47 protein-coding genes are annotated in these 50910 nt (G+C 42.7%); 22 read left to right on the top strand and 25 right to left on the bottom strand.

All coding sequences use genetic code 11. The annotated features are described in order from the left end of the window. Positions 1–483: 483 nt before the first annotated feature. Positions 484–750, bottom strand: coding sequence for a hypothetical protein (locus tag FTV31_RS10935; protein WP_218948719.1), 267 nt, complete (start codon positions 748–750; stop codon positions 484–486). Positions 751–1272: 522 nt separating this feature from the next. Then, entirely contained in the window at positions 1273–2505 is a 1233-nt protein-coding gene (tyrS, locus tag FTV31_RS10930) for a tyrosine--tRNA ligase (RefSeq protein WP_161792066.1), read from the bottom strand. A 63-nt stretch (positions 2506–2568) separates the two neighbouring features. On the opposite strand from tyrS, the gene FTV31_RS10925 reads away from it, so the two are divergent. Further along, on the top strand, positions 2569–3696 hold the full coding sequence (locus FTV31_RS10925) for an anhydro-N-acetylmuramic acid kinase (RefSeq protein WP_180014824.1): 1128 nt from the start codon (positions 2569–2571) through the stop codon (positions 3694–3696). A gap of 102 nt (positions 3697–3798) precedes the next feature. Here FTV31_RS10925 and FTV31_RS10920 read toward each other — a convergent pair whose 3' ends face one another. The 4 genes from FTV31_RS10920 to FTV31_RS10905 form a co-directional block, all read right to left on the bottom strand. Then, a complete protein-coding gene (locus FTV31_RS10920; RefSeq protein ID WP_218948717.1) occupies positions 3799–5094 on the bottom strand; it encodes a lytic murein transglycosylase in 1296 nt (431 codons plus the stop codon). Positions 5095–5811: 717 nt separating this feature from the next. After that, a complete protein-coding gene (locus FTV31_RS10915; protein ID WP_180014822.1) occupies positions 5812–6933 on the bottom strand; it encodes a 5-(carboxyamino)imidazole ribonucleotide synthase in 1122 nt (373 codons plus the stop codon). A gap of 28 nt (positions 6934–6961) precedes the next feature. Continuing rightward, positions 6962–7474 (bottom strand): 5-(carboxyamino)imidazole ribonucleotide mutase, encoded by a 513-nt coding sequence (purE, locus tag FTV31_RS10910; protein WP_180014820.1) that lies wholly within the window; start codon positions 7472–7474, stop codon positions 6962–6964. A 197-nt stretch (positions 7475–7671) separates the two neighbouring features. Beyond that, complete coding sequence (locus tag FTV31_RS10905; RefSeq protein WP_004780323.1) at positions 7672–8013, bottom strand: DMT family protein; 342 nt, start codon at positions 8011–8013, stop codon at positions 7672–7674. Positions 8014–8254: 241 nt separating this feature from the next. On the opposite strand from FTV31_RS10905, the gene mpl reads away from it, so the two are divergent. Continuing rightward, positions 8255–9619, top strand: coding sequence for a UDP-N-acetylmuramate:L-alanyl-gamma-D-glutamyl-meso-diaminopimelate ligase (gene mpl, locus FTV31_RS10900; protein ID WP_180014819.1), 1365 nt, complete (start codon positions 8255–8257; stop codon positions 9617–9619). 348 nt (positions 9620–9967) lie between these two features. Then, on the top strand, positions 9968–11050 hold the full coding sequence (locus FTV31_RS10895) for a zinc-dependent alcohol dehydrogenase family protein (protein ID WP_180014817.1): 1083 nt from the start codon (positions 9968–9970) through the stop codon (positions 11048–11050). A 59-nt stretch (positions 11051–11109) separates the two neighbouring features. Here the strand turns inward: FTV31_RS10895 and FTV31_RS10890 are convergent, their stop codons facing one another. Next, the gene (locus tag FTV31_RS10890) at positions 11110–11580 is read right to left on the bottom strand and encodes a BLUF domain-containing protein (protein WP_179993049.1); all 471 of its coding nucleotides are present in this window, start codon (positions 11578–11580) and stop codon (positions 11110–11112) included. A gap of 202 nt (positions 11581–11782) precedes the next feature. Between FTV31_RS10890 and FTV31_RS10885 the strand changes: the two genes are divergently transcribed. Continuing rightward, the gene (locus tag FTV31_RS10885) at positions 11783–12136 is read left to right on the top strand and encodes a hypothetical protein (protein WP_104426804.1); all 354 of its coding nucleotides are present in this window, start codon (positions 11783–11785) and stop codon (positions 12134–12136) included. Here the strand turns inward: FTV31_RS10885 and FTV31_RS10880 are convergent. Further along, positions 12129–12416, bottom strand: a complete 288-nt coding sequence (locus FTV31_RS10880) for a GNAT family N-acetyltransferase (RefSeq protein ID WP_004780333.1) — start codon at positions 12414–12416, stop codon at positions 12129–12131. The genes FTV31_RS10885 and FTV31_RS10880 overlap by 8 nt on opposite strands. 292 nt (positions 12417–12708) lie before the next feature. Between FTV31_RS10880 and FTV31_RS10875 the strand changes: the two genes are divergently transcribed. The 5 genes from FTV31_RS10875 (at position 12709) to FTV31_RS10855 (ending at position 17890) form a co-directional block, all read left to right on the top strand. Continuing rightward, the gene (locus FTV31_RS10875) at positions 12709–13902 is read left to right on the top strand and encodes a sugar transporter (protein WP_180004440.1); all 1194 of its coding nucleotides are present in this window, start codon (positions 12709–12711) and stop codon (positions 13900–13902) included. A 331-nt stretch (positions 13903–14233) separates the two neighbouring features. Then, on the top strand, positions 14234–15199 hold the full coding sequence (locus FTV31_RS10870; RefSeq protein WP_004780335.1) for a TerC family protein: 966 nt from the start codon (positions 14234–14236) through the stop codon (positions 15197–15199). A 199-nt stretch (positions 15200–15398) separates the two neighbouring features. After that, positions 15399–16718 carry a guanine deaminase gene (guaD, locus tag FTV31_RS10865; protein WP_180014815.1) on the top strand — a complete coding sequence of 440 codons (1320 nt, stop codon included), beginning with the start codon at positions 15399–15401 and terminating at the stop codon, positions 16716–16718. Positions 16719–16929: 211 nt separating this feature from the next. Beyond that, entirely contained in the window at positions 16930–17457 is a 528-nt protein-coding gene (gene hpt / locus FTV31_RS10860) for a hypoxanthine phosphoribosyltransferase (protein ID WP_004780337.1), read from the top strand. 175 nt (positions 17458–17632) lie between these two features. Further along, entirely contained in the window at positions 17633–17890 is a 258-nt protein-coding gene (locus FTV31_RS10855) for a GlsB/YeaQ/YmgE family stress response membrane protein (protein WP_034171345.1), read from the top strand. A gap of 84 nt (positions 17891–17974) precedes the next feature. On the opposite strand, the gene FTV31_RS10850 is transcribed toward FTV31_RS10855, so the two are convergent. Further along, positions 17975–18673 carry a DsbC family protein gene (locus FTV31_RS10850; RefSeq protein WP_180014813.1) on the bottom strand — a complete coding sequence of 233 codons (699 nt, stop codon included), beginning with the start codon at positions 18671–18673 and terminating at the stop codon, positions 17975–17977. 136 nt (positions 18674–18809) lie between these two features. Next, complete coding sequence (gene dmeF / locus FTV31_RS10845) at positions 18810–19763, bottom strand: CDF family Co(II)/Ni(II) efflux transporter DmeF (protein ID WP_180014811.1); 954 nt, start codon at positions 19761–19763, stop codon at positions 18810–18812. Between the two features lie 56 nt (positions 19764–19819). Here dmeF and FTV31_RS10840 point away from each other — a divergent pair, with 56 nt between their 5' ends. Together FTV31_RS10840 and FTV31_RS10835 are read left to right on the top strand one after the other, a co-directional pair. Continuing rightward, positions 19820–20083, top strand: a complete 264-nt coding sequence (locus FTV31_RS10840) for a metal/formaldehyde-sensitive transcriptional repressor (protein ID WP_180014809.1) — start codon at positions 19820–19822, stop codon at positions 20081–20083. 172 nt (positions 20084–20255) lie between these two features. Next, positions 20256–21401, top strand: coding sequence for an MFS transporter (locus FTV31_RS10835; RefSeq protein WP_180014832.1), 1146 nt, complete (start codon positions 20256–20258; stop codon positions 21399–21401). Positions 21402–21502: 101 nt separating this feature from the next. On the opposite strand, the gene FTV31_RS10830 is transcribed toward FTV31_RS10835, so the two are convergent. The 6 genes from FTV31_RS10830 to rpmH form a co-directional block, all read right to left on the bottom strand. Beyond that, a complete protein-coding gene (locus FTV31_RS10830) occupies positions 21503–21649 on the bottom strand; it encodes a hypothetical protein (RefSeq protein WP_180014807.1) in 147 nt (48 codons plus the stop codon). A gap of 566 nt (positions 21650–22215) precedes the next feature. After that, complete coding sequence (gene mnmE, locus FTV31_RS10825; RefSeq protein WP_180014805.1) at positions 22216–23571, bottom strand: tRNA uridine-5-carboxymethylaminomethyl(34) synthesis GTPase MnmE; 1356 nt, start codon at positions 23569–23571, stop codon at positions 22216–22218. A gap of 91 nt (positions 23572–23662) precedes the next feature. Beyond that, positions 23663–25426, bottom strand: a complete 1764-nt coding sequence (gene yidC / locus FTV31_RS10820) for a membrane protein insertase YidC (RefSeq protein WP_180014803.1) — start codon at positions 25424–25426, stop codon at positions 23663–23665. Positions 25427–25431: 5 nt separating this feature from the next. After that, a complete protein-coding gene (yidD, locus tag FTV31_RS10815) occupies positions 25432–25752 on the bottom strand; it encodes a membrane protein insertion efficiency factor YidD (RefSeq protein ID WP_005233127.1) in 321 nt (106 codons plus the stop codon). Positions 25753–25761: 9 nt separating this feature from the next. Next, positions 25762–26157: a ribonuclease P protein component gene (rnpA, locus tag FTV31_RS10810; RefSeq protein ID WP_180014800.1), complete on the bottom strand. Its 396-nt coding sequence runs from the start codon at positions 26155–26157 to the stop codon at positions 25762–25764. A gap of 29 nt (positions 26158–26186) precedes the next feature. After that, positions 26187–26321, bottom strand: a complete 135-nt coding sequence (rpmH, locus tag FTV31_RS10805) for a 50S ribosomal protein L34 (RefSeq protein WP_000831329.1) — start codon at positions 26319–26321, stop codon at positions 26187–26189. 659 nt (positions 26322–26980) lie between these two features. Between rpmH and dnaA the strand changes: the two genes are divergently transcribed. From dnaA to FTV31_RS10780, 5 genes are all read left to right on the top strand, one after another. Further along, positions 26981–28363, top strand: a complete 1383-nt coding sequence (dnaA, locus tag FTV31_RS10800) for a chromosomal replication initiator protein DnaA (RefSeq protein WP_004780349.1) — start codon at positions 26981–26983, stop codon at positions 28361–28363. A 109-nt stretch (positions 28364–28472) separates the two neighbouring features. Continuing rightward, positions 28473–29621, top strand: a complete 1149-nt coding sequence (dnaN, locus tag FTV31_RS10795) for a DNA polymerase III subunit beta (protein WP_004780351.1) — start codon at positions 28473–28475, stop codon at positions 29619–29621. A 25-nt stretch (positions 29622–29646) separates the two neighbouring features. Next, positions 29647–30729: a DNA replication/repair protein RecF gene (gene recF / locus FTV31_RS10790; protein ID WP_166139276.1), complete on the top strand. Its 1083-nt coding sequence runs from the start codon at positions 29647–29649 to the stop codon at positions 30727–30729. 54 nt (positions 30730–30783) lie between these two features. Then, positions 30784–33249, top strand: coding sequence for a DNA topoisomerase (ATP-hydrolyzing) subunit B (gene gyrB / locus FTV31_RS10785; RefSeq protein WP_159124283.1), 2466 nt, complete (start codon positions 30784–30786; stop codon positions 33247–33249). A 192-nt stretch (positions 33250–33441) separates the two neighbouring features. After that, on the top strand, positions 33442–33789 hold the full coding sequence (locus FTV31_RS10780) for a hypothetical protein (protein ID WP_180014798.1): 348 nt from the start codon (positions 33442–33444) through the stop codon (positions 33787–33789). Positions 33790–34490: 701 nt separating this feature from the next. On the opposite strand, the gene FTV31_RS10775 is transcribed toward FTV31_RS10780, so the two are convergent. Both FTV31_RS10775 and FTV31_RS10770 read right to left on the bottom strand, forming a co-directional pair. Then, the gene (locus tag FTV31_RS10775) at positions 34491–35654 is read right to left on the bottom strand and encodes a zinc-dependent alcohol dehydrogenase (RefSeq protein ID WP_159124281.1); all 1164 of its coding nucleotides are present in this window, start codon (positions 35652–35654) and stop codon (positions 34491–34493) included. Between the two features lie 302 nt (positions 35655–35956). Beyond that, positions 35957–37900 (bottom strand): ATP-binding cassette domain-containing protein, encoded by a 1944-nt coding sequence (locus FTV31_RS10770; protein ID WP_180014796.1) that lies wholly within the window; start codon positions 37898–37900, stop codon positions 35957–35959. Positions 37901–38111: 211 nt separating this feature from the next. On the opposite strand from FTV31_RS10770, the gene FTV31_RS10765 reads away from it, so the two are divergent. The 4 genes from FTV31_RS10765 (at position 38112) to erpA (ending at position 42042) form a co-directional block, all read left to right on the top strand. Further along, a complete protein-coding gene (locus tag FTV31_RS10765) occupies positions 38112–39116 on the top strand; it encodes a putative solute-binding protein (RefSeq protein WP_180014793.1) in 1005 nt (334 codons plus the stop codon). A gap of 255 nt (positions 39117–39371) precedes the next feature. Next, the gene (locus FTV31_RS10760) at positions 39372–40382 is read left to right on the top strand and encodes a putative solute-binding protein (RefSeq protein ID WP_004780360.1); all 1011 of its coding nucleotides are present in this window, start codon (positions 39372–39374) and stop codon (positions 40380–40382) included. Between the two features lie 194 nt (positions 40383–40576). After that, on the top strand, positions 40577–41590 hold the full coding sequence (locus FTV31_RS10755; protein ID WP_180014830.1) for a putative solute-binding protein: 1014 nt from the start codon (positions 40577–40579) through the stop codon (positions 41588–41590). Positions 41591–41706: 116 nt separating this feature from the next. Continuing rightward, positions 41707–42042 (top strand): iron-sulfur cluster insertion protein ErpA, encoded by a 336-nt coding sequence (erpA, locus tag FTV31_RS10750; RefSeq protein ID WP_004780362.1) that lies wholly within the window; start codon positions 41707–41709, stop codon positions 42040–42042. A 60-nt stretch (positions 42043–42102) separates the two neighbouring features. On the opposite strand, the gene FTV31_RS10745 is transcribed toward erpA, so the two are convergent. The 6 genes from FTV31_RS10745 to FTV31_RS10720 all read right to left on the bottom strand — a co-directional run bounded on the left by FTV31_RS10745 (position 42103) and on the right by FTV31_RS10720 (position 48044). Continuing rightward, positions 42103–42480: a hypothetical protein gene (locus FTV31_RS10745; RefSeq protein WP_162835342.1), complete on the bottom strand. Its 378-nt coding sequence runs from the start codon at positions 42478–42480 to the stop codon at positions 42103–42105. Positions 42481–42591: 111 nt separating this feature from the next. Then, positions 42592–43497 (bottom strand): matrixin family metalloprotease, encoded by a 906-nt coding sequence (locus tag FTV31_RS10740; RefSeq protein ID WP_180014791.1) that lies wholly within the window; start codon positions 43495–43497, stop codon positions 42592–42594. Between the two features lie 120 nt (positions 43498–43617). Next, entirely contained in the window at positions 43618–44061 is a 444-nt protein-coding gene (locus tag FTV31_RS10735; protein WP_004780368.1) for a hypothetical protein, read from the bottom strand. Positions 44062–44179: 118 nt separating this feature from the next. After that, the gene (gene dnaK / locus FTV31_RS10730) at positions 44180–46120 is read right to left on the bottom strand and encodes a molecular chaperone DnaK (protein ID WP_180014789.1); all 1941 of its coding nucleotides are present in this window, start codon (positions 46118–46120) and stop codon (positions 44180–44182) included. Positions 46121–46275: 155 nt separating this feature from the next. Next, the gene (grpE, locus tag FTV31_RS10725) at positions 46276–46824 is read right to left on the bottom strand and encodes a nucleotide exchange factor GrpE (RefSeq protein WP_180014828.1); all 549 of its coding nucleotides are present in this window, start codon (positions 46822–46824) and stop codon (positions 46276–46278) included. A gap of 725 nt (positions 46825–47549) precedes the next feature. Next, complete coding sequence (locus FTV31_RS10720; RefSeq protein WP_180014787.1) at positions 47550–48044, bottom strand: hypothetical protein; 495 nt, start codon at positions 48042–48044, stop codon at positions 47550–47552. Positions 48045–48257: 213 nt separating this feature from the next. Between FTV31_RS10720 and FTV31_RS10715 the strand changes: the two genes are divergently transcribed. Further along, positions 48258–49328 (top strand): alpha/beta hydrolase, encoded by a 1071-nt coding sequence (locus FTV31_RS10715; RefSeq protein WP_180014785.1) that lies wholly within the window; start codon positions 48258–48260, stop codon positions 49326–49328. A 47-nt stretch (positions 49329–49375) separates the two neighbouring features. Here the strand turns inward: FTV31_RS10715 and FTV31_RS10710 are convergent, their stop codons facing one another. After that, complete coding sequence (locus FTV31_RS10710) at positions 49376–50047, bottom strand: acetoacetate decarboxylase family protein (protein ID WP_180014783.1); 672 nt, start codon at positions 50045–50047, stop codon at positions 49376–49378. Positions 50048–50150: 103 nt separating this feature from the next. Between FTV31_RS10710 and FTV31_RS10705 the strand changes: the two genes are divergently transcribed. Next, positions 50151–50723 (top strand): peptidylprolyl isomerase, encoded by a 573-nt coding sequence (locus FTV31_RS10705; RefSeq protein WP_180014781.1) that lies wholly within the window; start codon positions 50151–50153, stop codon positions 50721–50723. Positions 50724–50910: the final 187 nt, after the last annotated feature.

Genomic DNA, 50910 nt, shown 5'->3' with positions numbered 1-50910 from the left:
CCGTCTATCTCGTCGGTATGGGTGCATTCTAGAGGATTTCAGAATCATTGCAACCCCCAATTCACTATATTTTTCACGTATGTATCTTTTTTCTACGAATTTCGTTAAAAAATCGCTTTTTTATCTAAATTTTGAGCATTTTTCTTCAATAAAAGCCGTATTTATTGCAATTCAATTTAAAACAGTAAAATTTATTAAGACCTGATAACTATCAAAAAACTGTGATTTTTAAATAAGACCGTACAATTTAAGGGCTGTATCCAGAATTTTCCGAAACTTTCTTATATCAGGTTACACATTTTGCTGTTTTCTATCCGACTTATATATATGGAGCTTTTTTTAAGATCAAAATCCTTGCTGAATACAGATTTTTTCTTAACACCCGCTTTTAAGAAGCAAAAATGAGGATATGATCTTTCTAGATTTCAGATCATCCAGAAAGCTTACTTAAGCGCAGAAGAATAAGTAGAAGATTAAAATCGGTTAAGCCACATTTGAGTATCTATCTTTTACCCAATGCTGCATCACTTCCTCAATCACTTCTTTCTTGCCACTATAGTCTTCAGCAGCAAACAATAATTTGGCCCGACGTGGCAGACGTTCTTTGACTAATGAAAAGAGTAAATAGTGGGAGGCAAGATCTAATTGCTGAAATAAGGTCTGTGCCTGATCAAAAGATTTTTGTTTCTGCTCAGAAGACTCATATTTGAAGAGGAAACGCAAAATGAAATCGATGTCTTCATCAAACATCTGTTCAGTCTGGTATTGATACACCTTATTTACCTTTCTTTTTATAGATGGATTGAGATTCAAAAATGATTCATTTATCTCACCATGGATTTAACCTGAATCCAAGCTGATTCATTCATCTTTGTTTTGAATTTATTGAAGATTGAACATATAGCCAGACAACACCAATAAAAAAGGAAGAGATCTCTCCCAAAATCTCTTCCTTAGAATTGAATCTTTACCCGATCCATTATGTCATTATTATAGTTATTCACATTATATTAACTTGTCTCTTTATTTAGAGACCTGATCAATTATGGAGTTGTCTGTTATTGATCATTACCCTCTAGATATGCTTTTCACGGAATCTCTAGACGAATAAATCTTATACACAAAAAACCAGAAATGCAAGCCAAATGGCAAAATTTAAATGTTGTTTTTATAAGGTTTTTTTTGAATTTCTATATTTATATAATTCATATACAACTTAAAAAATAAAAGCAGGCAGAAGCCTGCTTTTATTTCAATAACTTAGAACCAGGCTTAGTCGACGAAGGTCACTTTTGCAATTGCTTTTTTGCTAGCCTGGATAATTAAAGTTACGTTCTCTTTCACAGAAAAAGACGCATCAACCGGTTTCCAGTCCACTTTTACAGTGCCGCGACCTAAGGCATCTTTAGCTTGAGCAGCATTTTTGGTTAAGCCAGCTTCACGTAAAATTGAAGTAATGAAGATTTCACCACCAAATTCGCCACGTGAAATGGTCACTTCTGGCGTACCTTCAGGCAGCTCACCTTCAGTAATGATATTACCTGCACCTTTATGGGCGTGAGCAGCAGCTTCAGCACCGTGGAAACGTTCCACCAGTTCCAGCGCAAGGATGCGTTTCACTTCCTGCGGGTTACGGCCTTCTTCGATTTCTTTCAGCAAGCCTTGAATTTCTTCTATAGATTTGAAGCTGAGCAGATCGAAATAACGCTCAATCAATGAATCCGGCATAGACAGTACTTTCTGGTACATCGCGCCCGGTGCATCAAATACACCAATATAGTTGCCTAAAGATTTAGACATCTTGTTCACACCATCCAGACCTTCAAGAATTGGCACAGTAATGCACACCTGCGCTTCCTGGTTATAACGGCCTTGTAGAGTACGACCCATTAACAGGTTAAAGGTCTGGTCTGTACCCCCTAACTCCACGTCAGCTTCTAAAGCAATTGAGTCATAACCTTGAACCAGTGGATATAAGAATTCATGAATCGCAATCGGTTGCTGATTGTTATAACGCTTGGTGAAGTCATCACGCTCTAACATACGTGCAACTGTTTGTTGTGATGCCAATTGAATCAGGTCAGCTGCAGTTTTTTGTGCAAACCATTCCGAGTTAAACACGACTTTGGTTTTGTTTGGATCAAGAATTTTAAATACTTGTTCCTGATAGGTTTTTGCATTTTCCAACACCTGCTCACGTGACAATGGCGGGCGGGTTGCACTTTTACCAGTCGGGTCACCGATCATCGCAGTGTAGTCACCAATCAGGAAGTACACTTCATGACCCAGGTCCTGGAATACTTTTAATTTATTGATTAAAACTGTATGACCTAGGTGCAGGTCCGGTGCAGTTGGGTCAAAACCCGCTTTAATTTTTAAAGGACGATTCTGCTTTAATTTCTTCAGAAGGTCTTCTTCGGAAATAATTTCGTGGGTGCCTCGTTGAATGAGGGCAAGTTGTTCTTCAGCCGGCAGGAAATTTGACATCACAAAATCCAAATACATCAGTTATTCAATTTGTGCGATATACTAACACTTTTTCAGCACATTGCAGGCTTAAGAATAATCATGACAGCGATCTATATTGGGGTAATGACCGGCACAAGCATGGATGGTGTCGATATTGTTGCTGCTTCTTTTGATCCACTTCAGCTTCATGCCACCCTCACCTTGCCTTTTGATCCCGATCTTCGTGATGAACTGATGGCGTTAACTTTGCCAGATGACAATGAAATCGACCGCATGGGCAAAGCTGATGTCGCACTGGCACAAATGATTGGTCATGGCATCAATACGCTGATTAAAGAAAATAATTTAGATCGATCACAAATCAAGGCGATTGGCTCGCATGGCCAGACCATCCGCCATCGCCCCGAACATGGTTTTACCCTGCAAATTGGTGATCCAAATATTATTACGGAAATCACCCAGATTCCGGTCATTTCCGATTTCCGTCGTCGTGATCTGGCTGCTGGCGGCCAAGGCGCACCTTTGGTTCCTGCTTTCCATCAAGATATTTTCCAGCATGAGAGTATTCACCGTGTGATTCTGAATCTGGGCGGCATTGCCAATGTGAGTATCCTGCCGGCAGGTCAACCGGATCAGGTCTATGGCTTTGATACCGGCCCTGCCAATATTCTGATGGATGCCTGGTGTCAGCGTTATACCGGCCAGCCTTTTGATGAAAATGGTAACTGGGCAGCTTATGGCACGCCAATCCGTAGCCTATTGGACCGTTTACAGGAACATGAGTTCTTCTCAAAAGAGCCACCGAAAAGTACCGGCCGCGAAGACTTTAATCTGGAATGGCTGGATGAACAGATTGCTGACTGGCGCAATGATCTTCAATATGATGAACTTGAAGATACACCAGAGAATGTGCAAGCTACTTTAATGAAGCTCACGACCCGTGCGATTAAAAAAGCCATTTACCGTTCCGGTCTGGATACCGGTGAAGTTTATGTTTGTGGTGGTGGTGCCTATAATTCACATTTATTGGAACAGTTACGCTGGCGTTTGCGTAAACATCACTGGAGCGTACAAACTACAGCCGACCTTGGCTTAAATCCGACTTGGGTAGAAGGCACGGCTTTTGCCTGGCTGGCGATGCGTTTTATGAATCAACTCAGCGGCAATCTGCCGGCTGTGACAGGCGCATCAGGTTATCGTGTTCTGGGTACAATTACCTCTGTATAAGAGCAGCTTTAAGCTCACTATATATAGTTATAAAAAAGGTCTGCATATTTGCAGACCTTTTTTATAATGAAGAATCATATTTAGATCATGTCTAAATTCTTCCTAACGCATCATGAGTTTGGCATTTTCATTTCTAAATGCACGCAGGATTTGCTGTCCTGCGCGACCGGTCGGGCTTAAACCCAAACGGTTCTGTTCCTGACGAATCGCCTGACGGGTTTTATCTCCAATCAAACCATCCACCTCACCAATATCATAGCCACGGTTTAACAGGAATTGCTGGATCTCGCGACGTTCCGCACGTGACGTACCTGGATCATCGGTTGGCCAAGTTGCCCGAATGCTTCCCTTACCTTGTAAGCGGTCAGATAAATGTGCAATCGCTAAAGCATAACTTTCTGCTGCGTTATAGCTGTAAATAGCATCAAAGTTTTTAAAGACTAAAAATACCGGTCCATTTTCGCCTGCAGGTGCCAATAAGCCAGCCTGAGAAGATTCTGATAAATTGCCCTGTAATAGCGGAGTACCGTCAGCACGCACCACACCACGGTTCATCCAGCTACTCAGTGATTTTTTATTGCGTCGGCCTTCGCCTGCAACAGACATACCTTGTGGAATTTTTACTTCAAAGCCCCAAGGCTGGCCAGTCTGCCAGCCACGTTTTTTCAGGAAATTGGCTGTAGAAGCCAGTGCATCAGGAATACTGCCGACTAAATCACGACGACCATCCCCATCAAAATCAACCGCCAGCTCATCATAAGTCGATGGCATAAACTGGGTATGACCAAAAGCCCCCGCCCACGAACCTTTGAGCTGGCTTTCATAGACATCACCCCGTTGCAGCAATTTCATGGTGGTAAAGAACTCACCACGGAAATAACTTTGACGACGACCTTCACAACTCAAAGTACCCAAAGACTGTAATAAAGGATATTTCCCTGAAATATCTCCAAAATTACTTTCTACGCCCCATACGGCTACGATGGTTTCTGCCGGCACTCCATAGGCTGCGCTAATCCGGTTTAATACCTCACGATGTTGCTGCAGTTTCTGTCGACCCAGCTGCACACGCTCTTCATCCACCAGTCCGGACAGATAATCCCAGATTGGGGTCGAAAACTCAGGCTGATAATTCAGCTTTTCAATCACAGAATAATCGGGGGTTAAATTTTGCGTATAACGATCGTAGGTTGAACCACTTACGCCTTGTGCAATTGCCTGACTACGCAAATTGGCAAGACAATTCTGAAAATTATTTTGGGACGCATAATTGACCGGGCTGCTCGGCACAGAAGACATATCCGTTGATGTCACACGCTGACCATTAATAATCAGTTCTGCCTGTGCCTGTGTAGCAGCTAAAACCAAAGAACCAACAAAAAGTGCAAGCCGTTGCATAAGACCCTTAAATATTTAGATTTTGAATTATGTTTCTACCTTAGCAGTTCATGATGAAAATTAAAGCGCCAATGCGTAAATTTAAATTCATAATTCCTACACTTTTGAATTCATTTTGTAGCTTTTAAATTTAAAAACTTATCCACAAGCCTGTTTTAAATTCAAATCAGGCTCATTTTTTAAATTTAAATTCAAAACTCAGGAAATTACTTTTGAATTTAAAAAATGATTGTGGATAACTTGTCTTTAGATCAGGACTGCTCAATCAGCCAAAGGCTTCTGGTATATAGTATTTCTATTTTAAATTCATTTTTATTAGGAATAACTATTTTTAAATTCAGAACTTTGAATTCATTGATCAGCTTTTAAATTTGAATTCATATTTTTGAATTTAAATTTAAACAACAAAGTTTAAATTCAAAGTTCATTTTTAAATTTGAATTTATTTTTATGAATTTAAATTCAAATATTTTTCCAGTTTTAAATTCAAACTCAATGTTAAGTTTATCCACGAGTGAATAACCTAGAATTCAGCTCAAAATAGCAGCGAATTAAATTATTATATTTATACTAAATTGATCAGTTTATAAGCAATTGATTTTAAAAATGATCCGACCAATGGCAGGGGATTTTTAAAGAGGCGCAATCATGCCTGAATCTGGACAAATAAAAAAGCGATCACCGAAGTGATCGCTTTTTTTATCAGCAGCTTAAAGCTTAGATGGTCATATCTTCGCTCAATGCCAGTGGATTTGGCAAAATCTTGGCCAGTTGACGGCATAAAGTGGTCAACTGAGCACTGTCTGTTGGCATCAAAGTGATGTGGCCAATCTTGCGGCCTTCACGTTCTGTTTTGTTGTACAGATGCAGGTGGGCACCTTCTAAAGCCAAGACTTCTTCAGATTTAGGATGCTGACCGATAATGTTCACCATCACAGTTGGACGCACCACTTCAGTTGAACCCAGTGGCAGACCTGCGACCGCACGAATATGGTTTTCAAACTGCGAGCAGATCGCGCCTTCAATCGACCAGTGACCTGAGTTATGTACCCGTGGTGCCATTTCATTGGCATACAAGCCTTTGTCTGTCACAAACAGCTCAAGGGTCAATACACCCACATAATTCAAGTGATTGAGCAGGCGAGTGATGTAGTCTTGCGCGACTGGCTGCAGATCCGCACTATTGGGTGCCGGAACAATCGAATGCGACAGGATGCCGTTGTGGTGATGATTTTCAGCCAATGGCCAGGTTTTGACATCACCATTTTGACCACGTACCGCAATGATCGATACTTCACGCGAGAAAGTCACAAAACTTTCTGCGATCAGTTCACCAGCAGGGCCGAGTTCCGCCCAAGCCTGATCAATTTGATCGGCTGAACGTAAAACAAACTGACCTTTACCATCGTAGCCACCACGAGAGGTTTTCAACACGATCGGCAAGCCAAGCTCAGCCACAGCCGCCTGCAAGCTTTCGACTGAAGTCACCGCTTTATACGGTGCAACCGGAATTTCCAGTTCATCAAATAGGGCTTTTTCAGACAGACGATGCTGTGCAGTGGCTAATGCCTGACGTGGCGGATGTAGATCTTTGTTTTGCGTTAAAACGTCTACATCAGCCAGCGGTGTATTTTCAAACTCCAGGCTGAAGACATCTGCGCTATTGACAAAGTCCTGCAAGCCATTTACAGCTTTGGTTGAGAAAACCGGACCCAAAGCCGCAGAAGGGCAATCCGTATTAGCTTCAAAGAACGTACATTGAATATTTAGGGGTAGTGCGGCTTGTGCCATCATCCGGCCTAGCTGGCCGCCACCAAAAATACCGATGGTTTTATCCATTGTGTTTGATCCCGTATTAAGCTTGGACTTACATTTGACCTGGAATATTGTTACTTGCGACTTTCTCGGTTTGTGCCGCGCGGAAATCTGCGACATTTTTTGCAATCTCTGGACGGGTTAAACCTAAAATCTGTGCTGCCATAATGGCTGCATTGGTTGCACCGGCAGGACCAATGGCCAATGTTCCTACGGCGATACCCGCTGGCATTTGCACGATAGAAAGCAATGAATCGACACCATTTAAAATCGAAGATTTGACGGGTACACCCAATACTGGCAAATCAGTTTTGGCTGCACACATACCTGGTAAATGCGCTGCACCACCTGCACCGGCAATAATTACCTGAATACCACGATCACGCGCTTGCTCAGCATATTCAAACAGACGGTCCGGAGTACGGTGTGCGGAAACGACTTCGGCTTCAAATGGGACACCAAGCTGCTTGAGCATATTGGCAGTTTGTTCGAGAGTTGCCCAATCTGATTGAGAACCCATGATAATACCTACGAGAGGAGTATCTTGTGCAGCAGCCGCATTCATTGCAAATTTTCCAGAGATTAAAGTAAGAAAGATAAATCTCGACGAGAGAGCCAAGCTTGAATAGGAATGCATATTATAGACTGATTTTTCAGCTTCATAAAATTTAACGGTCAAAGCAAGGCTCGATTTTTCTTATTTTTTTAGCAGATTCTTAAAAACTGGAATAAAAATAGGGAAGTAGTGGCTAGTAGATGATTTCAAGAACTGCGGAATACAAAATAGACACAACCACAGAGACATAGCGCCGCCCATAAATAATCCAGTTTAAACGGCTGTTTGAACAGGAAAATCATAAAGGGAACAAAGACCAGTAGAGTGACGACTTCCTGGGTAATTTTCATTTGACCCACCGCCAGTCCCTGTTGGGCTAATAATTTGGTTGCTGGAATCATTAGGCTATATTCAAACAGGGCAATGGCCCAGCTAAATAAAATCGCCTGCCACAGCGGTGCATCATGCGGCAGGAATTTGAGATGTCCATACCAGGCCAGGGTCATAAAACAGTTGGCAATCACCAGAAGAAAGAGAGCCGGTAGCATCTGCATGCACTCTGCAAAAAGTTCGGGCTTATTTTACGATTTATTTTGCCAAAAGATATTCTGGAAGCTTGAAAATTTCCCTGAATTTGTCTGTGAAACAGGATTTAAAAAATCCCGCAAGAATGCTTGAACTTTGACTATCTTTTCGTTCAAAGCCTTGCTATCGTTGCTTGCAAATCGAATAAATCATGGCAACAGCACCAGTACAAAGTGATGTGTCAGGCAAAATGGAGTGAAGTAGATGCATCTGCATATTTTGGGTATTTGTGGCACCTTTATGGGTTCACTGGCATTACTGGCACGTGATCTGGGCCATAAGGTGACAGGATCGGATCAAAATGTTTATCCCCCGATGTCGACCCAGCTGGAAAATGCAGGCATTACTTTAATGCAGGGCTATGACCGTAGCCATTTACAGCCGCATCCGGATCTGATCATTGTCGGCAATGCCATGAAACGTGGTATTGATGCTGTAGAATATATGCTGAATGAAGGCCTGCCTTATATTTCAGGTCCACAGTTTCTGGCAGATCATGTCCTGCAAGGTAAACACGTTTTAGGTGTAGCTGGTACGCATGGTAAAACCACAACTACCACCATGCTGGCATGGGTACTGGATCAGGCCGGTTTAGAACCTGGCTTCCTGATTGGCGGTGTACCGCTTGGCTTTTCTGAAAGTGCGCGTTTAGGTGGCGGGAAATACTTCTGTGTCGAAGCCGATGAATATGATTCTGCCTTTTTCGACAAGCGTTCCAAGTTCGTGCATTACCATCCTAAAACGGCGATTCTGAACAATCTGGAATTTGACCATGCCGATATCTTTGATGATCTGGCAGCGATCCAGAAACAGTTCCACCATTTAGTGCGTACCATTCCAAGTGAAGGCCGCATTATTACGCCAATTACTGAAACGAATATTGATGAAGTGCTAGAGCAGGGCTGCTGGACGCCTGTAGTGCGCACCAGTCTAGATGCCAACGAGAAATCTGAACTTTATGCAGAACAATTGTCAGCAGATGGTTCACATTTCAAAGTCCTGCAACAGGGCGTAGTCAAAGGCGAAGTACAGTGGAATATGACCGGGCAGCATTCGGTGGCGAATGCCTTGGCCACCATTGCCGCTGCTGAACATGTCGGCGTATCGATTGAAACCGCCTGTGAAGCGCTGTCCAATTTTGGTGGTGTGAAACGCCGTATGGAACTGTTAGGCACAGTCCGTGGTATCGAGGTTTATGATGATTTCGCGCACCATCCGACGGCGATTGATACGACCTTAGAAGGCGCGCGTAAACGTCTGGGTGAACGCAAACTCTGGGCGATTATTGAACCACGTTCCAATACCATGCGCATGGGCAGTCATAAAGATGGTTTGGCACATTCCGCGCGTCTAGCGGATGAAGTGATCTGGTATCAACCTGAAGGTCTGGACTGGGATCTGCAACCGGTAATTGACGCTGCACCAAATAAAGCTGTAGTCGCACGTACTCTGGATGAGATTATCCAGACCGTAGTGGCTGAAGCAGGTGAGGGCGATGCTGTGGTGATCATGTCCAATGGCGGTTTTGGCGGGCTACATCAGAAACTGATTGGCGCTTTAAAAGCTTAAAAATTTATATAAAAAAGCCCGTAATAGCGGGCTTTTTTATTTTAAAAATTAAATTCGTTTTCTATCTTTTCTTAAGAAAATTGAACTTCATTCAAGTTCGAATCAACTTTCTTATTTCACTATTAAAACAGCTAAAATTTATCTTTCTTCTTTTCATTATCTTTTGTTGCAATCTGAACATAAGACTCATTGCAGTCTTTGAGTGCTCTAGGCACAATCAATAAGAACAACAGCATTTCCATTCTCTTTCATTCTCCACCCTCCTGATTATTTTCCAAGGTACAAAGTCAGCAAAAAAAATAGCTTTATCTCTCTTGTTCAGACCCTCATTTCCTTAGGAGATCTGTCATGATAACAATGAAAGCCATGGTTTATTACGGCGCCAATGATATCCGCTTTGAAGAACGCCCCATTCCCCAAATTCTGCAACCTACTGATGCCATTATCAAACTTAGCAAAGTCACCATTTGTGGTACTGACCTCGGGATATGGAAAGGTAAAAACCCCGAAATTGAGGAGGTTGCAAAAGAAAAAACCGGCAGCTTTAATGGCCGGATTCTCGGTCATGAAGGTATTGGTATTGTGGAAGAAGTCGGTTCCGCAGTTCAAAACTTTAAAAAGGGCGATCGGGTGATTATTTCCTGTGTCAGCCGCTGCGGCACCTGTGAAAACTGCCAGAAACAGCTGTATGCCCATTGTAGAAACGAGGGTGGCTGGATCATGGGTTATATGATTGACGGCACTCATGCCGAATATGTCCGAACCCCATTTGCCGATACTTCTCTCTATCATTTACCAGAAGGTTTGAATGAAGATGTTGCGGTCTTTCTTTCCGATATTTTGCCGACCTCCCATGAAATTGGTGTGCAATATGGTCAGGTCAAACCGGGGGACAATGTGGCGATTGTCGGTGCCGGCCCGATTGGCATGAGTGCCTTGCTCACTGCCCAGTTTTATTCTCCAGCCAATATCATCATGGTCGATGTAGATGACAACCGGCTAGAATTTGCCAAAACGGTTGGGGCCACCCATACCGTGAATTCAGCCAATGAGGATGCTATTCAACGTGTACTGGAACTCACTGATGGGCAAGGGGTGGACTGTGCCATTGAAGCAGTGGGCCTGGAAGCCACCTGGAATATCTGCCAGCACATCGTCAAGGAGGGCGGACATCTGGCCAATGTCGGTGTACATGGTAAATCCGTCAATTTTGAACTGAATAAACTCTGGATCAAGAACCTGACCATAACCACAGGCCTAGTCAATACCAATACCACTGGTATGCTGCTCAAGACCTGCTGCTCCGGCAAACTGCCACTGGAAAAACTGGCCACCCATCACTTTAAGTTTGCTGAATTTGAAAAGGCCTATGATGTGTTTAAACATGCTTCTGACGAAAAGGCTTTAAAGGTCATGATTGAAATGACTTAAATCATTATCGACAACAAAAAAAAGTCCGCATAGCGGACTTTTTTATTTTTTAGCGTCAATTAAAAATAGGGAATATAACCACGCTGTTTATAACCTTGAGGAGAAGCAAGATTGGCCTGATTTTCATCCAGACGATAGAGCAGCTCCAGGAATCCACTCAACTGTTCCTGTTGCAATGCATGAGGTTCAAACTGACCTAAACCTAAACGTGAAAATAAAGAAGAAATTTCACTATGTTTATGCACATATTTCATCGACCACTCCGAGAAATGTGGACGTTCTACCGTTGCATCCTGAAAGCGAAGCACCTGATGATGGCGTGGATCACGGCAAATACTCTGAAACAGATTTTCTACCGCCTCTGCTTCACCTTCCAGACATTGAAAAAACTTGCCGTGGGAATAATATAAAACCCCGTTAATTTGGTGAGCTTTATTAAATTTTCTCGCTACAGATAATATATCGCTAAGATCCTGTAATAACTCTTGTTCAGATTCTATCCGCTCACTGGCGTAGCAAAGCTGTAGCATAAGGTCATCTCACTGAAGAAAGAATTAAAAGCATAATTTAATCAATTATTTTAATTTAAGTCGATCATTTTTTAATCAAATATCCGTTTTTGCTTACATTGTTTTAGGTTTGCTTTTCCAAAGAAAACTTCTAACAATTACCTCCTGAGAGGAAATCAATGATTTCAGATATATAGCGATAATGATGAAGGAGTGAAACCTGATGTTAAAAGATCTGATTTTCACTGTAGCGTTGTTGTGTATATGTTTTATGCTTTTGATTATGCTGAATGAGATGGCCTTGACGACCGAGACCAACATTTTGCTCAGTTCAGTTTTTGTAGGCTGGACGCTTTTACAGTTTGTTCGCCGTCGTATGTTTTTTTATATCAGTGTAAGCCTGATGATAGGAATACTTACGCTGTTAGGCAAATATGAAGAAGTGTTATGGAACAGCATAGGCCTGATGGCAGGTTATGGCGTATATAACCTGCTGCAGCGTATTTCTGTACCTGCACTTAAAGGCAAATTACAACATATCTCTATCTTGGATAAGTTTAATTCAATTGCTAAATAGCAGCTGCCACATCCTGTAGGCTGCGATCACGTTTAAACATGACATCTACATAGGAACATTGGGGAATAATTTTTAAGCTATTCTTGCGGGCAAAGTCGACCAGCACATCCAGCATTTTGCGTGCTACGCCTTGACCGCGTAAGGAATTATCTACCCAGGTATGATCAGCCACGATGGTCGATGCTTCTTGCCACTGATATGTAATTTCAGCAAGACGTCGACCATCTTCCTCCATAAAAAATACACCGCCGCGTTTTGAATCTTGATGTTGAATGTCCATACTGAAGGCTGATCCCTTAATAAAATTATTGGTTTATTTAATTTAAAACATCTTCTTAAAGAAATAATATGAATTATTGTTAAGTTTTTAATATTGGATGAAATTTTTTATTTTCTTTCATCATTTCCTGTGAATTTTTTCAAATATTGATAATTTTTTATTTCTCTATTTTGCCTGATTGAGGGTGATGCAGTTTTAGTCATCGCATGTCACCCCAAAAATTTAATTTTAACTACTCCCTAATTGAGAAAGACAGGATTAGAATGCAGCATCTTTTTGCATGCAACTTCGTATGTCTGACTCATCTTCCGCTTCTTCCGTCACCAAGCAATGGATTGGTGTCATCGCTTTAGCCTGCGCGGCTTTTATTTTTAACACTACTGAATTTATTCCTGTGGCCTTACTGAGTGGAATCGGGCAAAGCTTTGCCATGTCCGCCACTCAAGCAGGCATCATGCTGACCATTTATGCCTGGATCGTGGCCCTACTATCTCTTCCGATCATGCTGCTCACTAAAGCCATAGAACGGCGTTTTCTACTGATGCTGGTCTTTGCGGTCTTTATTTTAAGTCATGTGCTGTCCTATTTTGCCTGGAGTTTTAGCACGCTGGTGATCAGCCGGATAGGGATTGCCATCGCACATGCCTTGTTCTGGTCGATTACCGCTTCACTCGCGGTTCGGGTCGCACCGAAAGGTAAAGAGTTTCAGGCACTTGGTTTATTAGCCACAGGAACGGCGATGGCGATGGTGCTCGGTATTCCATTTGGCCGGATGATTGGTGAGGCGTATGGCTGGCGTAATAGTTTTGCCCTGATTGCGTGTCTCGCATTGATCATTTGCCTGATTCTGGCCAAAACCTTGCCATTGCTTCCAAGTGTCAATTCAGGCTCCCTCAGCAGCTTAAAAAGCCTGATCAAACGTCCAAGCCTGATGCTAGTCTTTACCCTCACCATTCTGGTGATTACGGCGCAGTTTACCGCTTATAGCTATATTGAACCATTCTCCCTGAATATCGCCCGCTTTGATTCAGCCCAGACCACAACTTTACTTCTGGTTTATGGCGGAGCAGGATTCCTGGGTTCTTATCTGTTTGGCCGCTTTGCCGCACAGTTTCCGAAAATGACTATTCCTGCTTTTACTTTTGGACTGGTTATTTCCATGCTGCTGTTATTGCCCTTGTCGAGCACAGTCACAGGCCTCTCTGGCTTATCTCTGCTGTGGGGTTTGAGCATCATTGGTTTCAGCTTGGCTCTACAATCCAAAACCCTGAACCTAGCTGCAGATGCCACAGATGTTGCCATGGCCATTTATTCAGGCCTGTATAACGTCGGGATTGGCGGAGGAGCTTTGCTTGGCAGTATAGTCACACTTCAGATTGGGCTATCGAGCATTGGCTGGGCCGGAGCAGGGCTGGCGATTCTTGGATTTCTGCTTAGTCTTTATTTGGTTCAGCGTTTGGACTTCCTGCCCAAAGCTGCTGATTAAACGCTGCTTTTTGTAAAATAATTTGTGATTATGCATAAAATCTGTCATGCTCATTTGATATTGAGCAATTGCTCAAACAGAATTGAGTTTGAACAAGGGGAGTAGCCTCCTCCAAACGTTTAAGAATGAAATTTCAGTTTTTGAACGTGTCAGAATATCGTCATTACACTTTGCAAAAAGTCGGTATCTGAGCATCTTTAGGTCACACTTGATATAAAAAAGTGAAACACTAAGATGTAGGCAAGACCTTGATCATGTTGTTATAGATGTTTTTCATCTGGCAGCTGGTCAAGGTTTTTTTATGGCCAGTCGTCCGATGTGGAGAATTCACATGGAAACAATTGGTACGCTCTGGCTGTATCTTGTCTTTTTCGCAATTGTCGCCGTCATGCTGGTGATCGATTTTGTCGGCTTTAAACATCAGCATGGTCAGGAAGTAAAAGTCCGTACCGCTGCCTACTGGAGTATCGCCTGGGTCAGTGTCGCGACTTTATTTGGTGGTGGATTATGGCTGTATCTGGAGCAGACTGCAGGTGCGGCAATTGCCAATACCAAGGTCATGGAATACTTTGCCGGTTATCTGCTGGAAAAATCCTTGGCAATTGATAATGTCTTTGTCTGGCTGATGATCTTTGCCGCCTTTGCCATTCCACCAGCGCTACAACGTAAATTGCTGTTATATGGTGTACTGGGTGCAATTGTGCTCAGAACAATCTTTATTTTTATTGGTGCCTGGTTTGTACAGGAATTCTCCTGGATTCTGTATCTCTTCGGTGCGTTCCTGGTGTATACCGGCTTCAAATTCCTGCGTGGTCAGCATGAAGAAGACAGCAATATTGAAGATATGGCCATTCTGAAATGGCTACGTAAACATATGCGTATCACCCCGCAACTTCAGGGCGATAAATTCTTTGTCCGTCAAAATGGTTTGCTTTGGGCAACGCCGTTATTCTTAGTGCTGATTCTGGTCGAAGCCTCTGATGTGATTTTTGCGGTAGACTCTATCCCGGCTATTTTTGCTGTCACCACCGACCCCTTCATTGTGCTTACTGCGAACCTGATGGCAATTTTAGGCCTGCGTGCAATGTTCTTCCTGCTCTCAGGTGCAGCCTCAAAAATGCATTATCTGCCTTATGGCCTAGGTTTGATTCTGGTCTTTATCGGCTTTAAGATGCTGATGCTGGATGTATTCCATATGCCGATCTGGATTTCACTGAGCTTTATTGTGATTGTCTTGACGGTGACTGCGATTTTGTCGATTCGTCATAGCAAGAAACATAACGAAACTACGCTGTAAAGCTAATCATAAAAAAAGCCTGCTGATGCAGGCTTTTTTATTTGTCTATAAGCTCAGCTGCATACGCACGCTCTGTTGAAATTATTCGTGATTGTCTGATCTCATAAAAAATACGCATGGTTAAATATGAATGTTCATATAAACATGCTAATTTTTTCAGCTACAATCAATCGAAAAAATTACAAAGTGCAGGTTTTCAATGTCTTCTTACATTGCGACGACAGCTATCCGTGGTCGTTTCCTCGATATCCAGAATACAGTTGCCCAAGCACGTGAAATTCACGACCAAGTGCGTTATATAGAAGATGGTTTACTCATCATAAAAAATGGAATAATCCAATGGTTTGGCTCATGGCAGGAAGGTCAGCAGCAGCTCCCTGAAGGTCTGGATATTACTTATTATCCTGAACAGCTCATCATTCCGGGTATGATCGATACCCATATCCATTTCCCGCAAACTGAAATGGTCGGTGCTTATGGGGAACAGCTACTAGAATGGTTAAATACTTATACCTTCCCGACTGAGATCCAGTTTCAGGATCCGGCGTATAGCCAGAAAATTGCACAGTTCTTTATTCAGGAATTGCTGAAAAATGGTACAACCACAGCTTTGGTGTTCTGTACCGTTCATCCAGCCTCGGTAGAAGCACTGTTCGAAGCGGCTACAGCACAGAATATGCGTCTGATTGCCGGTAAAGTGCTAATGGACCGCCATGCACCTGAAGCCCTGACGGATACTGCAGAATCTGCCTATAGCGACTCTAAAGCCCTGATTGAGAAATGGCATGGTAAAGGACGTAATCTTTATGCGATTACGCCACGTTTTGCTCCAACCTCAACCCCCGAACAGCTGGAAAAAGCAGGGCAGTTAAAAGCCGAATATCCAGATATCTATGTCCATACGCATCTCAGTGAAAATAAAAACGAGATTGCCTGGGTAAAAGAACTCTTTCCGGAACGTGAAGGCTATCTGGATGTCTATCATCATTATGGGCTAACCGGTGCTAAATCCGTATTTGCCCATTGTGTGCATCTGGAGGAAGGGGAGTGGGAGTGTATGCATCAAACCGACTCTGCAATTGCCTTCTGCCCAACCTCAAACCTTTTCCTGGGTAGCGGTTTGTTTCCGCTGAAGAAAGCCTGGGATAAAGGCGTGAAAGTCGGCTTGGGTACCGATATCGGGGCAGGAACCTCCTTTAACCAGCTCCAAACCCTAAATGAGGCTTATAAAGTGCAACAGCTGCAAGGAGAAAAACTTTCGGCTTTTGAGTCGCTATATCATGCGACCCTAGGTGGTGCGAAAGCCTTAAGTCTGGATGACCGCTTGGGGAATTTCAATGTGGGCAAAGAAGCAGACTTTGTGGTGCTGGATCTTAATGCCACCGCTTTACAACAACTACGCCAGAGCAGGGCCAAAAATATTGAAGATACCTTTTTTGCACTGACCATGCTGGGGGATGACCGTAATATTGCAGCAACCTATGTCTATGGACAGGCTGTCTATGTCAAAGCCCAATAAATCGCGTCAGCGCAGGATCATTTTGGCTGCAATCGTCGCTGTCTGTGCCTTTGCGCTGAAGAGAGATTCACAGCAGCCCAAAAATTGATTACATTTACAGCAAGTAAAACAGGTGCATCTCAAGCAAGGATGTATTAAAATTGCTGCAATTCAGGTGTTGCAGGTCAACACCTTTTTTATTTTGCTATTTTTATTTTTTAGGTATCTACCCATGACCGTTCAAATGAGCGTAATGATTTCCGCTGAAGAAATTCAAGCTAAAGTCAAAGAGCTTGGTGCTAAAATCGATGCACACTATGCCAATAGTGACAAAGAGCTTGTACTTATCGGTTTGTTACGCGGTTCAGTGATTTTCATGGCAGACTTGTGTCGTGCCATTACCAAGCCACATGAACTCGACTTCATGACTGTATCCAGCTACGGCGGCGGTACGATTTCGAGCCGTGATGTCAAAATCCTGAAAGATCTGGACGGTGAAATCCGTGGTAAAGATGTGCTAGTGGTTGAAGATATTATTGACTCAGGTAATACCTTAAGCAAAGTCCTGGAAATCCTGCAAACCCGTCAGCCAAACTCAATTGAACTATGCACTTTGGTGAGCAAACCTTCACGTCGTGAAATCGAGCTGGAAGTAAAATTCTTGGGCTTTGAAGTCGAAGACAAGTTCATTGTTGGTTACGGTCTGGACTATGATCAAAAATACCGTCATATTCCATTTATTGGTGAAATCGGCCTTTAAGAACCGGTTTAAAAGAAGTGGCTTCGTGCCACTTTTTTTATTTCTTGAATCATTTCAGTAACACAGCAAACAAAAACGCAACAGCCCGTTGCAGGACATGACTTTTTTCAGTGCTTTTCTTGCCGCAAGATAAACATGACGCAAAAACAAAGACATGATAACAAGGAGTATGCTGATGTGGTCAATTATCGTTGCGATTGTGGTGGGTTTTATTGCGGGTCTGGTTGCACGCGCGATTCATCCTGGTGATGACAAGGCTGGATTCATTGTTACGACCCTGTTGGGGATTGCCGGTTCACTGGTTGCGACCTTTGCCGGGCGTATGCTGGGCTTGTATTCCCAAGATTCTGCCGCAGGCTTTATTGCCTCAGTGATTGGTGCTGTAGTCATCCTATTTATCTATAATATGGTGACCAAACGCAAACGAATCTAAGCCCTGCTTAGAATAAGTTTCTTTCATAAAAAAAGAGCACTGGTTTAAGTGCTCTTTTTTTATTTATTGAGTATAGTCAGAATTTTACAGGCCGAATTCTTTGAAACCTTGTTCAATCTGTTCTGCTGGCTGAGCGCCCATGACTTTAAAACCATTCGAGAAAATAATCGCTGGTGTGCCATTTACACCGAGTGATTGTGCCAGCTGTTTATTACGTTCAATCGGGTTGGCACAGCTCTTTTTCGATTTAGGCTGTATGCCTTGACCAATCAGGTCTTCCCAAGCCTGGGCCGGATTTTTTTCACAATAAACCTGTTTAGATGGCGCAATTGACTGCTGTTTTAAAGGCAGGATAAAGGTATAAATGGTGACGTCTTCAAGTTTTTTCAGCTCTACTTCAAGCTGTTTACAATACGGGCAATTTGGGTCAGAAAAGATGGCAAGCTGACGTTTTCCTGTCCCTCTGACTGATTTAATCGCATCCTGAAGCGGTAACTTTTTCCAGTCGACACTGTTTTGTTTGAGTAATAAATCCTGAGTCAGATTATGCTGGTCCTGGATCCGGAACATTGAACCGGCTAGGAGATGCTGGGCATCTTCATTCAGATAGACAATCTGTCCCTGCATGGAACCGCTATAAATTCCTTTCATTTCGGTAGGCTGAATATTTTCAATTTTCAGGTTGGGACTGTTTTTTGCCAGATTGGCTTTAACTGTATCCACATTGGCAAAGCTAAGGCTAGGGAAGAGGGTCAAAGCCAGCAGCATATTTCTTATTTGCATGAATGTCCTGCTCAGGTCCAAGTTAAATGTGTTTTGATTCTAGTCTTTTTAAAAAGAAAATTCTGACTATTTTATGTAGCCTGATGTTCAAATCGAACTGATCAATCAGTTATGTTTCACGTGGAACATTGACCCCTTAATGCTGATTGACTTCTACCGAGATATGCACGATTTCTTCATGAATAGAGATCGCCTCACGGATTTGATCGGCACTAATGGGGATTCCCGTTTGAACGGCAACAAAACAGGAAAATTTACCTTTACCGACTCTCGATACATGCAGGTCAGTTAAATGCAGATCATTCCCATATTCAGCAATGACTTCACGTATTTCTTCGACCACTGGGGCATCCATATCGGCATCCAGTAAAGTCTTGGCACTTTGCTTTAGCAGGCCAATCGCCCAGCGTGCAATCAGGATTGAGCCGACCAGTCCCAGTACTGCATCGAGAAAATCCCAGCCCATATATTTTCCAGCAATCAAAGCAATAATCGCCAGAACAGAAGTTACAGCATCAGCAACCACATGCAGAAAGGCCGCTTTATGGTTCAAGTCATGATGACCATGATTATTATCATGCTCGTGATGGGAATGCCCATGATGATGATCATGGTGATGGTGATGGTGATGGTGATGGTGCCCATCATCATGCAGCAACCAGGCACAGGCCAGATTAATCAATAGTCCTAAAATCGCGATTGGAATGGCTTCGTTATAATGAATCTGAACTGGCGAAAATAGACGTTCTACTGAATGAATCGCCATAAAACCGGCTACCACAAGCAATAAAATTGCACTGCTATAACTGGCCAGAATTTCAATCCGCCAGGTGCCCATATTAAAGCGGGGATCATTCGTATAATGGCGGGCAGCTTTATAGGCAAAGTAAGCCAGCCCCAAGGCCAATACATGCGAGCCCATATGCCAGCCATCGGCAAGCAAAGCCATTGACTGGAAGATCCATCCCCCTAATACTTCCAGCACCATCATGACGGCGGTCAGAATCGTGGCAAACAGAATCTTTTTCTGTGCGAGTGGATTACCTTCATCAAATTGATGGCTGTGCGAATTGGCGTTATGTTTTTGCATAAAAGGGAACTGATATTAATACTCCCCCTTAGTATATTTATTTTTGGAGATTTGTGGTGAGTCATGTACATGATGATAAAAAAATATTAAACCGGGTACGGCGCTTGCAAGGTCAGATGAACGCCGTAGAGCAGTCTCTCCAGAATCCTGAGACAGGCTGTATTCAGGTCTTGCAACAGGTTGCAGCCGTTAAAGGTGCTATAAACGGTTTGATGAATGAGTTGATCGAGACCCATTTAAGAGAGCATGTCATTGGAGAAGCTGCGGTTAATGAAGAAGAAATGGCTGAGTTTTTAAAATTATTAAAGCGTTATGGCTAATTGTTTAGTTCAATATTTTTGTTTTCTTTACAGCAAGATAATTGACCGCTTTTTCATCTAACCGATACACTGCCACCCATTCGCTTCTTTCTTTCACATCATTCTTTTTAAAATGTGGTGAAACTTTTACGGCAGCTACATGACAGAAAATATCTCATGGCGACCTTTCGCCATGGTCAGTCTTGCATTGATTATGGGTACCATCGGTACAGCACTGGCAAGTCCGCTTTATCCCATTTATCAACAGATCTGGCATTTATCCCCAAGCCAGATTACCTATATTTTTGTCGCCTATATGTTTGGCTGTCTGGGTACCTTGTTATTCCTGGGACGTACCAGCAACACGATTGGTTTCTTAAGAACCCTGCAAATTGGCCTGGTATTTATTAGCATCGGCTTGGTCATTTCAGTTTTTGCCGAGAATGCGCTGATTTTGTCGTTGGGTCGTTTTATCATTGGTATTGCTTCAGGTCTGATGACCACTTCAGCAATGCTAGGCATGATGCAAACCATTCCAGAGACTCATAAGCAGCTTGCACCACAACTGGTATCGATTCTGACGGCTATAGGTTTTGGTTTGGGGCCGTTTGTGGGTGGGGTAATTGCGCAGTTTTCTCAAGCTCCATTAATTACTCCATACCTCCCAATTATTCTTGGGGCAGTGCTGTGTTTTGTCGGATTATTCTGGCTAAAAACCCCTGCTTTTGAACGTCAGCCTTTTAGTATTGCACCGAAATTACTGCGTCCTGAACCTCAGTATCATGCTGTGTTCATGATTGTGGGATTAACTGCATTTAATGCCTTTGCTGCTTTCAGTTTATTTGCTTCACTGTCACCGTCTTTTGTGCAGGATATCTTGCCTTGGCATGGTCCTTTGGTCAGCGGTACCGCCATTACCTGTATTCTGCTGATTTCTGCTGTGGTGCAGTTCTTTGCTAAAGCTGTTCCTGCAAAGAAATGTCTGAATATTGGCTTGATGATTATGCTGGTGAGCCTGGTTAGTCTTGCGCTCTGTATGATCCTTAAAGCAAGTATCTTGTTCTTCGCCAGTGATATCCTATTCGGGATTGGACATGGTTTTGCCTTAATGGGCGCATTCGGTGTGATTCATGCGATCACAACCTTGCAAAACCGTGCAGCCGTGATGTCGACTTACCTGTTTATAGGCTATTTGGGCACGATTGTGCCGATTATCGCGGTAGGTTATCTGGCTGATCACTTCGGCTTAGGATTTGCCGTGATCAGCTTCTGTGTAGCGATCAGTGCACTCTGTCTAATCTTGTGGTTATGGCATCAAAAACTACAGGTAAAAGCCTAATAAAAAAGCCCTCATTTGAGGGCTTTTATTAAACTATCTTCTAAAACAACTCTAGTTGATAAAAGTTTTCTATTTCTCGCATTTGCTTTCTAAGCAATGGTTTAAGTTGTTGCCCATAAAGTTTCAAATGCCGCCCCTGACATACTGGCAATTTCACTCGCATAGGCATAATCCCTACATAACTGCTCATACATCAACTTCAAAGATTTTGAATCAAACATTGGGTTTTGAATCACATGCTTTTGCATAAATTTTTCCTAAAATTTACTTTCAACAAAAGCAACGTGAATGAAGTATTCCAAAATTCAAGACAAAACTCCTCTAAAGCTCAATAAGGATACGAGTAGAAAATGTATTTACTGACGTTATAGAAAAGTCTATATTGATTTCTTAATACAAAGCTTTGGTTTTCATTCTAGTCGCTCTAGTTGTTTTCCATTGTTTGGGGATGTTTGCAGACATCCCACCTTAAAATGCTCAGCCCCACGCTGGGCATTTTATTTTTAAAAATAAAAAAAGTTTATGTTTCAGGATCTCGACCTAAAGTACCAAAAAGATTGACCTTATTAACGCCATGCATCAGACGTATACTTCCTATTTATTTCTATAAATTACTTTAAAAGAGTTATGCACAAATGCCTACCTGTTTACCTAACAAGTGCGTTAATTGTTGTCGCGAAATATCATCAAAAGTTCATAAAAATATTTATCAGCCAGTTACTTATAAATCTTCGAATGACAATCCAAGGCTAAAATATAAATCCACAAGATATAAAAAAAGCATCTGAAGATGCTTTTTTAAATACGTTTAGTCTTATTTACCAATACAGAATGATCCAAAGATCTTACCCAGCAAATCATCCGCACTAAAGTCACCGGTAATCTCGCCCAGTGCGTTCTGTGCCAGACGTAAAGACTCTGCGACCAGTTCACCTGCGTTATAAACAACAAGTTGTTCACGGGCTTCAGCCAAATACATCTGAGTGCGCTTCATTGCGTCTAAATGGCGGGTACGGGCAATAAAGGTATCTTCTTCAGGCTGGAAGCCTGCATGCGCCGTAATCGCATCTATGAGCGACTGGACGCCAGTTTCTTGCTTGGCTGAAACGGTAATGTGACGGAAGCCCTTAAAATCCCCCATGACAGCATCGGCACCGGTCAAATCGGCTTTATTCCCAATCAGGATCAGACGTTTTGGCTCGAGATGCTCGGCAAAATATTCTTGAGCGAGTTGTAATGGGTCATCACCTTGGCTCAGGTCATAAACCAGCAACAGCAGATCGGCCTGTTCAATTTCTTTAATCGCGCGGCGAATACCTTCTTTTTCCACGATATCGCCGGTTTCACGCAGACCAGCAGTATCGGTCAGGGTAATCGGCAGGCCATTCAATGTGATCTTTTCATGCAGCACATCACGGGTTGTTCCGGCAATATCGGTCACAATCGCACGTTCATTGCCTGCTAGGGCATTGAGCAGGGATGATTTACCTGCATTCGGTTTACCGGCAATTACCACCTGTAAGCCTTCACGCAGTAACTGACCCTGACGTGCAGATTGCTGAACCTGAGTGACGGCATTCGCCACACCATCCAGCAGATTTAAAATCTTGCCATCCGCCAGAAAGTCAATTTCTTCTTCCGGGAAATCGATCGCCGCTTCGACATGCAAACGCAAGTGAATCAACTGTTCTAATACCGTATTGACCTTAGTCGAGAATGCCCCTTGCAGCGAACGGACTGCAGACCGGGCAGCCGCTTGGGAGGTCGCATCAATCAGATCTGCAATCGCTTCCGCCTGCACCAGATCCAGCTTGCCATTCTCAAAGGCACGCATAGAAAATTCACCAGCTTTGGCCGCAATTGCACCTAGTTCCAGTAAGCGGCCCAGCAGGGCATTTTGAATCACCGGGCCACCATGGCCTTGCAGCTCCACCACATCTTCACCGGTAAAGGAATTCGGATTTGGGAAACAGATTACTAGACCTTCATCCATCACTTCACCAACTGCATCATAGAACTGGCGAAACCCGGCAAAACGGGCTTTGGGCAAATCTTTTTGACTCAAAGCCTGGGCAATTTCATAAGACTTGGGACCCGACAGGCGAATGACACCTACACCGCCACGTCCTGGGGGAGTTGCAATCGCAGCAATCGTAGTTCGGTCGAGCATAACATTCACCTAGAAAAAACTTAAAAATACAGCAAAAAAATCCGCTCAAGATTACCATCTTAAGCGGATTTATTCAGCCCATCAGTACAACTTAGTTGACTGATGTTGCCTCATCGCGTTTAGCACGGTCTTTGGCAACAGACTTGTTGATCAGTGTTTGCTGCAAGATCGTGATCAAGTTGTTCACAATCCAGTACAACACCAGACCTGCCGGGAAGAACAGCAAGAATACTGTAAAGATCACTGGCATAATCTTGAATACTTTCGCCTGCATTGGATCAGTTGGCTGCGGATTCAGCATCTGCTGAATATACATGGTCGCACCCATGATCAATGGCAGGATGAACCAAGGATCCATTGAAGATAAATCTTGAATCCAGAACATCCATGGTGCATGACGCAGTTCTACAGATTCCATCAACACCCAGTACAGTGCCAGGAAGATTGGCATTTGCAGTAGCAGTGGTAAACAACCAGCAAGTGGATTCACCTGCTCACGTTTGTACAGTGCCATCATTTCCTGAGAGAAGCGCATACGGTCTTCACCGAACTCTTCTTTCATGCGTTGCATTTCAGGTGCAATCACACGCATTTTCGCCATAGAGCGGTAGCTCTTCGATGACAATGGCCACAGGATCAGTTTCACCAGTACGGTTAATAGGATGATTGCCCAACCCCAGTTACCCACTAGACCGTGGAAGAACTCAAGACCAACAAACAGCAGTTTGGCAATTGGCCATAACCAGCCATAGTCTACAGTCTGGTTCAGACCAGTCGCTAAATCTTTCAGCTCTGATTGAACTTTTGGACCTGAATAGAAAGTCGCATCGATTTCAGCTACGGTACCTGCAGGCACATTGAAAGTTGGAGAAGTAAAACCAATGATATTCATGTTATCAGTTGATTTGCGTGATTCCAGCTTCGCGCTGTAAGCTTCACCATTGGCTTGAGTCAGCTTCAGGTTACCTGGCACCCAGGCACTCACAAAGTAGTGCTGAACCATGGCAACCCAGCCACCTTTGGCTTCGGTATTCAGTTTTTCTTCAACAAAGTTGTCAAATTTTAACTTGTTGTAGTTTTCATCCGGTGTACCCCAAGCGCCGCCCAGGAATGTTCCCAGTGTGAAGATCCCCTGATCAGATTTACCTGGATCTTCAGAGTTGTCACGTTTGATCTGACCGAACATCTGACCTTGCCAGGTCTGGCCGCTGCGGTTGACCACTTTGTGATTCACAACTACCGGATATTCACCTTCAGTAAAGTTGAAGGTTTTAATGACTTCTACACCATCAGCCGTTTTAAAGACCATAGGTACAGAAAGTACTTTGACTGTTTCGCCATCTTTATTTTTAGCGGCTTTGGCATCTGCCAGTGTATAAGCCGTTTTTTCCAGCTCATAAGTTGGACGGCCATTACGGCTGCTGTCCGGTCCATTCAGACCGATCAGACCCGACTGAGCGACATAAGTCCGTTTCGCATCGCTTTCCAGCATAACGAATGGTTCATCGCTGTCTTTATTCTTGTCATGATTGAGTAATTCAACACGAACAATATCACCACCTTTAGGATTGATCCAAAGATGATAAAGGTCAGTTTGTACTGAAATAAGCTGCTGACTTACAGGTGCGGTGGCATCCGTTGCTTGCTGCGCTGGCATATTTGCTTGTGGCAGATCAGAGGCGGTCGTCGCCGTCTGAGCATTTGGCAAATCTGCAGATACTTCATGTGAAACAACCGCAGCTTCTTGCTGTGGTTTGGTTTCAGCATTGCCATAATCTTTTTGCCACGCCAAAATGAGCAAATATGCGACAACAAACATGGCTCCGAGAATTGCAATCCTGGCCCATTGTTGCATATGTATTACCCCAAGTGGTTAGAGTGATTTTGGTTCAATAAACGATCACGAAAGGGTACAGCAACGTGAAGCGTTTGAGAATCTATTTGCTGAAATGAAATAAAACGAATCGCTTTCGGGGGAACCGGATCATATCCAGACCCACCCCACGGATGACAACGGCAAATACGCTTAGTAGCCAGCCACACACCACGTACAGCTCCATGTGTATGGACTGCTTCCAAGGAATATTGAGAACATGTTGGAATATAACGACAGCGTGGTCCCAATAAAGGACTAATCGCAATCTGATAGAAACGTATTAACCAATGCAGTAAACGTACCATTGGCCATCTCTACTTTTGTGGGGAGGATGATGCTATTTTGGAATGCTTTTTGGCAAGACGGTTGAGTTTTTGCCAGGCAAATTGTAATTGCTGATGCAACTCTGCGTTCGGCACTGTTTCTATACCTACTTTAGGCATAATCACAATATCCAAATCATCTAGTTGCTGTTGATGCAGGCGAAAACTTTCGCGAGCAAGTCGTTTTACTCGATTTCGTTCGTGCGCACGGCGCACTTTTTTCTTGGCAACAACTAAACCCAAACGGCTGTTTGGCAGTTCGGAATGTTTTGCAAGAAAAAGGAAATGGGGTTGATGCACTTTAAAAAGCGCACCATCAAAGACTCCTTTATAATCTGCAGCACAGCGTAAACGAAGCTCTGTACCAAAACTATAAAGTGTAGTCATAACACCCAAAATCGGCAAAGCCTAACTGATTAAACAGTTAAGCTGTGACGACCTTTTGCACGACGGCGAGCTAGAACTTGACGACCAGCTTTAGTAGCCATACGAGCACGGAAACCATGAACGCGTTTACGCTTTAATTCAGATGGTTGGAATGTACGTTTCATATTGAAACTCCAAAAATGATCTTTCTATAAAGGTCCGCGATTTTAGTGCTCATTGCTTGAGCTGTCAATGCAAAAGCCACTTTCTTTTCAAATAAGACTGAAATCAAAATTGTAAATAGGGATTAAAAAAATTGTATTCAAATACTTATATATAAGTTAACCACAATATAACTATTTGTTTTAAAATTAAATATAAGTTATTAACACTTATATCAACATAGTTATCCACAACTTATGTGAAATCTAAATTTAACTCCTGAGTTTTGAATTTAAATTTAAACTTTTCTCAGTTATCCACAAAAGAATCGAATCTTATAAATAAATTCAAATTTATAAATTTAAATTTATTACTATTAGGGCGGACTTTTTCTGTGGAAAAGCTAATTTTGTATTAAATAAACAAAAACTTAGTTTGTGGATAAAACTGTTTTTATTAATTTTATACTTTGTGGATAACTTTGTGCTATATTTTATCCACAGCTTGCGGATAAACTTATCCACACCAGCTTTTTAAATTTAAATTTATCCGCCATGACTGCTTTTTGCGCAAAATCTGTGGAAATTGCCATGACAGATGTGGATAACTTGGTTAGAATGGCGACCCGCTTTGGTCGCGGTCAGCCTTTTTTGATTAACAATGGAATGAATAGGGGATTCACATGCTTTGGACAGACTGCTTAAATCGCTTGCGACAAGAGCTCTCTGGAAATGTCTTTACAATGTGGATTCGCCCATTGGTTGCGGAAGAGCTGGACGATACCCTGCGTCTTTATGCACCTAATCCGTATTGGACGCGCTACATTCAAGAGCATCATCTGGAACTGATTTCGATTTTGGCCGAACAGCTGTCTGAAGGTCGTGTACGTAAAGTGGAAATTCTGGTGGATTCACGTCCGGGTGCAATTTTATCTGCCAGTGAACAGCCAGCGACGACAACAGCGGCTTTGGAATCTGCGCCTGTGGTTGCGCCAGCGCCGCGTCCTAAGAAAGAAAAAGAAGATTCAGGCAAAAATAGCCGTAAACGTCAGCTGAACCCTTTATTTACCTTCTCGTTATTTGTTGAAGGCCGTTCTAACCAGATGGCGGCTGAAACCTGCCGTAAGGTGTTAACCCAACTTGGGGCTTCACAGCATAACCCGCTATTTTTATATGGTCCGACTGGTCTGGGTAAAACCCACTTGATGCAGGCCGTCGGAAATGCATTATTACAGGCAAAACCCAATGCCCGCGTGATGTATATGACTGCAGAAAGCTTTGTGCAGGATTTTGTCAGTTCCCTACAACAGGGCAAGGTTGAAGAGTTTAAGAAAAACTGCCGTTCACTGGATCTTTTGCTGGTTGATGATATTCATTTGCTGGCAGGTAAAGAAGCCAGTCTGGTGGAGTTCTTCTATACCTTTAACGCGTTGCTGGATGAATCGAAGCAAATTATTCTCACCTCGGATCGTTATCCTAAAGAATTGACCGAACTGGATCCACGTCTGGTTTCACGTTTTTCCTGGGGACTTTCTGTGGGTGTGGAACCACCCGATATTGAAACTCGCATTGAAATCTTGCTGAAAAAAGCTGAAAACACTGGTGTAGACTTACCACGTAACTGTGCGCTATTTATCGCCCAACAAGTGGTAGCGAACGTCCGTGAACTTGAAGGTGCGCTTAATAAAGTGGTGGCGATCTCGCGTTTTAAAGGAACGCCGATTGATCTGGATGTGGTACGTGAGTCTTTGAAAGATGTCCTCGCAATTCGTGCCCGTACCATCAGCACTGAAAATATCCAGCGTGTAGTGAGTGAGTATTTTCGCATTCCACTTAAAGAGCTGGTAGGTCCAAAACGTACCCGTATTTATGCGCGTCCACGTCAGCTTGCAATGGGTCTGGCACGTGAACTGACTGGAGACAGTTTCCCGGAAATTGGTATGGCTTTTGGTGGTAGAGATCACAGTACAGTCATGCATGCCTGCGAAAAAGTACAGAGCTTGCGTGAAGAAGATCCGATCTTCAATGAGGACTATAAAAACCTGCAACGCCTGTTGCAGAGTTGACCTAAAACGCTCAAATTCTGTTCTTGCTATGCGGCCTGTTTTGCCGCATAGTTAACTGCTAAAAATTCAACTTTTATCTTATTAATCTTCAGCTTTAGAGGAATGTACCGTGCGTTTAAAAATCGCGAAAGAAAGCTTACTGAATGTTCTCTCACATGTCGTAGGAGCGGTTGAACGTCGCCATACCTTAAATATTCTTTCAAACCTGAAAATCCAGGTGACTGCTGAAGCTTTGACCGTCACCGGTTCGGATCTGGAAGTGGAACTGGTTGCCAGCACACAGTTGGCTGAAGGTGCATGCCTGCAAGCCGGTGAAACCACTGTTCCAGCACGTAAGCTGATTGATATCTGTAAATCTTTGCCATCAGCAGCCCTGATCGACCTGCAAATTACCGATGACCAGCGTTGTATCTTGAAATCTGGAAATAGTCGTTTTGTGCTCGGTACTTTGCCTGCAGATGACTATCCATTACTGAATACTGAAAATACCCAAGGCACACAAGTGACTGTGACTCAACGCGAATTAAAGCGTCTGTTTGAAAAAACGGCTTTCGCAATGGCAGTGCAGGACGTACGTTTCTACCTGACCGGTACTTTACTTGAAATTGATGCCAATCAGCTTCGTGCGGTAACGACAGATGGTCACCGTCTGGCACTGTGTGAAACAGCAGCACAATCGACTGCAACTCAACCGATTCAAGCTATTGTTCCACGTAAGGCAGTCGCTGAATTGCAACGTTTATTAAGCGTTGAAGATGAGCAGCTTTCTTTACTGATTGGCCGTGAATTGTTGAATGTGACCATTCGTATGGCCAGTCGTGATAAAGAACAGGCCGATATCACAGTTCGTTTCACCACGAAACTGATTGACGGTAAATTCCCAGATTACCGCCGTGTGATTCCACGTGGTGGCGACAAGAATGTGATTATTGCGCATGACGTGTTCAAGCAATCTTTACAACGCGTGGCTATTTTGAGTAATGAAAAACTACGTGGCGTATTCCTGAACTTTAATGCCGGTTCATTACAACTTCGTGCCAATAACCCGGAACAGGATGAGGCGATTGAAGATCTGGCGATCCAGTATGCAGATGCACCACTGGAAATGTCATTCAATGCGCAATATCTGATTGAAGTCCTAGGTGTGCTGGACGGTGAAGATGTATCTATGACCATGACTGAAGCGAATCAGTCTGTACTGGTTCAGGATCCATCTCATACCGATCAGACCTATGTCGTGATGCCAATGCGTGTCTAAGCGACAGCTGAGCTAAGCCAACGCTATGCATATTACGCGTCTTCATATTGAACGTGTACGAAACTTAAAAACGGTTGCACTCCAGGGATTGCAACCGTTTAATGTTTTTTATGGCCAGAATGGTTCAGGCAAGACTTCAGTACTGGAAGCCATTCATTTACTGGCCACAGGACGTTCCTTTCGTACCCATATCCCGAAAAATTACATTCAGCATGGCGCCTCGGATGCGATTGTGTTCGCCCAATCGGAAACTGAAAAAGTCGGCATGCAAAAAATGGCCAGCGGGGAACAGCTGATTAAGGTCAATGGTGATGCGATTGCGACTCAAGGCCAGCTTGCCAAAATGTTACCCTTACAACTGCTTGATCCACAAAGTACCGATATTATCGATCATGGTGCCAAACCACGTCGTCAACTATTGGACTGGTTAATGTTCCACGTGGAACCAGAGTTTTATCATGCCTGGCAATATTATTCACGGGCCCTAAAACAGCGGAACAGTCTGCTTAAATCCAAACGTTTTCTAAGTTTGTCTGATCTGGAACCGTGGAACCAGATGCTGAGTGAATATGGTGAGATTTTGCACTCCCAACGTGTCGGCATCGTGGAACAGTGGAAGCCATTTTTTGAGGATGATCTCAAGCATCTATTACCGGATCTGGAGATTTCTCTGGAATACAGTCCTGGCTTTCACAGCGAAAACGGCCTGCTGAATGACCTAACTAATCATCATGACAAAGATGTGGAACGACGCTATACCGAATATGGTCCACATCGCGCGGATTTGCGTCTCAAGACCCCTTTAGGCGATGCTGATGTAATCCTATCCCGCGGACAAAAAAAGCTTTTAATGATGGCACTTAAACTGTCGCAAATCGCAATGCTGCATTCTTGTAATAAGGAAACTGTGGTATTATTAGATGATGTGACAGCAGAATTAGATTTAACCGCACAACAACGTTTAATTGAGCGATTGAGCCAGCTTGGTAGTCAAGTTTTTATTACCACTTTAGACCATGAATCAGTACAAAAGCACCTACATGATCTGTCTATCTCATATCAGTTATTCAATGTTGAAAACGGTACAGTTCAAGTTGTTGTGCAATAGTTTTTAAATTTTTACCTATCTTTGGATAAACCTATATTTCACTAGGGAGAAACCATGAGTTCAGAAGATCAAGCTGCTTCTCAAACAGAACAAACCACTGAAAAAGCTTATGATTCCTCTAGCATCAAGGTATTACGTGGTTTAGACGCAGTACGTAAGCGTCCAGGCATGTACATTGGTGATACAGACGATGGTACCGGCTTACACCACATGGTCTTCGAGGTCGTAGATAACTCGATTGATGAAGCGCTGGCAGGTCACTGTGATGAAATTTTAGTGACTATTCATGAAGATGAATCAGTTTCAGTATCAGACAATGGCCGTGGTATTCCGACCGACATTCACCCTGAAGAAGGCGTGTCTGCTGCAGAAGTGATTCTAACCATTCTGCATGCTGGCGGTAAGTTTGATGATAACAGCTATAAGGTTTCTGGCGGTCTGCACGGTGTAGGTGTATCCGTAGTAAATGCGTTGTCAGAAAAACTGGAACTAACCATTCATCGTGCCGGTAAAATCCATGAACAGGAATACCGTCATGGTGATCCACAATTCCCGTTAAAAGTAGTAGGTGAGACCGATAAGACCGGTACTCGCGTGCGTTTCTGGCCAAGTGCTGAAACCTTTAGTCAGACCATTTTTAATGTCGACATTCTGGCACGTCGTTTACGTGAACTGTCCTTCCTGAATGCAGGTGTACGAATCGTATTACGTGATGAACGTATCAATGCCGAATACATTTTTGACTATGAAGGCGGTTTGGCTGAGTTTGTTAAGTACATTAATCAGGGTAAAACCCACCTGAATGACATTTTCCATTTCACCACTCAGGCAGAAAACGGCATTGGTGTGGAAGTTGCACTGCAATGGAATGATTCTTATCAGGAAAATGTACGCTGCTTTACCAACAACATCCCGCAAAAGGATGGTGGTACTCACTTAGCCGGTTTCCGTGCAGCTCTGACCCGTGGTTTAAATAACTACATGGACAGTGAAAATATCCTGAAAAAAGAAAAAGTTGTGGTTTCAGGTGATGATGCGCGTGAAGGTCTGACTGCCATTGTGTCAGTAAAAGTGCCTGATCCGAAATTCTCTTCACAAACCAAAGAAAAACTGGTGTCGAGTGAAGTGAAATCTGCCGTCGAGCAGGCTATGAACAAGGCCTTCTCTGAATATCTGTTAGAGAATCCACAGGCGGCTAAATCAATTGCAGGCAAGATCATTGATGCAGCGCGTGCCCGTGATGCGGCGCGTAAAGCACGCGAAATGACTCGTCGTAAGAGTGCGCTCGATATCGCCGGTCTTCCAGGTAAACTGGCGGATTGCCAAGAGAAAGATCCAGCTTTATCTGAACTGTACCTGGTCGAAGGTGACTCTGCGGGCGGTTCTGCAAAACAGGGCCGTAACCGTAAGATGCAGGCAATTCTGCCGCTAAAAGGTAAGATCCTGAACGTGGAACGTGCCCGTTTTGACCGTATGATTTCTTCTGCAGAAGTGGGTACGCTGATTACAGCACTCGGCTGTGGTATTGGTCGTGAAGAATATAACCCGGACAAGCTTCGTTATCACAAAATCATCATCATGACCGATGCTGACGTGGATGGTTCACACATTCGTACATTGTTGCTGACTTTCTTCTTCCGTCAAATGCCGGAACTGGTCGAGCGTGGTCATATCTATATCGCGCAGCCACCGTTGTACAAGCTGAAAAAAGGCAAACAGGAACAGTACATCAAGGACAATGATGCACTGGAAACTTACCTGATTTCGAATGCGATTGATGAGCTGGAACTGCATATCAGTGCTGATGCCCCTGCGATTCGTGGTGAAGCTCTGGCCAATGTGATTACCGATTATCAAACTTCACAGAAGAGTCTGGCACGTTTAACTGTACGTTATCCTGCAAGCTTGCTGGATGCCTTGATTTCACTGGAAGCATTCAAGCTGGATCAGTTGGAAGATAAGGCTTATGTGGAAACTTGGGGTGAAGATCTGCGTGCTGCGATTGAAAAAATCCAGCCAAGTTTACGTCCTGAACTGAGTCTGGAACGTTTTGAAAAAGATGTTGATGGTCAGATGGTAGAAAGCTGGTTGCCACGGATTACGATTTATGTGCATAACTTGCCACATCACTATCTACTAGATGCTAGCCTGCTCAGCTCAAGTGAATATGCGCGTTTACTGAAAAATTCGAAAAGCTGGTTCACGCTGCTCGAAGAGGGTGCTTATTTACAGAAAGGTGAGCGCAAGATTCAGGTCAGCAGTTTCCATCAGGTTTGGCAGCACATTCTGCAAGACTCTCGCCGAGGCATGATGATCCAGCGTTATAAGGGTCTGGGTGAGATGAACGCAGACCAGCTGTGGGAAACCACGATGGATCCGGAAAACCGTAACATGCTACAAGTGACGGTACAGGATGCGATTGAAGCAGACCGCATGTTCTCTTGCCTGATGGGAGATGATGTGGAACCACGTCGTGCCTTCATTGAAGAAAATGCCTTGAATGCTGATATTGATACCTGATCTATCGGAATAAATCGAAACGAAAAAGTGCCTTTTAAGGCGCTTTTTTTACGTAAATTTTCTATTAATGCCAGATGAACTGTTTAGAATAATTTTAATCTAAGCAGTTTTTAGACCAATGATCCACTGATGCTAGGTTCTAAAAAAGCCTGGTTCAGTAGAATCAAGTCTTATTTATAAAGAGGTTTATCCATGGATAGCCAGCTTGAAGAAATACGTGAGATCTGGGCCAATGCATTCTACAGTGGCGACTATGATGTGCTGCGCCACTACGAACATCAGGACTTTCAGGTGGTTTTTGAACAGGAAGGCCGCGTAGAAGGAAGTTATCTGCGTTATGACCGGATCGCTCATGCGGTACAAAACGGCGTATGGAAACCGCTGAAGCCAGACATAGAATATGAAGAATACGAGTACAATGAAGACCAAACCGAATGCCGGATCTTAATTGGACTGGAACATAATAAACAGCGTCTTCAGGAGGTCTGGAAGCTAGAGGATGAATGGAAAATTCTAGAACTTAGATTTTTGAAATCCTAAACTTTCAATGATTTATTAAGTTACTTCGAAATTTTTTAAAAATATTTGAATAGTGTTGTTTTAAATCTTGCTTAAACCTTGATCAATCGTGTGGATAACTGCAAAGTTATCCATATTTTTTATGTGAATAAGATAGTATTTATCCACAAGTTATATTGTCTTTCTTATCTCTTAATTTTTTAAATTTAAATTTAAATTTAATTTCTCTATCTTGTGGATAAGTGTTTTTAAATTTAAAATGGGTTTTTGAATTTAAAAGACTAGTTGGAGCCATATCTTCTATGTTCTTTAACGGCAACCAGTTCAGGTGAGTTTTTATCTGTTTTTAATGGTAAATTATATAAATAACTTAAAAATTAATGGTTTATATTGATATTGTAGATTTAATTAACAATAAGCGTGGAACATATTTTAATTATAAAAATCTTCACTGTAGTGAAACTACACAATTAATTTAATAATCAAGTGAACTTTCAATTTTTTATTACTGAATCATAGGCTTATAGATTTTTCTAACTTTTACTTCTATAGCTTAGTTTCTTTAAGCTGGATCATCACGTGACCTAGTGCCAGTTCATTTGATAAACAGGCAATAGATCTGAGCTTTTAGAAACTGAAAATAGAAAAAAATACGGTTTATAAAATGGTGATCAAAAATAAAAAAAGCGCCTAATGGCGCTTTCTATTTTTTACCATTGTATTTATGGGGTCAGAATAATCTTGCGGCAGTCTTCTTCACGTTTATCGAAAATACGATAGCCTTCAGCAGCTTCTTCCAGTTTCATGCGATGGGTAATAATCACTTCTGGAGACAGCTGGCCATTTTCTACATATTCAAGTAATTGTGGCAAGAATTTATGTACATGTGTTTGACCCATTTTAAAGGTCAGTCCTTTATCGAAGGCATCACCAAACAGGAAGCCATGAATTGGACCAGCATATACGCCTGGCACACTCACCACACCACCACGGCGTACTGCGGCGATACATTGACGTAGGGCAAAGCCGCTCGAACCTTCAATTTTTAGATTCGTCATCACAGTTTCAAGCAAACTGCCTTTGGCCTCGAAACCAATCGCATCAATGACGGCATCAACACCACGATGACCGGCAGTATTTTGAATAATATATTCAGCTGCATCGACTTCATCAAAATTCACTGGAATTGCACCATAAGTTTGATGGGCGAAACGCAGACGGTAAGGGTGGTGATCGACCATAAAGATCTGTTCGGCACCCAGCATACGTGCGCAGGCAGCCGACAGTAAACCAACTGGACCAGCACCATAAATCGCAACACTGGAGCCGCGAGTGACCTGGGCATTGGTTACAGCCTGCCATGCAGTAGGCAAGATATCAGTCAGAAACAGGACTTTTTCATCCGGTAATGATCCTGGCACTTTAAATGGGCCCACATTACCTTTAGGCACACGAACATATTCAGCCTGTCCGCCTGGTACACCGCCATATAAATGGCTATAACCAAACAGAGCCGCACCTGGTGGAATTTGTTTCTTATTGATAATTGCACCACGGCCAGTATTGGTATTTTCACAGGCAGCCATCAGTTCATGTTCACAGAAAAAACAGTGACCACATGCAATCACGAAAGGAATAATTACCCGGTCGCCTTTTTTGACTTCTGTGACTTCAGGGCCGACTTCTTCTACAATTCCCATAAACTCATGGCCGAAAATATCGCCATCTTCAGTGGCCGGGATTTTACCCCGGTATAGATGCAGATCTGAGCCACAGATGGCAGTCGCTGTCACCCTTAAAATGACGTCATCTGGTTCCTGAATCACTGGATCTGGAACGGATTCAACTCGTACATCCCGAGCACCATGATAGGTAAGAGCACGCATGCGGATTTCCTCTCTCTAGTTCAACATTAAACAGACTCGTATCAAGGCTGCCAAAAATAAAAAACACTTTTATTAGAGCCTTATGGGCCAAGAAATCGCTGTAAATTAATGTATGAAATAAGACATCCGAGTGTTTAAAAAATAAACTTATATAGGATTTGCGTAATTCACTACAAAATATGTCAAAAAACGGTTTCGATAAAAAAATCAGGGAAAAGATGGAGAGAGCAATATATAAAGTAAAAAAAAGAGATTAGCTCCAGTTGCAGCTAATCTCTAAGATTTGAATCAAGGTTTAAAACTTAACCTTCCTGAAAAGATTGCTCCAAACTTTCTAGCTCCATCATCAGTTCTAGCATTTGCTCTTCGGCAGTTTCCAGTTTCTGTTTCAGTTCAGTTTGCTCGTTCATAAGTTTCAGCAAGTCATCTTTACGTGCAGCTTCATATAAAGCGCTATCTGCCAGCAATTCTTCAATTTCTGCCAGACGCGGTTGTAACTTGTCAATTTGCGCTTCGCATTTTTCGATATTCTTGCGAATCGGACGAGTCTGCCCACGACGCTGAGCGGCCAGTTTGCGCTGTGCTTCCTTATCTACTTTGGCTACCACCACAGGTTTAGCTTCTGTTTCTACTACCTGTGCTTTGGCTAAGGCATTCTGTGCATTGATCTGCTGTTGACGCGCTTCACGTAACCATTTGGCATAGTCCTGCAAATCACCCTCAAATTCGGTACAACGTCCGGCATGTACTAACAGCAATTCATCACATACTGTCGCAATCAATTGACGTTCATGCGAAACGAGTACCACCGCACCTTCAAAATCCTGCAAAGCCATAGTCAGGGCATGGCGCATATCCAGATCCAGATGGTTTGTCGGTTCATCCAGAATCAGTACATTTGGACGCTGCCAAACAATTAAAGCCAAAGCCAAACGTGCACGTTCACCCCCAGAGAAACTCTCACATGGGGTATCCATGCGCTCACCGCTAAAACCGAAACTGCCGAGGAAAGAGCGTAAAGAAGCTTCACTGATTTTTGGATCGGCGATACGTGCCAGTTGTAGCATTGGGCTGGCATTAGCATCCAAAGCATCCATCTGATGCTGAGCAAAATAACCGATATTGAGTAATTCTGAGGCTTTACGTTGACCATTTAATAAAGGCAAATCTCCGACTAAGGTTTTGATTAGGGTTGATTTACCCGCACCATTCATCCCCAATAAACCGATACGTGAATTTGGAGTGATTTGCAGATTAATTTTGCTGGCAATCGATTTATCGCCATAACCAATTTCCGCCTGTTCCAAGGCCAGAAGTGGTGAACTCATTTTGGTCGGTTCACGGAAACTGAAGGTAAAAGGTGTATCCACATGAGCAGGGGCGAGATCCTGCATGCGCTCCAGCATTTTGATCCGACTTTGGGCCTGACGTGCTTTGGTCGCTTTGGCTTTAAAACGGTCAATAAATTTTTGTAAATGTGCCCGGGCTTCTTGCTGTTTCTCAAAGGCTTGTTGCTGTTGCGCCAGACGCTCGCTACGGGTCACTTCAAAAGTTGAATAATTGCCGGTATAGAGGGTGAGTTCCTGATTTTCGATATGCAGAATATGATCCGTCACGGCATCCAGAAAATCACGGTCATGCGAAATTAGCACTAAAGTACCTTCATACGCCTTTAACCAGTCTTCGAGCCACAAAATCGCATCCAGATCCAAGTGGTTGGTCGGTTCATCGAGTAATAGCAGGTCTGAACGGCTCATCAGGGTACGGGCCAAATTCAAACGCATCCGCCAACCGCCTGAAAAGCTGGAAACATCCAGGCGAATCTGATGATCCATAAAGCCTAAACCAGCCATTAACTGTGCTGCTTTAGAGGGAGCGGAATAGCCATGAATCTCGTCAAAACGGCCATGTAGCTGTGCCAGTTCTGCATCAGAAAGCTGTTCCGTATGCGCTAGTTTAGCCTGTATATCCCAATACTCTTCATCGCCTGACAGAACAAAATCAATGGCTGGCATATCTAGGGCTTTAATTTCCTGAGCCATATGCGCTACGGTCCAAACGGATGGACGGGTTAGCGAACCCTCATCTGCACTGAGCTCACCTAAAAGAGCCGCAAACAGGGTAGATTTTCCTGCGCCATTCACGCCGGTTAAACCAATTTTCCAGCCGGGATGAAGCTGCATGGAGGCTTTTTGAAATAACACTCGCCCACCACGGCGTAACGAAACTTGGTCTAACTGAATCATTGAACTTACTAACAAGGGCAAAAGAGAATGCCGCTATTCTAATGGAAAGCCCGGAGAAAACAAAAAATCTTCGTTGCAGTTTATCCTGTTCAGGCTTTAAAAATTTATAGATTCATATATGATGAACTATATTTTGAGTAAATACTCTATTTTGTTTAAAAACCGAAAGATAGAGCCATCAAGGTTCATAATAATATTGAGTAGAATAAAAATGAAAAAAGGATTTTTAATTTTATCTGCACTGGGCCTATGGGCTTCGAGTGCACATGCTGCCCCAGTCAATGTCTGTGTATTTGATTTACTGGGAAAATCGGGTGAATCCTTCAAACTGCTGGAAGAATGGGCATTAGCCAGCAAGCAGTGGGGGGCTACGGTTCAATTGATTGCTTATCAGGATGAAGCTAAAGTCGATCAGGATGCCAAAGCCGGAAAATGCGATGGCTTCTATATGACATCCATGCGCGCGCGAGCTTATAACAAATTTGCCGGTTCGATTGATGCGATTGGCGGCGTTCCTAATAATGATATTGCCATGAAAGCGGTGAGTTATGTGCTGGATAAGCGTAATACCAAGCGCATGACCACTCAGATTGGCAAGGAAAAATTTGAAGTAGCCGGTATTGGCCAGATTGGTCCTGCTTATATCTTTGTCCGTGATCGTAATATGAACAAGCTAGAACATATTAAGGGCAAGAAGTTTGCTGTGCTGCATTATGACTATGCCCAAACCATTATGGTGAACCGGGTAGAAGCTGTACCGGTAAATTCGGAAATTTCTAATTTCATCCGTAAATTTAATCAGGGTGAAGTGGATATTGTGGCAGCACCCGCTTATGCCTTTAAACCTCTTGAAGTGACCAAAGGACTGGGTCAGAAAGGAGCCATGATTAACTTTCCGGTGGTCAATGTCACAGCAGATCTGATTATTCGACCGGATAAATTTCCGGAACAGTTTGCAGCCAATTCCCGACAATGGTTTGTTAAGCAGTTACCCTGTAGCTTCGCGATGGTGAAACGTATGGAAGCAGAAATCCCGCGTAAATATATTCTGAACCTGAGCCGTGAGGAACAGGTCAGTTATCAAAAAATTCTGCGTGAAGGACGCATGGATTTAACCAAACAGGGCATCTATGACGCTGGTATGATGACAGTATTAAAACGGGCACGTTGTACTGTAGAAAGAACTAATTTCGAATGCTCAATCAGTGGTGAATAATTTTAAAATCATGTATATCTTTGTAACTACAGCGAATGAAATGTAATTCAAAGTAGCCAAGTTAAAACATTAAGATACTGATATATTTATAAAAAAAATTAGATAAAGGAAATTGGATAAAGCTCATTTATCTTTATAGGCCAAAAAATGACTTTTATCTGGAGTAAATGCTCTATTTTTTTGAAATAAATTTGCTTAATATTTGACGCGTGTACGGACACTCAGCTAACAACAAGATTTCAAAGGATAACTAAAATGAAAAAAACACTCTTATCATTGGCTGCATTTTCTGCATTTGGTTTTGCAGGTGTGGCACATGCAGAAAAGGTCGATATCTGTGTGTTTGACCTACTTGGTAAATCTGGCGAGTCTTTCCAGATGGCTCAGGAATGGGCACTGGCAGCAAAAGGCTGGGGCGCAGATATTAATCTGATCGCTCGTCAGGATGAAGCCGTCGCTGACAATGACTTTAAGGCTGGCAAATGTGATGGCGTATTCATGACCGCCATGCGTGCTCGTCAATATAACAAGTTTGCCGGTTCAATCGATGCCTTAGGTGGTGCTCCAAGTAATGCCATTGCACAGCGTGCGATTAGCTTCGCTTTAGATAAGCGTAATGCCGCTAAAATGGTTACGACCATGGGCGGTAAAAAATATGAGGTGGCCGGGATTGCGCCACTGGGTTCAGCTTTTATCTTTGTGCGTGACAAAAACATCAACTCCATTGAAAAAGCGGCAGGCAAGAAGTTCGCTGTTCTTGGCTATGATGATGCGCAAAAAATCATGGTTCAACGTGTAGGTGCTCAGGCCGTAGTGTCTGATGTATCCAACTTCGTGGCCAAGTTTAATAATGGCCAAGTCGATATGGTGGGCGCACCGGCGTATGCGTACAAGCCACTCGAAATCTATAAAGGTCTGGGCAATAGCGGTGCGATGTTTAACTTCCCGGTACTGCATGTCACCTCTGACTTTGTGATCCGTCCGGAGAAATTCCCAGCCGGTTTTGGCCAGAAGTCTCGTGACTGGTTCATTAAAAATCTGCCTAAGAGCATGGCGATGATTAATCGTCTGGAAGCCGGTATTCCAGCGAAATATAAGCTGAATCTGAGCGCGGAAGACAAAACCAAGTACCAGAAGTTATTACGTGAAGGACGTATGGATATGACCAAGCGTGGAATCTATGATGCCAGCATGATGTCGGTATTGAAACGTGCACGTTGCTCTGTCGATAAGGCCAACTTTGAATGTTCACTTTCTGGCGAATAATTTGATTTTTAAGGAAAAAAGCTTAGATTTATCTAAGCTTTTTTTATATTAAACAAAGTCAGATCTGCCATTGCAGATCACGGTAAAGCAGTTAAGCTGATTAAAAATAATGCTTTCATGTTTAGTATAAAAAACAATAACATGTAGCACTTAAAGCAGATAACAAAAACAAGGCAATCAAGGAAAGCAAAATGATGCAGAGAGGATGGAAAGCCCTGGCTGTAGGTGCAGCACTCGCGGCAGTTTCAGGTCTAGCTCAGGCTAAACAGGTGGTATGTGTATTCGATCTGGTCGGCAAAAATGGTGACGTTTATGCTGTAATGAAAGACTATCAGCTGGCCGCAAAAAACTGGGATGCTGATATCGAGCTCAGGGTAAATACCAATGAAGCCGTCGTCGCAGAAGATTTTAAGGCCGGTAAATGTGATGGGATCAGTGTCACTGGTATGCGCGGCCGTCAGTTCAACCGATTTACCGGTTCACTCGATGCGATTGGCGCGATTCCAGATTTGAACCTGGCGGTAAAAGTCATGCAAGGCCTGGCGAGTCCGACCTTTGCCAAGCTCATGGTTCAAGGCAAATATGAAGTCGCAGGGGTGATTCCGGTAGGCGATGCCTTTCTGATGGTCAATGACCGGAGTATTAATACTGTGGCGAAAGCAGCAGGTAAAAAAATTGCTGTACTCGACTATGACGAAGCACAAAAAATCATGGTTCAGCAGGTGGGTGCACAGGCAGTCAGCGCCGATGTGACCAACTTTGGCTCTAAATTTAACAATGGTCAGGTCGACATTATTGGCGCGCCGGCTGCCGTATTTAAACCGCTAGAGCTGCATAAAGGTTTGGGTAGCAAGGGTGCTATTGTGAATTATCCGGTATTGCAGGTCACCGGTAATATTATTATTCGTCCAGATAAATTCCCGGCAGGATATGGACAAAAATCACGTGAATGGGTGAAGAGCCAGTTACCACGTGCTTTTGGAATTTTAGGTAAAATGAAGGCAGATATTCCATCTAAATACTGGATGGATATTCCTGAAGCAGATAAACCAGGTTATCAAAAGCTGATGCGTGATTCGCGGATTGATCTGACCAAACGGGGTATTTATGACAAACGCATGATGAAGTTACTCTGGCAATTCCGCTGCAAGCAGAATCCGAAAAACTTCGAATGTGCATTACAGGATGAGAACTATAAACAATCCTGATAAAATTACTCTGATTTGACTTTTAATCTGTACAGACTGACCATATATTGAGTGTGTTATACTTGAAATATGGTCTTTTCTTTTTAAAGACATTCCATTCAACAGAGGAATCCGCCATGAATGCTCAAGCGCTTGTGCTCACCGACAATGCCGCAAATAAAGTACGCCAGTTGCGTGACAGTGAAGGTAACCAAGACTTAATGCTCCGTGTGTATGTCACCGGTGGCGGCTGTTCAGGTTTCTCTTATGGCTTTAACTTTGCGGAAAGCCAAAATGAAGATGATGCAGAATTCGTCAATGGCGATGTCAAAATGCTGGTCGATTCTCTGAGCTATCAATATCTGGTCGGTTCAGTGGTTGACTATGTTGAAGGTCTGGAAGGTTCACGTTTTGTGGTACAAAACCCGAATGCTACAACGACCTGTGGCTGTGGATCTTCATTCTCGATCTAATACATATCAAGTTGAATAAAAAAGTCCTCATATGAGGACTTTTTTATGTCTGAAGAAAGCTTAGCTTTCCAGTTTGACCGCTTCAAGCAGGTCAAAAATCACTGTAGTGACATCCTGACTCAGTTCGCGGTTATTAAATATCTCGTAGGCTGTAATGGTAATGTCCGTATCGCTCGGCAATAGACGCTGTTCTTCTTCAATCAAGTCATTGATCGGCAATAAGGTCTGTTTCACTTGCAGATGCAAAATATCCTTAAATTCAAGATTTTCATCATCCAGCTCGATCAGCTGTTCATTGAAATAAGGCAGCAAAATTGAATGAAGATAAGGTTGAATATCCTCGATATCAAAGATCTCGATATCACGGGTTTCATCAATCGTACTAATGTGGTCATTTACTTCAATTAAAATATGGTAGTAACTCACATGAATCTCCAAGAAAGTTGGCCTAAGACGTCCTACTGTTCTTCACAATAACATGAAATGAAACCGGGTTGTATTTTTACTAGCCTAAACACATAAATAATATAGGGAATTAAAACCTGAATTTTATCGAGTATACAACAGAGTCTTGTCTGCTGGACGCAGTCTGAAATCTTGTAAATTTTGTTCACCCAATACTGGATACATCAAGGCTTCCGGATCATTATGATGATAGAGGCCCAAGGCATGGCCCAGCTCATGTGCCAAAGTTAAGCGTAAATCATCTTTGGCATCAAACTGGTAAATCTGGATCTTATCTCCCATAAAAATACCCTTATGAAACTGGCGTGGGGGAAAGCGCTGCTGGGCCTGCTGAATATTTCGCTGATGGCTTTGCACACTATTTTGATGCACAGAAACCTGCTGGTTAAACGAGGATAGCTGTTCTTGAAGATAGGCATATTCGCGCTTAAAACTTTCCAGTTTAGGCTTGAGCATTTCCATCTCATACTGAAGCTGTTCACGCTCGGCAGATGAGCTGGCCTGTTGACGGCGTTGCAATAGGGTTTGAAATTCAAATTCCAGCTGACTTTTTTGCTGGATCAGGCGTTGCTGCTGATCTTCCAGATTTTTCTGCGAAACTTGCAGATTGCTGACTTCACGCTGATATCTGGCTTCATCGGCAAGTAATTTTTTTTCGACCTTTTTAAAGGCTTCATAGTCCTGTTGGCGTTGATCATAGATCAGTTGAATGGCTAGCTGAGCATTCTCATCATAGACCATCAGATCATCGCGATTGGTTCCTTCATGCCAGATCTGAATCGCTTCCTGACTTAATTGAATGACTTCATCACGGGTCAGGCCAAAACCCGGATCGACCTGATCAATCCGGAAACGTAGGCGCGTATCAAAAGGATGGGTCAAACGGTCAGTCAGTGAATTAAATTTTAATTGTGGATGGGTCTTAGTTTGTAGATGCAAAAACAATGACACAATGAAAACGACAATCCCCAGAAAGCTTAAAAGACGCATAGTGTTTTTTTAAATATTGTTTGGCTCAATGTAGCTAAAAAACCAGAAAAATCCTAGCGTCAGAGCGATAAAAAGTGGCAATAAAAAACCGTGCTTATACACGGTTCTGTTCAGGTCAGATTATGATTTCTTACCTTTCCACTGTTCAACCTGTCTTGGCATATTGGAATGATAGATAAAGCCAAGGCCTATACCATTCAATAAGAAGATCATAAATTCAATTAAATATTTCAGGTTATAGGAATGTCTGGTTTGGTGATTAAAGGCATACAGCGTGATTTCAGATTTAAAGATCTGGAAAATAATATAGCTCAGTAATCCAATACCCAGAATGATAAAGCCTTTTCCAGAAGGGTAACGCTGAGGTACAGCCAGGATCAGCAACACAATGATGGCAATCAGAAAGCCCAAGGAAAAAGAAGCTTCAATTCCGAAGGTTTGCAGGTAATTAAAAGGCGCGAGTACCACATTCGGCGGTAAGATCAGAAGCAGATTGCCCATCGGGTAGAGCAGCATGATCGCAAGCCCGGAAGCCAGAAGAAAAAGCTTAATAAAATTCTGCATACGTTTTTATTTTTAAGTTATTTATTTCATTATAGTTTAATTAAAAAACATTCTATTGCCTATGCATTGAGCAAAAAAAAGACCGCATAAAATGCGGTCTTTTTCTCAAAGTGACAAATTATTTTTTATCATCTTTTACTTCAGTGAATTCAGCATCAACTACGCCATCATCTGCTTTTTGAGCTTGGCCTTCGCCGCCTTGGAATGCATTAGGATCGAAACCTTGTGCACCGCCTTGGCCTTGAGCTGCTTCATAAGCACGCTGGGTGATCGGCATAATAATGTTTTGCAATGCTTCAGTTTTCGCTTTGATTGCTTCAACATCATTTTCTTTAGTTGATGCTTCTAACTCAGAAACCGCAGTTTCGATTGCAGTTTTTTCGTCAGCAGTCACTTGTTCGCCAAGATCTTTTACTGCTTTTTGAGCAGAAGAGACTAACGCATCCGCTTCGTTACGTGCTTTTGCAAGCTCTTCGAACTTACGGTCTTCTTCAGCATTCGCTTCAGCATCTTTGATCATCGCTTCGATTTCAGCATCAGACAAACCTGAGTTTGCTTTGATCTGGATAGATTGCTCTTTACCAGTGCTCTTATCTTTCGCAGATACTTTCAAGATACCATCCGCGTTGATGTCGAACGATACTTCAATTTGTGGCACACCACGTGGAGCAGGTGGGATGTCGCCTAACTGGAAGTTACCCAACAATTTGTTCTGTTGAGCCATTTTACGTTCACCTTGGTAAACTGAAATGTCTACAGCAGGCTGGTTGTCCGCAGCAGTTGAGAACACTTGAGATTTCTTCGCAGGAATCGTCGTGTTTTTCTCGATGATTGGAGTCAACACGCCACCCATGGTTTCAATACCAAGTGTCAACGGAGTAACGTCAAGAAGAAGTACGTCAGTTTTGTCACCAGACAATACCGCACCTTGGATCGCAGCACCCATTGCGACTGCTTCGTCCGGGTTCACGTCTTTACGTGGCTCACGACCGAAGAATTCTTGTACTTTTTGTTGTACAAGTGGCATACGAGACTGACCACCTACCAAAATTACGTCAGAGATGTCAGAAGTCGAAAGACCTGCATCTTTCAGCGCAATCTTACAAGGCTCGATAGTACGAGCTACAAGATCCCCAACTAAACCTTCAAGTTTTGCACGAGTTACGTTGATCACTAAGTGTTTAGGACCAGTCGCATCTGCAGTGATGTATGGAAGGTTGATTTCAGTTGCGTTAGAAGAAGAAAGCTCGATTTTTGCTTTTTCAGCAGCTTCTTTCAGACGTTGTAACGCAAGTGGATCGTTCTTCAAGTTCACGTTTTGTTCTTTCTTGAACTCTTCAACCAGGTAGTCGATTAGTGCGTTATCGAAGTCTTCACCACCCAGGAATGTGTCACCATTTGTAGATAACACTTCGATTTGCTGGTCGCCATCAAGGTCAGCAATCTCAATGATTGAAACGTCGAATGTACCACCACCCAAGTCGTAAACCGCAACTTTACGGTCGCCTTCTTTCTTGTCCATACCGAACGCAAGCGCCGCAGCAGTTGGTTCGTTGATGATACGTTTAACTTCTAGGCCTGCAATTTTACCTGCATCCTTAGTTGCTTGACGTTGTGCATCGTTGAAGTAAGCAGGAACAGTAATAACCGCTTCAGTGACTGTTTCACCCAGGTAGTCTTCTGCAGTTTTCTTCATTTTCTTAAGAACTTCTGCAGAGATTTGTTGAGGTGCTAATTTTTTATCGTTTACTTCAACCCAAGCATCACCATTGTCAGCTTTGATGATTTTGAATGGTGCGATACCGATATCTTTTTGTACCGCCTGGTCTTCGTAACGACGACCGATCAAACGTTTGATCGCGAACAATGTATTTTTCGGGTTAGTCACCGCTTGACGTTTTGCTGATTGACCAACAAGAATTTCGCCATCTTTATACGCAATAATAGATGGAGTTGTACGAGCGCCTTCAGCGTTTTCGATTACTTTAACTTTGTCGCCTTCAAGTACAGCAACACATGAGTTGGTTGTACCTAAGTCAATACCAATGATTTTAGCCATTTGGATGTTTCCTCAAAAATTCTTTTATTCCCAAATTTTTCCCTTTAACAAAGGGAAATTAAAAGGGATTTACTTGTTATCCGATATGAGAGCCATTCATTTTTTTTCAAGTAAAGATGTTGAAAAAAATTTAAAAACTCTCGAAATTCTTTCGCTTATGCGCCAACCATCACCATTGCAGGGCGCAGCAAACGACCATTTAGGCTGTAGCCTTTTTGCAGTACGTTACCAATTTCATTCGCTTTCGCATTTGGATCGATACCGACAGCTTGATGTAAATCAGCATTGAAACCGCTCGCAGTATCGACCACGACAACACCGAATTTCTCTAAAGTGGTGAGCAAGCCTTTTAGTGTGAGTTCAACACCTTCAGAAAGCGGTGTTTTTTCTTCGCCAACTGCAGCAATTGCACGTTCAAGATTGTCGACAGTATCGAGTAATTCTTTCGCGAATTTCTCAAGTACTGCTTCTTTATGCTTTTCAGATTCACGCTGGATACGTTCCACACTTTTTTGTGCTTCGTAAACTGCATTGGCAGTGCGTGCTTTTTCTAACTTTAAGTCACCTTCAAGTTGTGCAATCTGCTCTTGTAAAGATTCAACGGTAACTTCTACTTGCTCAGGTTCAGCTTGAGTTTGCTCTACCTCTTGTGTCGCTTGCTCTTGCTCAAGATCTTGAACTTGTTCGTTCTGCTCAGTTGCCATTGATTTACTCCGTTTAAATGGGTTTTTAAACATGTACAGTCCTTGGGCGTCAGAGTTAACTGCGTTAATACTGAACTGCCATGATTGAAATTTTTAATTATTTAAAGAAATCGGGGCAGGGGTAAAAAATTCAAGCACAACTACAGATTAATTTTTAGGATTTATTTGGATTTAATGACTTTCATAAAAGCAGCATCGTATTTTTAGATAGAAATAATAATTTTTATCTGTTTTAAATATTTTTAGAACAGGTGCATCATAGCGTCATTAACAGCGGCCTTGTTCTGAGGAGAGAGCTGAACTAGGTTGCTGTTGCCTTATTTTTAAGCTGTTTTTTCCGGTCGGATCCCTCACACATGATCCGGCTTTTTTTTGTCCAGATTATTTTTTAGACATAAAAGCGATTAATAACTAAGCAATAAAGTATTACACATAAAATGAGCAACACTATATTATTCATTTCAGATTCTATCGCTGTAGTTTCTTCTCTTTTTTAGAAATGTGTTTTCGTGGCTTATCTTTTCTCTAGATAAGCCTTTTTTTTTGCCTGAAATTTGTTACGGTTTTTCGACTTATAAGATGGGATCATCTTAATCAAGACTATGCTGAGTGAAAACATTTCTTCTATTAAAAGAAAATAACTGGAATGAGATCAAAACCATAAAACTCAGTCCATAAAAAAGCCCTGATTTAAATCAGAGCCTCTCTTTTTATTTATATTCTGCCTAATCGCGACGATTACGTGGTCGCTGCTGTTCCTGTTTACGTCGCTGATCATTCCAGCGTGGATTATTGGAGCGGTTTTGCTGAACCCGTTTACGCTGCTGTTCTGCCACTTTTTTACGTTGTTCCAGCTGTTGGCGACGTTTACGTTCGGCCTGCGCCTGTTTCTGACGCTGGTTACTCAGATTCTTGCGTTGCTGTTCCAGACGTTGTCGTTCCAGTTGAGTTTTACGACGGTCCAGTTCTATTTGCCGACGTCGTTCCTGTTCCCAGTTACGCTGCTGAATATTTTTGCGACGTTCCAGTTCCAGTCTCTTACGCTGCTGTTCGTATTCCCAGCGTTGCCGGTCATAGCGACGGTCTTGATCATAACGATAATCATAACCTCGATCGCGACGATCATAACGTCCGTCATAATAACCATCATCAGGAAAAGCCACACAGCCTACGGCTAAAAATGCAGTGGCTAAGGATACCGTTATTATTTTTATCGCCATAAGCTATCTCCTTTTATACAGACTTCTACATCAAAGTCGCAAAAGTGCTGTAAAAATCTCACTTAAACTGTCAATGACATTTGATTAAATTCAGGTTAGCGTATTTGGCAGATCATCTATGTACATTGATATTAAGACTTATATAAGAATATGGTCACTAAAATCCTAATCATGTAGAAAAAATGAAGAATTATGGGAAAAGGATGAAAACTCATGGGTGCGAATAATCCGGTCACAAAATTTGTAATGGATAAGGGGCAGGGCACTGCAGCACGTTTGCTGGATTGCCTGCCGAGCTTTGCACAAGAACGTCTGGTAAAAGCATTGGATTATCCTTATGACTATCCTGATTTGGATCCTTATATAAAATGCTTGATGGCGATTCAGATCAAACAGGGACAGCACAGTTTTATTAGTGAAGATGCGGTGCGATCACGTCAACTGTTTGATGAACGCATGAAAGCTATTCAGGCAAAACCGACGCCGGTCAAGGCAGTCGAGGATCTGCGCCTGCCATTACAAAATGGCACTATCTTTGCCCGACATTATCATCCGGCACCACAGAAAAAATTACCGATGGTCATTTTCTATCATGGTGGTGCATTTATAGTGGGCGGTCTGGATACACATGATGAGTTCTGCCGTTTATTGGCGGTGCATGCCAAGGTGCAGGTACTCAGCGTAGCTTATCCGCTAACGCCAGAATACAGTCCTTTGCAGATGGTACAGGTCTGTGAAGATGCTCTGGCTTGGGTACATCAAAACATCAAGCAGCTGAAAATCTATAAAAACCAGATTGTAGTGGCAGGGGATAGTGCAGGTGGAAATCTGGCGGCAGTAGTTGCGCAGCGGAGTGCCGATAAAATCTATGCACCTCGTGCACAGTTATTGCTTTACCCAGCTGTCGATTTTAAAAGCCGCCATCCTTCTTTTTATGCATACAATCAGGGGCTGGTACTTTCAGCTCAGGATATTGATCTGGTAACCAAGCTATATGCTGAAACGCATCAGGTCGAACTGGACGATCCGCTGATTTCACCGACCTATGGTGAACTGAAGAATCTGCCACCTGCCTATGTGATTACTGCCCGTCATGATGTGTTGCATGATGAGGGTTCAATCTATGCTCTGAAGTTACGTGAGAATGGGGTGCGAGTGTATTATCAAGAATATACGGATCAGGCACATGGTTTTATCAATCTGACCCCAATTCATAAACGTTCAAAAAAGCAGGTCATTGAACTCAGCAAGAATTTCCGTAAATTCCTGGATAAAAAGATCTGATTCAAAAATAGATGTAAAAATAAGGAGTTTCACGTGAAACACCTTTTTTATTTTTTATGGATCCTGGCTTCTGGAAAGACTAGATTAAATTTCGGCACATAAAAGCTTTGTAAATATTTAGCTTTAGAAAAATCCGGGAATATATCCTGAGTATCTTGCCACTCTGCCTGAATAAGCTTGGATAAATAACCCCGAAATTGAGGGCTAAACTGATAATGTTGGGATTTCCAGGTTTGCCGGATTTTTAGCATGGAGCTTGGAAGATGATGACTATTTAAATAGAAAGAACGAGGAGATTTAGGTTTTTTAAGACGAAGTGTCATGCTTTGCCCACGATGAGTAATGCGACAAATCGCTTCCTGTCCCTGTTCTTGCCAGTCAAACTCTGCATATTCTTTAGGAATACCCCACAAGTGCTGACCATGCACAATAGATTCATGAGTAGAGACATAAATTTTCGGAATAGTCGAAAGACGCCGTCTGCTAATTAAAGGATGATCCATAATCAGCAATTCATCATAAGGACTCACAGGAGAATGATGATAGCGCACCAATAGAACCTGAACGACACGACCGAGTGGAGATGGCGCAATCTTAAAGCTCTGAAATTCACGAATGAAATGAGGGGTAATCCAGTAATTTAGAATAAAACCCTCCCCCTGCAAATGCCAGGGCGGAAATTGATGGACGCTTTTCTCCTGTAGTAATGCATGGCTCATTATTATTCTCTTGTCTTTAGTCGGCAGGTCACTGCATTATTAGTCATGAAAGATTAATATGTTGTGAATCTCAACCTTTCTTTATCAGTAGATGAGTTAAAAAATGTTAAAAAAATCATTATCTGCTATCGCATTGATCGCATTTAGCTTGCCAAGTTTTGCTGCCAATACTCTGATCGAGATGAAAACCTCATCCGGTAATATCGAAATTGAACTCTTTAATGACAAAGCACCGATTACGGTGAAAAACTTTGAAGAATATGTCAAAAGCAACTTCTATACAGGAACCATCTTCCATCGGGTCATTCCGGGTTTCATGATTCAGGGCGGAGGCTTTGATCTCAACATGCAGGAAAAAGCCAATAATAAAGCTTCAATCAAGAACGAATCAGATAATGGTTTGCAAAACAAACGTGGCACTTTAGCCATGGCACGTACCAACGATCCTAATTCGGCTAAAGCACAGTTCTTTATTAACCTAGTAGATAACAGTTTTCTGGACCGTTCACCAAGAAATGCCGGATATGCAGTATTTGGGCGGGTTACTAAAGGTATGGAAGTAGTCGATAAGATCGCTCAAGTACCTACTCAGAACTATGGTATGCATCAGGACGTTCCGAAAACAGCTGTAAAAATCAACAGTGTGATTATTAAAACACCAAGCGTGAAAAAGTAAGTGAAAAATAAAACATAAATGTTTTGTTTATATTTTCTTTGGAATATTATGAACTTATGTAACAATTGGTAGAAAAATGAACCAATTTGGTGCATAAAAATGAAACAGTCATGATTGGTGTGCGTTAAAAGCACTTGCTTGTGTAGGAAATTGCCCTATAATGAGCTCATACCGACGAGATAGACGA

It is taken from the genome of Acinetobacter sp. YH16031 (genome assembly GCF_013417335.1).
Classification (GTDB): domain Bacteria; phylum Pseudomonadota; class Gammaproteobacteria; order Pseudomonadales; family Moraxellaceae; genus Acinetobacter.
The sequence above is the reverse complement of the archived record's forward strand: the minus strand, read 5'-3'. Positions and strand labels throughout refer to the sequence as shown.

Excerpts from the sequence above, each read along its gene's own strand:
- FTV31_RS10935 (WP_218948719.1), bottom strand. The coding sequence starts at position 750 with ATGTTTGATGAAGACATCGATTTCATTTTGCGTTTCCTCTTCAAATAT.
- tyrS (WP_161792066.1), bottom strand. The coding sequence starts at position 2,505 with ATGTATTTGGATTTTGTGATGTCAAATTTCCTGCCGGCTGAAGAACAA.
- FTV31_RS10925 (WP_180014824.1), top strand. The coding sequence starts at position 2,569 with ATGACAGCGATCTATATTGGGGTAATGACCGGCACAAGCATGGATGGT.
- FTV31_RS10920 (WP_218948717.1), bottom strand. The coding sequence starts at position 5,094 with ATGCAACGGCTTGCACTTTTTGTTGGTTCTTTGGTTTTAGCTGCTACA.
- FTV31_RS10915 (WP_180014822.1), bottom strand. The coding sequence starts at position 6,933 with ATGGATAAAACCATCGGTATTTTTGGTGGCGGCCAGCTAGGCCGGATG.
- purE (WP_180014820.1), bottom strand. The coding sequence starts at position 7,474 with ATGAATGCGGCTGCTGCACAAGATACTCCTCTCGTAGGTATTATCATG.
- FTV31_RS10905 (WP_004780323.1), bottom strand. The coding sequence starts at position 8,013 with ATGCTACCGGCTCTCTTTCTTCTGGTGATTGCCAACTGTTTTATGACC.
- mpl (WP_180014819.1), top strand. The coding sequence starts at position 8,255 with ATGCATCTGCATATTTTGGGTATTTGTGGCACCTTTATGGGTTCACTG.
- FTV31_RS10895 (WP_180014817.1), top strand. The coding sequence starts at position 9,968 with ATGATAACAATGAAAGCCATGGTTTATTACGGCGCCAATGATATCCGC.
- FTV31_RS10890 (WP_179993049.1), bottom strand. The coding sequence starts at position 11,580 with ATGCTACAGCTTTGCTACGCCAGTGAGCGGATAGAATCTGAACAAGAG.
- FTV31_RS10885 (WP_104426804.1), top strand. The coding sequence starts at position 11,783 with ATGTTAAAAGATCTGATTTTCACTGTAGCGTTGTTGTGTATATGTTTT.
- FTV31_RS10880 (WP_004780333.1), bottom strand. The coding sequence starts at position 12,416 with ATGGACATTCAACATCAAGATTCAAAACGCGGCGGTGTATTTTTTATG.
- FTV31_RS10875 (WP_180004440.1), top strand. The coding sequence starts at position 12,709 with ATGTCTGACTCATCTTCCGCTTCTTCCGTCACCAAGCAATGGATTGGT.
- FTV31_RS10870 (WP_004780335.1), top strand. The coding sequence starts at position 14,234 with ATGGAAACAATTGGTACGCTCTGGCTGTATCTTGTCTTTTTCGCAATT.
- guaD (WP_180014815.1), top strand. The coding sequence starts at position 15,399 with ATGTCTTCTTACATTGCGACGACAGCTATCCGTGGTCGTTTCCTCGAT.
- hpt (WP_004780337.1), top strand. The coding sequence starts at position 16,930 with ATGACCGTTCAAATGAGCGTAATGATTTCCGCTGAAGAAATTCAAGCT.
- FTV31_RS10855 (WP_034171345.1), top strand. The coding sequence starts at position 17,633 with ATGTGGTCAATTATCGTTGCGATTGTGGTGGGTTTTATTGCGGGTCTG.
- FTV31_RS10850 (WP_180014813.1), bottom strand. The coding sequence starts at position 18,673 with ATGCAAATAAGAAATATGCTGCTGGCTTTGACCCTCTTCCCTAGCCTT.
- dmeF (WP_180014811.1), bottom strand. The coding sequence starts at position 19,763 with ATGCAAAAACATAACGCCAATTCGCACAGCCATCAATTTGATGAAGGT.
- FTV31_RS10835 (WP_180014832.1), top strand. The coding sequence starts at position 20,256 with ATGGTCAGTCTTGCATTGATTATGGGTACCATCGGTACAGCACTGGCA.
- FTV31_RS10830 (WP_180014807.1), bottom strand. The coding sequence starts at position 21,649 with ATGCAAAAGCATGTGATTCAAAACCCAATGTTTGATTCAAAATCTTTG.
- mnmE (WP_180014805.1), bottom strand. The coding sequence starts at position 23,571 with ATGCTCGACCGAACTACGATTGCTGCGATTGCAACTCCCCCAGGACGT.
- yidC (WP_180014803.1), bottom strand. The coding sequence starts at position 25,426 with ATGCAACAATGGGCCAGGATTGCAATTCTCGGAGCCATGTTTGTTGTC.
- yidD (WP_005233127.1), bottom strand. The coding sequence starts at position 25,752 with ATGGTACGTTTACTGCATTGGTTAATACGTTTCTATCAGATTGCGATT.
- rnpA (WP_180014800.1), bottom strand. The coding sequence starts at position 26,157 with ATGACTACACTTTATAGTTTTGGTACAGAGCTTCGTTTACGCTGTGCT.
- rpmH (WP_000831329.1), bottom strand. The coding sequence starts at position 26,321 with ATGAAACGTACATTCCAACCATCTGAATTAAAGCGTAAACGCGTTCAT.
- dnaA (WP_004780349.1), top strand. The coding sequence starts at position 26,981 with ATGCTTTGGACAGACTGCTTAAATCGCTTGCGACAAGAGCTCTCTGGA.
- recF (WP_166139276.1), top strand. The coding sequence starts at position 29,647 with ATGCATATTACGCGTCTTCATATTGAACGTGTACGAAACTTAAAAACG.
- gyrB (WP_159124283.1), top strand. The coding sequence starts at position 30,784 with ATGAGTTCAGAAGATCAAGCTGCTTCTCAAACAGAACAAACCACTGAA.
- FTV31_RS10780 (WP_180014798.1), top strand. The coding sequence starts at position 33,442 with ATGGATAGCCAGCTTGAAGAAATACGTGAGATCTGGGCCAATGCATTC.
- FTV31_RS10775 (WP_159124281.1), bottom strand. The coding sequence starts at position 35,654 with ATGCGTGCTCTTACCTATCATGGTGCTCGGGATGTACGAGTTGAATCC.
- FTV31_RS10770 (WP_180014796.1), bottom strand. The coding sequence starts at position 37,900 with ATGATTCAGTTAGACCAAGTTTCGTTACGCCGTGGTGGGCGAGTGTTA.
- FTV31_RS10765 (WP_180014793.1), top strand. The coding sequence starts at position 38,112 with ATGAAAAAAGGATTTTTAATTTTATCTGCACTGGGCCTATGGGCTTCG.
- FTV31_RS10760 (WP_004780360.1), top strand. The coding sequence starts at position 39,372 with ATGAAAAAAACACTCTTATCATTGGCTGCATTTTCTGCATTTGGTTTT.
- FTV31_RS10755 (WP_180014830.1), top strand. The coding sequence starts at position 40,577 with ATGCAGAGAGGATGGAAAGCCCTGGCTGTAGGTGCAGCACTCGCGGCA.
- erpA (WP_004780362.1), top strand. The coding sequence starts at position 41,707 with ATGAATGCTCAAGCGCTTGTGCTCACCGACAATGCCGCAAATAAAGTA.
- FTV31_RS10740 (WP_180014791.1), bottom strand. The coding sequence starts at position 43,497 with ATGCGTCTTTTAAGCTTTCTGGGGATTGTCGTTTTCATTGTGTCATTG.
- FTV31_RS10735 (WP_004780368.1), bottom strand. The coding sequence starts at position 44,061 with ATGCAGAATTTTATTAAGCTTTTTCTTCTGGCTTCCGGGCTTGCGATC.
- dnaK (WP_180014789.1), bottom strand. The coding sequence starts at position 46,120 with ATGGCTAAAATCATTGGTATTGACTTAGGTACAACCAACTCATGTGTT.
- grpE (WP_180014828.1), bottom strand. The coding sequence starts at position 46,824 with ATGGCAACTGAGCAGAACGAACAAGTTCAAGATCTTGAGCAAGAGCAA.
- FTV31_RS10720 (WP_180014787.1), bottom strand. The coding sequence starts at position 48,044 with ATGGCGATAAAAATAATAACGGTATCCTTAGCCACTGCATTTTTAGCC.
- FTV31_RS10715 (WP_180014785.1), top strand. The coding sequence starts at position 48,258 with ATGGGTGCGAATAATCCGGTCACAAAATTTGTAATGGATAAGGGGCAG.
- FTV31_RS10710 (WP_180014783.1), bottom strand. The coding sequence starts at position 50,047 with ATGAGCCATGCATTACTACAGGAGAAAAGCGTCCATCAATTTCCGCCC.
- FTV31_RS10705 (WP_180014781.1), top strand. The coding sequence starts at position 50,151 with ATGTTAAAAAAATCATTATCTGCTATCGCATTGATCGCATTTAGCTTG.